Annotated in this window: 57 protein-coding genes, 1 tRNA gene and 2 pseudogenes (1 of these 60 cut by a window edge); 23 read left to right on the top strand and 37 right to left on the bottom strand. The window is 67.7% G+C overall.

What is annotated here, in order from left to right; genetic code table 11:
* Both ABD844_RS39405 and ABD844_RS39400 read right to left on the bottom strand, forming a co-directional pair.
* Positions 1-1358, bottom strand: partial view of an amino acid permease gene (locus ABD844_RS39405; RefSeq protein ID WP_344890028.1) — the 5' portion only. The gene continues 184 nt to the left of window position 1, outside the view; the window shows 1358 of its 1542 coding nt (coding positions 1-1358); the start codon lies at positions 1356-1358; the stop codon falls past the left edge of the window.
* A gap of 152 nt (positions 1359-1510) precedes the next feature.
* Positions 1511-2059, bottom strand: a complete 549-nt coding sequence (locus ABD844_RS39400) for a type 1 glutamine amidotransferase domain-containing protein (RefSeq protein ID WP_344890025.1) — start codon at positions 2057-2059, stop codon at positions 1511-1513.
* Between the two features lie 139 nt (positions 2060-2198).
* On the opposite strand from ABD844_RS39400, the gene ABD844_RS39395 reads away from it, so the two are divergent.
* The 6 genes from ABD844_RS39395 to ABD844_RS39370 all read left to right on the top strand — a co-directional run bounded on the left by ABD844_RS39395 (position 2199) and on the right by ABD844_RS39370 (position 8383).
* Positions 2199-2462: a heavy-metal-associated domain-containing protein gene (locus ABD844_RS39395; RefSeq protein WP_344890023.1), complete on the top strand. Its 264-nt coding sequence runs from the start codon at positions 2199-2201 to the stop codon at positions 2460-2462.
* A gap of 175 nt (positions 2463-2637) precedes the next feature.
* A complete protein-coding gene (locus ABD844_RS39390) occupies positions 2638-4458 on the top strand; it encodes an ABC transporter substrate-binding protein (protein WP_344890021.1) in 1821 nt (606 codons plus the stop codon).
* A gap of 22 nt (positions 4459-4480) precedes the next feature.
* Positions 4481-5533: an ABC transporter permease gene (locus ABD844_RS39385; RefSeq protein ID WP_344890019.1), complete on the top strand. Its 1053-nt coding sequence runs from the start codon at positions 4481-4483 to the stop codon at positions 5531-5533.
* Positions 5530-6411, top strand: coding sequence for an ABC transporter permease (locus tag ABD844_RS39380; RefSeq protein WP_344890016.1), 882 nt, complete (start codon positions 5530-5532; stop codon positions 6409-6411). The genes ABD844_RS39385 and ABD844_RS39380 overlap by 4 nt, the downstream gene beginning before the upstream one ends.
* A complete protein-coding gene (locus ABD844_RS39375) occupies positions 6408-7382 on the top strand; it encodes an ABC transporter ATP-binding protein (RefSeq protein WP_344890013.1) in 975 nt (324 codons plus the stop codon). Before ABD844_RS39380 ends, ABD844_RS39375 begins: the two co-directional genes overlap by 4 nt.
* The gene (locus ABD844_RS39370) at positions 7379-8383 is read left to right on the top strand and encodes an ABC transporter ATP-binding protein (RefSeq protein WP_344890010.1); all 1005 of its coding nucleotides are present in this window, start codon (positions 7379-7381) and stop codon (positions 8381-8383) included. The genes ABD844_RS39375 and ABD844_RS39370 overlap by 4 nt, the downstream gene beginning before the upstream one ends.
* A 1-nt stretch (position 8384) precedes the next feature.
* Here ABD844_RS39370 and ABD844_RS39365 read toward each other — a convergent pair.
* Positions 8385-8863, bottom strand: a pseudogene (locus ABD844_RS39365) (LuxR C-terminal-related transcriptional regulator).
* Between the two features lie 72 nt (positions 8864-8935).
* Here ABD844_RS39365 and ABD844_RS39360 point away from each other — a divergent pair.
* The gene (locus tag ABD844_RS39360) at positions 8936-9160 is read left to right on the top strand and encodes a hypothetical protein (RefSeq protein ID WP_344890007.1); all 225 of its coding nucleotides are present in this window, start codon (positions 8936-8938) and stop codon (positions 9158-9160) included.
* On the opposite strand, the gene ABD844_RS39355 is transcribed toward ABD844_RS39360, so the two are convergent.
* Positions 9121-10323, bottom strand: a complete 1203-nt coding sequence (locus ABD844_RS39355) for an FAD-dependent monooxygenase (protein WP_344890005.1) — start codon at positions 10321-10323, stop codon at positions 9121-9123. The two genes, ABD844_RS39360 and ABD844_RS39355, sit on opposite strands and share 40 nt — an antisense overlap.
* A gap of 60 nt (positions 10324-10383) precedes the next feature.
* Here ABD844_RS39355 and ABD844_RS39350 point away from each other — a divergent pair, with 60 nt between their 5' ends.
* The gene (locus ABD844_RS39350) at positions 10384-10962 is read left to right on the top strand and encodes a TetR/AcrR family transcriptional regulator (RefSeq protein WP_344890002.1); all 579 of its coding nucleotides are present in this window, start codon (positions 10384-10386) and stop codon (positions 10960-10962) included.
* Positions 10963-11075: 113 nt separating this feature from the next.
* On the opposite strand, the gene ABD844_RS39345 is transcribed toward ABD844_RS39350, so the two are convergent.
* From ABD844_RS39345 to ABD844_RS39330, 4 genes are all read right to left on the bottom strand, one after another.
* Entirely contained in the window at positions 11076-11723 is a 648-nt protein-coding gene (locus ABD844_RS39345; RefSeq protein ID WP_344889999.1) for a maleylpyruvate isomerase N-terminal domain-containing protein, read from the bottom strand.
* Positions 11724-11844: 121 nt separating this feature from the next.
* Entirely contained in the window at positions 11845-12573 is a 729-nt protein-coding gene (locus ABD844_RS39340; protein WP_344889997.1) for a nucleotidyltransferase domain-containing protein, read from the bottom strand.
* Between the two features lie 68 nt (positions 12574-12641).
* Positions 12642-13580 (bottom strand): ribose-phosphate diphosphokinase, encoded by a 939-nt coding sequence (locus tag ABD844_RS39335; RefSeq protein WP_344889994.1) that lies wholly within the window; start codon positions 13578-13580, stop codon positions 12642-12644.
* An 83-nt stretch (positions 13581-13663) separates the two neighbouring features.
* Positions 13664-14290 (bottom strand): HAD family hydrolase, encoded by a 627-nt coding sequence (locus ABD844_RS39330; protein WP_344889991.1) that lies wholly within the window; start codon positions 14288-14290, stop codon positions 13664-13666.
* A 127-nt stretch (positions 14291-14417) separates the two neighbouring features.
* Between ABD844_RS39330 and ABD844_RS39325 the strand changes: the two genes are divergently transcribed.
* The gene (locus ABD844_RS39325) at positions 14418-16217 is read left to right on the top strand and encodes an alkyl/aryl-sulfatase (RefSeq protein WP_344889989.1); all 1800 of its coding nucleotides are present in this window, start codon (positions 14418-14420) and stop codon (positions 16215-16217) included.
* Here ABD844_RS39325 and ABD844_RS39320 read toward each other — a convergent pair.
* The gene (locus tag ABD844_RS39320; RefSeq protein ID WP_344889987.1) at positions 16207-16731 is read right to left on the bottom strand and encodes a hypothetical protein; all 525 of its coding nucleotides are present in this window, start codon (positions 16729-16731) and stop codon (positions 16207-16209) included. The two genes, ABD844_RS39325 and ABD844_RS39320, sit on opposite strands and share 11 nt — an antisense overlap.
* A gap of 51 nt (positions 16732-16782) precedes the next feature.
* Positions 16783-18201 carry a purine-cytosine permease family protein gene (locus ABD844_RS39315; RefSeq protein ID WP_344889984.1) on the bottom strand — a complete coding sequence of 473 codons (1419 nt, stop codon included), beginning with the start codon at positions 18199-18201 and terminating at the stop codon, positions 16783-16785.
* A 168-nt stretch (positions 18202-18369) separates the two neighbouring features.
* Between ABD844_RS39315 and ABD844_RS39310 the strand changes: the two genes are divergently transcribed.
* Positions 18370-19773 carry an MFS transporter gene (locus ABD844_RS39310; protein ID WP_344889981.1) on the top strand — a complete coding sequence of 468 codons (1404 nt, stop codon included), beginning with the start codon at positions 18370-18372 and terminating at the stop codon, positions 19771-19773.
* A gap of 57 nt (positions 19774-19830) precedes the next feature.
* Here the strand turns inward: ABD844_RS39310 and ABD844_RS39305 are convergent, their stop codons facing one another.
* Positions 19831-20811, bottom strand: coding sequence for an NAD-dependent epimerase/dehydratase family protein (locus tag ABD844_RS39305; RefSeq protein ID WP_344889979.1), 981 nt, complete (start codon positions 20809-20811; stop codon positions 19831-19833).
* A gap of 198 nt (positions 20812-21009) precedes the next feature.
* Here ABD844_RS39305 and ABD844_RS39300 point away from each other — a divergent pair, with 198 nt between their 5' ends.
* Both ABD844_RS39300 and ABD844_RS39295 read left to right on the top strand, forming a co-directional pair.
* Positions 21010-22479 (top strand): sensor histidine kinase, encoded by a 1470-nt coding sequence (locus ABD844_RS39300; protein WP_344889976.1) that lies wholly within the window; start codon positions 21010-21012, stop codon positions 22477-22479.
* A 44-nt stretch (positions 22480-22523) separates the two neighbouring features.
* Entirely contained in the window at positions 22524-22829 is a 306-nt protein-coding gene (locus tag ABD844_RS39295) for a nucleoside triphosphate pyrophosphohydrolase family protein (RefSeq protein WP_344889973.1), read from the top strand.
* Positions 22830-22932: 103 nt separating this feature from the next.
* Here ABD844_RS39295 and ABD844_RS39290 read toward each other — a convergent pair whose 3' ends face one another.
* Complete coding sequence (locus tag ABD844_RS39290) at positions 22933-24720, bottom strand: bifunctional metallophosphatase/5'-nucleotidase (protein ID WP_344889970.1); 1788 nt, start codon at positions 24718-24720, stop codon at positions 22933-22935.
* Positions 24721-24828: 108 nt separating this feature from the next.
* Here ABD844_RS39290 and mshD point away from each other — a divergent pair, with 108 nt between their 5' ends.
* Positions 24829-25737 (top strand): mycothiol synthase, encoded by a 909-nt coding sequence (mshD, locus tag ABD844_RS39285; RefSeq protein ID WP_344889968.1) that lies wholly within the window; start codon positions 24829-24831, stop codon positions 25735-25737.
* Positions 25738-25750: 13 nt separating this feature from the next.
* On the opposite strand, the gene ABD844_RS39280 is transcribed toward mshD, so the two are convergent.
* The 3 genes from ABD844_RS39280 to dcd form a co-directional block, all read right to left on the bottom strand.
* Complete coding sequence (locus ABD844_RS39280; RefSeq protein ID WP_344889965.1) at positions 25751-26755, bottom strand: inorganic phosphate transporter; 1005 nt, start codon at positions 26753-26755, stop codon at positions 25751-25753.
* Positions 26756-26763: 8 nt separating this feature from the next.
* The gene (locus ABD844_RS39275; protein WP_344889962.1) at positions 26764-27381 is read right to left on the bottom strand and encodes a DUF47 domain-containing protein; all 618 of its coding nucleotides are present in this window, start codon (positions 27379-27381) and stop codon (positions 26764-26766) included.
* 494 nt (positions 27382-27875) lie between these two features.
* Complete coding sequence (dcd, locus tag ABD844_RS39270; protein ID WP_344889959.1) at positions 27876-28451, bottom strand: dCTP deaminase; 576 nt, start codon at positions 28449-28451, stop codon at positions 27876-27878.
* Between the two features lie 99 nt (positions 28452-28550).
* On the opposite strand from dcd, the gene ABD844_RS39265 reads away from it, so the two are divergent.
* Positions 28551-28621: transfer RNA gene (locus ABD844_RS39265), tRNA-Gly, on the top strand.
* Positions 28622-28727: 106 nt separating this feature from the next.
* Here the strand turns inward: ABD844_RS39265 and ABD844_RS39260 are convergent.
* From ABD844_RS39260 to ABD844_RS39225, 8 genes are all read right to left on the bottom strand, one after another.
* On the bottom strand, positions 28728-30095 hold the full coding sequence (locus ABD844_RS39260) for a tyrosine-type recombinase/integrase (protein WP_344889956.1): 1368 nt from the start codon (positions 30093-30095) through the stop codon (positions 28728-28730).
* Entirely contained in the window at positions 30095-30301 is a 207-nt protein-coding gene (locus ABD844_RS39255) for a helix-turn-helix domain-containing protein (protein ID WP_344889953.1), read from the bottom strand. The genes ABD844_RS39260 and ABD844_RS39255 overlap by 1 nt, the downstream gene beginning before the upstream one ends.
* Positions 30302-30313: 12 nt before the next feature.
* Positions 30314-31849, bottom strand: a complete 1536-nt coding sequence (locus tag ABD844_RS39250; protein ID WP_344889951.1) for a replication initiator — start codon at positions 31847-31849, stop codon at positions 30314-30316.
* 178 nt (positions 31850-32027) lie between these two features.
* Positions 32028-33437: an FtsK/SpoIIIE domain-containing protein gene (locus ABD844_RS39245; RefSeq protein WP_425568731.1), complete on the bottom strand. Its 1410-nt coding sequence runs from the start codon at positions 33435-33437 to the stop codon at positions 32028-32030.
* A gap of 88 nt (positions 33438-33525) precedes the next feature.
* On the bottom strand, positions 33526-33825 hold the full coding sequence (locus tag ABD844_RS39240; RefSeq protein WP_344889946.1) for a hypothetical protein: 300 nt from the start codon (positions 33823-33825) through the stop codon (positions 33526-33528).
* Entirely contained in the window at positions 33822-34034 is a 213-nt protein-coding gene (locus ABD844_RS39235; protein WP_344889943.1) for a hypothetical protein, read from the bottom strand. Before ABD844_RS39235 ends, ABD844_RS39240 begins: the two co-directional genes overlap by 4 nt.
* Positions 34035-34096: 62 nt before the next feature.
* Positions 34097-34513: a plasmid replication, integration and excision activator gene (locus tag ABD844_RS39230; protein WP_344889941.1), complete on the bottom strand. Its 417-nt coding sequence runs from the start codon at positions 34511-34513 to the stop codon at positions 34097-34099.
* Positions 34514-35029: 516 nt separating this feature from the next.
* The gene (locus ABD844_RS39225) at positions 35030-35761 is read right to left on the bottom strand and encodes a GntR family transcriptional regulator (protein ID WP_344889938.1); all 732 of its coding nucleotides are present in this window, start codon (positions 35759-35761) and stop codon (positions 35030-35032) included.
* A 763-nt stretch (positions 35762-36524) separates the two neighbouring features.
* Between ABD844_RS39225 and ABD844_RS39220 the strand changes: the two genes are divergently transcribed.
* From ABD844_RS39220 to ABD844_RS39210, 3 genes are read left to right on the top strand one after another with little or no spacing between them, the layout of a single operon-like run.
* Complete coding sequence (locus tag ABD844_RS39220; protein ID WP_344889935.1) at positions 36525-37424, top strand: DUF5919 domain-containing protein; 900 nt, start codon at positions 36525-36527, stop codon at positions 37422-37424.
* Entirely contained in the window at positions 37421-38227 is an 807-nt protein-coding gene (locus ABD844_RS39215; RefSeq protein ID WP_344889931.1) for an inositol monophosphatase family protein, read from the top strand. The genes ABD844_RS39220 and ABD844_RS39215 overlap by 4 nt, the downstream gene beginning before the upstream one ends.
* 20 nt (positions 38228-38247) lie before the next feature.
* Positions 38248-39243, top strand: a complete 996-nt coding sequence (locus tag ABD844_RS39210; RefSeq protein ID WP_344889928.1) for a restriction endonuclease — start codon at positions 38248-38250, stop codon at positions 39241-39243.
* A 194-nt stretch (positions 39244-39437) separates the two neighbouring features.
* Here ABD844_RS39210 and ABD844_RS39205 read toward each other — a convergent pair whose 3' ends face one another.
* The 9 genes from ABD844_RS39205 to ABD844_RS39165 all read right to left on the bottom strand — a co-directional run bounded on the left by ABD844_RS39205 (position 39438) and on the right by ABD844_RS39165 (position 46324).
* Positions 39438-40148, bottom strand: a complete 711-nt coding sequence (locus tag ABD844_RS39205; protein WP_344889925.1) for a TIGR02391 family protein — start codon at positions 40146-40148, stop codon at positions 39438-39440.
* A gap of 551 nt (positions 40149-40699) precedes the next feature.
* On the bottom strand, positions 40700-41848 hold the full coding sequence (locus ABD844_RS39200) for a tyrosine-type recombinase/integrase (RefSeq protein ID WP_344889923.1): 1149 nt from the start codon (positions 41846-41848) through the stop codon (positions 40700-40702).
* Complete coding sequence (locus tag ABD844_RS39195) at positions 41845-42069, bottom strand: excisionase family DNA-binding protein (protein WP_103961641.1); 225 nt, start codon at positions 42067-42069, stop codon at positions 41845-41847. Before ABD844_RS39195 ends, ABD844_RS39200 begins: the two co-directional genes overlap by 4 nt.
* On the bottom strand, positions 42066-43655 hold the full coding sequence (locus tag ABD844_RS39190) for a replication initiator (protein WP_344889916.1): 1590 nt from the start codon (positions 43653-43655) through the stop codon (positions 42066-42068). The genes ABD844_RS39195 and ABD844_RS39190 overlap by 4 nt, the downstream gene beginning before the upstream one ends.
* Positions 43652-43816 (bottom strand): hypothetical protein, encoded by a 165-nt coding sequence (locus tag ABD844_RS39185; protein ID WP_344889914.1) that lies wholly within the window; start codon positions 43814-43816, stop codon positions 43652-43654. Before ABD844_RS39185 ends, ABD844_RS39190 begins: the two co-directional genes overlap by 4 nt.
* Entirely contained in the window at positions 43813-45231 is a 1419-nt protein-coding gene (locus ABD844_RS39180; protein ID WP_344889911.1) for an FtsK/SpoIIIE domain-containing protein, read from the bottom strand. The genes ABD844_RS39185 and ABD844_RS39180 overlap by 4 nt, the downstream gene beginning before the upstream one ends.
* An 87-nt stretch (positions 45232-45318) precedes the next feature.
* Complete coding sequence (locus ABD844_RS39175; protein ID WP_344889907.1) at positions 45319-45636, bottom strand: hypothetical protein; 318 nt, start codon at positions 45634-45636, stop codon at positions 45319-45321.
* The gene (locus ABD844_RS39170; RefSeq protein WP_344889904.1) at positions 45633-45914 is read right to left on the bottom strand and encodes a hypothetical protein; all 282 of its coding nucleotides are present in this window, start codon (positions 45912-45914) and stop codon (positions 45633-45635) included. Before ABD844_RS39170 ends, ABD844_RS39175 begins: the two co-directional genes overlap by 4 nt.
* Positions 45914-46324, bottom strand: a complete 411-nt coding sequence (locus ABD844_RS39165) for a plasmid replication, integration and excision activator (protein WP_344889902.1) — start codon at positions 46322-46324, stop codon at positions 45914-45916. The genes ABD844_RS39170 and ABD844_RS39165 overlap by 1 nt, the downstream gene beginning before the upstream one ends.
* 198 nt (positions 46325-46522) lie before the next feature.
* On the opposite strand from ABD844_RS39165, the gene ABD844_RS39160 reads away from it, so the two are divergent.
* The gene (locus ABD844_RS39160; RefSeq protein ID WP_344889899.1) at positions 46523-46909 is read left to right on the top strand and encodes a hypothetical protein; all 387 of its coding nucleotides are present in this window, start codon (positions 46523-46525) and stop codon (positions 46907-46909) included.
* A 9-nt stretch (positions 46910-46918) separates the two neighbouring features.
* On the opposite strand, the gene ABD844_RS39155 is transcribed toward ABD844_RS39160, so the two are convergent.
* Entirely contained in the window at positions 46919-47653 is a 735-nt protein-coding gene (locus ABD844_RS39155) for a GntR family transcriptional regulator (RefSeq protein ID WP_344889896.1), read from the bottom strand.
* Between the two features lie 235 nt (positions 47654-47888).
* Positions 47889-48191 (bottom strand): hypothetical protein, encoded by a 303-nt coding sequence (locus ABD844_RS39150; RefSeq protein ID WP_344889894.1) that lies wholly within the window; start codon positions 48189-48191, stop codon positions 47889-47891.
* 342 nt (positions 48192-48533) lie between these two features.
* On the opposite strand from ABD844_RS39150, the gene ABD844_RS39145 reads away from it, so the two are divergent.
* Positions 48534-49916, top strand: a complete 1383-nt coding sequence (locus ABD844_RS39145) for an NsdA family TPR-like regulatory protein (RefSeq protein WP_344889891.1) — start codon at positions 48534-48536, stop codon at positions 49914-49916.
* Entirely contained in the window at positions 49913-50455 is a 543-nt protein-coding gene (locus ABD844_RS39140) for a flavoprotein (protein ID WP_344889889.1), read from the top strand. The genes ABD844_RS39145 and ABD844_RS39140 overlap by 4 nt, the downstream gene beginning before the upstream one ends.
* 163 nt (positions 50456-50618) lie before the next feature.
* Here the strand turns inward: ABD844_RS39140 and ABD844_RS39135 are convergent, their stop codons facing one another.
* The 3 genes from ABD844_RS39135 to ABD844_RS39125 all read right to left on the bottom strand — a co-directional run bounded on the left by ABD844_RS39135 (position 50619) and on the right by ABD844_RS39125 (position 53911).
* Positions 50619-51248 (bottom strand): DUF6461 domain-containing protein, encoded by a 630-nt coding sequence (locus ABD844_RS39135; protein ID WP_344889886.1) that lies wholly within the window; start codon positions 51246-51248, stop codon positions 50619-50621.
* Between the two features lie 362 nt (positions 51249-51610).
* Positions 51611-51895 (bottom strand): hypothetical protein, encoded by a 285-nt coding sequence (locus ABD844_RS39130; protein ID WP_344889884.1) that lies wholly within the window; start codon positions 51893-51895, stop codon positions 51611-51613.
* A gap of 1173 nt (positions 51896-53068) precedes the next feature.
* Entirely contained in the window at positions 53069-53911 is an 843-nt protein-coding gene (locus tag ABD844_RS39125) for a S1 RNA-binding domain-containing protein (protein WP_344889881.1), read from the bottom strand.
* A gap of 212 nt (positions 53912-54123) precedes the next feature.
* On the opposite strand from ABD844_RS39125, the gene ABD844_RS39120 reads away from it, so the two are divergent.
* From ABD844_RS39120 to ABD844_RS39115, 3 genes and pseudogenes are all read left to right on the top strand, one after another.
* On the top strand, positions 54124-54852 hold the full coding sequence (locus ABD844_RS39120) for a dienelactone hydrolase family protein (protein ID WP_344889878.1): 729 nt from the start codon (positions 54124-54126) through the stop codon (positions 54850-54852).
* Positions 54853-55035: 183 nt separating this feature from the next.
* Positions 55036-55143 (top strand): annotated as a pseudogene (locus ABD844_RS53430) (helix-turn-helix domain-containing protein); the annotation flags it as partial.
* Positions 55144-55250: 107 nt separating this feature from the next.
* Positions 55251-55700, top strand: coding sequence for a hypothetical protein (locus ABD844_RS39115; protein ID WP_344889876.1), 450 nt, complete (start codon positions 55251-55253; stop codon positions 55698-55700).
* Positions 55701-55756 lie beyond the last annotated feature (56 nt).

Here is a 55756-nt window from a genome sequence, read left to right as displayed (position 1 = left end):
GGCATGACGAAGTAGATCGACACGATCACGATCTCGACGCACGCGATCCAGCACAGCGCCTTGTACTTCCCGCCGAGCGTCCACGGGCCCGGCTTGAAGGCGTCGCCCATGCGCAGCCGGAGCCAGATCGGGATGAGGAAGGCCAGGTAGAGGCCGATGACCGCGATCGACACCACCGCGTAGAACGCGACCGGCGTGGTCAGCCCAGGAGGTGCGTAGAGCGCGGGCAGGGTGATCAGCGCGGCCACGGCGCAGCCCGCGATGATCGCGTTGACCGGGGTGCGGTTGCGGTCCACCCGCGACCACAGCCGCCAGCCGGGCACCGCCCCGTCGCGCGAGAACGCGTACGTCATCCGCGACATCGACGTCACGCAGCTCATCCCGCAGAAGAACTGCCCGATCGTGGAGATCGCGAAGATCGCGGTGGCCAGCGGCGAGGACAGCGCGGTCTCGAAGATGGCGCCGACGAAACCGGCCTGTTTGTTCAGCTCGTCCACGTTGGTGGCGGCGAACAGGAACGACAGCAGCAGGATCCACCCGCCGATGGCCGAGTAGAAGATCGACTGCCACAGGCCGCGCGCCGCGCTCCTGGCCGCGCCCTGGGTCTCCTCCGAGACGTGCGCGCAGGCGTCGAACCCGGTGATCGTGTACTGGGTGAGCAGGAAGCCGAGCGGCAGCACGTACAGCCAGAAGGGCAGGCCGTCGGAGCCGGCGCCGAAGCCCGAGTTGTTGTTCGTGCCGGTGAAGACGAAGCTCGCCGACTGGTGGCTCTCCGGGGCGAAGACCAGGATCGCGACCACGATCGCGGCCCCGGCCACGTGCCACCAGACCGAGACGTTCTGCAGCAGCGCGATCAGCCGGTGGCTGTAGATGTTGATCAGGGCGTGCAGCACCAGGATGATCACGAACAGCAGGAACGCCTGCGAGAGCGTGCCCGCCCAGGCCCCGCCGGTCAGCCGGTTGAGGGTGATGTTGAGGAAGGTCGCGCAGCCGTAGTCGACCGACGCGGTCACGGCGATGAGGCCGACCAGGTTGAGCCAGCCGGTGAACCAGCCGTGGATCGGCTTGCCCAGCTTGGCGGCCCACCAGTAGATGCCGCCCGCCGTCGGGTACGCCGACACCAGCTCCGACATGCAGAACCCGATGATCAGGATGAACAGGGAGATCAGCGGCCAGCCCCAGGAGATGGCGATGGGACCGCCGTTGTTCCAGGCTTGTCCGAACGTCGTGAAGCAGCCGGCGAGGATGGAGATGATCGAGAAGGAGATGGCGAAGTTCGAGAAACCGCTCCAGGTGCGGGCCAGCTCCTGCTTGTAGCCGAGCTCGGCGAGTCGCCTGGAATCCTCTTCAGTGGTCATTGAGGGTCTCCCTGGGGGGCGCGGAGGACGCTCCTTTTGGTCTACGTCTAGACCATTTCTCCCCAGGTGACAAGGCGTTACAGAACGGTTTCGATCTCGTCAGCTCCGTCGGTGGCCTCCTCCGCCTGCCGGAAGGAGACCACCTCGGAGGCTCACCCGCCGCCGAACGCGTCGGTGGCGGCCTGGCAGAACGCCTTCAGGTCGTCCGGCTTCCTGCTGGTCACCAGCGTGTTCGGGCCTTCGTCGCACACCACGACCTCCCGGTCGACCCAGGTGGCCCCGGCGTTGCGCAGGTCGGTCTGCAGGCTGGGCCACGACGTGAGCGTGCGGCCGCGTACGACGTCCGCCTCGATCAGCGTCCACGGCGCGTGGCAGATGGCGGCCACCGGCTTGCCCGTGTCGAAGAAGGCGCGGGCGAACCGTACGGCCTGCGGCGCCGTACGCAGGATGTCGGGGTTCGCCACGCCCCCGGGCAGGACGAGACCGTCGAACGAGGCCACGTCCACGTCGTCCACCGTGGCGTCCACGGCGAAGGTGTCGGCCCTGTCCAGGTGGTCGAACGCCCGGATCTGGCCGGGGGCGGTCGAGACGAGCCTGGGTGTGCCGCCCGCCTGCTTGACCGCCTTCCACGGTTCGGTCAGCTCGACCTGCTCGACTCCCTCGGGAGCGACCAGGAAGGCGATGGTCTTGCCGTCCAGCATGTCGATTCCCCCCTTGTGCTGCGGGTTCTCATCTCGTGGTGCTTGTCTGGTTCCCCCTTTCCTGTGCGGGGGGATGTATGCGCTTTTACCCCTAGGGGGTATATAGTGCCGTCCAGAGCCGAGAGTGAGGAGTTGGCCCATGACTGTCGCCACGTACCAGGTCGAGGGCATGACCTGTGGCCACTGCGTCAGCGCGGTGACCGCCGAGGTGGGTAAGGTCGCCGGGGTGAGCGGGGTCGAGATCGACCTGGCGGCGGGAGCCGTGACGGTGACGAGCGAGACACCGCTCGACGTCGCGTTGATCGACGCCGCGGTGGTGGAGGCCGGATACGAGCTGGCGGGCAAGGTCGACCTGCTTCCCCAGGCGGGCGGCTCGTGCTGCGGCAGCGGCGGCTGCCACTAGAGGCCGTGGGCCGGCCCGGCCGACGGGCCGGCCCATGCCGGGGTCAAGCGGGCTGAAAATTTACACCGCGAAAGGAAACGAGACTGAAACAATTTTCCGTCACTCGTTGACATGCGGTCTCTCTATGGTGTGCCTTTCTCTACACAGGAAACCCCCGCCTGAAGGTGAGGCACTCATGAGGAAATGGTTCGCGCGCCTGGCAGTGCTGGGCGTCGCGCTATTAGTGGCCGGTCAGGGCGCCACGGCGGCCCTCGCCCAAGACCCGGCGGCGGGGAAGAAGATCGTACGCGTGGGTGCGACGCAGTCGATGGACTCGATGAACCCGTTCCTCGCCGTCCGCCTGGTCTCGACGTCGATCCACCGCTGGATGTACGGCTACCTCACGGTCCCCGACTCCAAGACCCTCCAGCCCAGCCCCGACCTGGCCGAGTCGTGGACCACGTCGCCCGACGGGCTCACGTGGACCTTCAAGATCCGTACGGCCAAGTGGTCGGACGGGCAGCCGGTCACGGCCGAGGACGCGGCCTGGACGTTCAACAAGATGATGACCGACGAGGCCGCCAAGACCGCGAACGGCCCGGCGGTGGAGAACTTCGAGAGCGTCACGGCCAACGGCCAGGACCTGGTCATCAAGCTCAAGGCCCCGCAGGCGTCCATGCTGGAGAACCCGGTCCCGATCATGCCCAAGCATGTCTGGGAGTCGGTCACCGACATGGCCAACTACGACGCCGAGAAGTACCCGTCGGTCAGCAGCGGCCCGTACATCGCGATCGAGCACAAGAAGGACCAGTACGTCAAGCTGCAGGCCAACCCGAACTACTGGCGCGGCAAGCCCAAGATCGACGAGCTGCAGGTCATCTTCTACGACAACCCGCAGGCCGCCATCGCCGGGCTGAAGACCGGTGACATCGACCTCATCGGCCGGCTGAACCCGCCGGAGTTCCAGGCCATCCAGAACGACCCGAACATCGAGGCGTGGAACACCCAGGGCCGGCGCGCGGCGTACCTGCAGATCAACCACGGCGCCACCACCAGCGACGACAAGCCCGTCGGCGACGGGCACCCGGCGCTGAAGGACCCGAAGGTGCGCCAGGCGCTCCACTACGCCATCGACAAGCAGAAGCTGGTCGACGAGGTGCAGGAGGGCCTGGCCAAGCCCGCCGACGGCTCGATCGTGCCGCCGCTGTACAAGGACTTCTTCTGGGAGGCCACCGGCGACGCCAAGGTCGCCTTCGACCCGGCCAAGGCCAACCAGATCCTCGACGACGCCGGTTACAAGAAGGGCTCCGACGGCGTCCGTACGATGCCCGACGGTGACCGCAAGCTGGAGTTCCGCTTCAGCATCCACACCGACACCCCGATCGAGGACAAGCTCGCCGAGTACCTGACGGGCTTCTTCAAGGAGATCGGCATCACGCTGACCACCAAGAAGCTCGACTCCAGCAAGTTCACCGAGGAGACCGGCGTCACCGGCCTGTTCGACATCGCGATCAGCGGCTGGTCGGTCAACCCCGACCCGGAAGAGGTGCTGGCCACGCACCTGTGCAGCCGCAGGCCCGCGCCGACCGGCGAGGGCGGCGGCACCGAGTCCTTCTACTGCGACGACACCTTCGAGCAGCTCTACAAGGACCAGCAGAAGGAGCTCGACCGGCCCAAGCGCATCGAGATCCTCAAGAAGATGCAGGAGCGGCTCTACACCGACGCTCCCGTCATCGCGATCTACTACACCAACGACCTCGAGGGCTACCGCAAGGACCGGATCACCAGCATCACCCCGATCCCCGAGGACAAGGGCCTCCTGTACGGCGGCAGCGGCTACTGGCCGTTCTACACCGTGGACGCCAAGGCCGTGGCGGCCTCCTCCGGCGGCGGCAGCGCCGAGGGCGGCTCCAACACCGGCCTCATCGTCGGGATCGTCGGCGGCGTGGTGGTCATCGGGCTCGCGGTGTTCCTCCTGAGCAGGCGGCGCAAGAGCACCGCCGACGAGCGCGAATGACGACAGCGCGAGAAGCACGCGGATGACCACTCCGCTGAAAGCAGCAGAGCCCGCCGTCCAGGCGGCGGGCCCTGGTGACGAGCGCCCCGCCCACCGCGGCACGCTGCGATACGCGTTGTCGAAGGCCGGTGGGGCGCTGTTCAGCATCGCCATGGTGATCGTCGGCACGTTCTTCGTGTTCCGGCTGTTGCCCGGCGACCCCGTGCGCAACCTGGCCCAGGGCCGCAACATGACCCCGGCCCAGCTCGACCTGGAACGGCGGCGGCTCGGCCTGGACAAGCCGCTGATCGACCAGTTCGTCGACTTCGTGGGCGACACGCTCCGGCTCGACCTGGGCACCTCGTACGAGTACAAGCGCCCCGTGCTCGACCTGATCGGCGAACGCCTCGGCCCGACCCTGCTGCTCGCCGGGACCGGGCTGGCCATCGCGGTCAGCCTGGGCATCTGGCAGGGCACCCGGGCGGGCTGGCGGCACGGCAGCCGCTTCGACCGCGTCTCCACCGGCGCGTCGCTGCTGCTGTGGTCGGTGCCGACGTTCTGGCTCGGGCTGCTGCTGATGATGGTGTTCGGCGTGGGCATCGGGCCGATCCCCGGCCTGTTCCCGTTCCGTGGCATCGAGAGCGTGGACGCGCCCGACGGGTTCGCGTACGTGCTGGACGTGGCCTCCCACATGGTGCTGCCCTGCCTGACCCTGGTGGCCGTGGTGTACGCGCAGTACCTGCTGGTCATGCGGTCGTCGCTGCTGGAGGAGGTCAGCCAGGACTACGTCACCGTGGCCAGGGCCAAGGGGCTGCGCGACGACGACGTACGCCGCCGCCACGCGGTGCCCAACGCGCTGCTGCCGACGGTGACGCTGGTGTTCATGCGCATCGGCTTCGTCGTCGGCGGGGCGGTCACCGTGGAGACGATCTTCACCTGGCCGGGCCTCGGCCAGCTCTTCTACGAGGCGGTCAGGGTGCCCGACTTCACCCTCATGCAGGGCACGTTCCTGCTGATCACCGTGGCCGTGATCGTCATGAACACGCTGGCCGACGTGGTCTACCACCTGCTCGACCCGAGAGTGAGGTCCGCATGACGGGGGTCGCCACGGCCCGCAGGCGGCAGGCCGTGGGCCGGTTCTGGACCGAGTTCCGCGGCCATCGGGCCGGCGTCGCCGGGCTGGTCGTGCTCGTCGTCGCGGTCGTGCTCGCGCTGGTCGCGCCGCTGTTCATCGACGACAGTGTGACCAGCGTCGTGGAGGGCACGGGGGAGCGCTGGGCCGCGCCCAGCCTTTCCGAGCCGTTCGGCACCGACGAGTCCGGCCGGTCGATCCTGCTGATGGTCTGGTGGGGCTCGCGGACGTCGCTGCTCATCGGCTTCCTCGCGGCGCTGCTCAGCATCGTGATCGGGCTGCTCGTCGGGATCACCGCCGGGCACTTCCGCGGCTGGGTGGGCGGCGCGCTGATGCGCGTGACCGACTGGTTCCTGGTGCTGCCGTCGCTGGTGACGGCGCTGGTGCTGGCGGCCATCCTGGGCGGCAGCACGTTCACCATCATCGTGGCCATCGGCATCACCACCTGGCCGTCCACCGCCCGGCTGATCAGGGCGCAGACGCTGGCCGTGGAGGCCCGGCCGTACATCGAGCGCTCCAGGGCGCTCGGCGGCGGCCACTGGCACATCACCACCAGGCACGTGCTGCCGAACGTGGCGCCGCTGCTGCTGGCCAGCACCACGCTGGAGGTGGCCAGCGCGATCGTCACCGAGTCGACCCTGGCCTTCCTCGGCGCCAGTTCCAACAAGACGTCGTGGGGCACCATGTTGCGGGCCTCCTACGACTTCGGCGCCGCCACCCAGGGCGCCTGGTGGTACATCCTCATCCCCGGCCTGGCCATTCTCGTCGTCGTCATGGCGTTCACCCTGGTGGGAAGGGCTCTGGAGGCCGTGCTCAACCCCCGGCTGAGGAGGGCCGCGTGAGCCTGCTCGAACTTGACGACGTGTCGGTGACGTACCGCATCGCCTCGGGCGAGGTGCCCGCCGTACGCGGGGTGTCGCTGACGCTGGACTCCGGAGCGGCACTCGGAGTCGCCGGCGAGTCGGGATCCGGCAAGTCGACGCTGGCCATGGCGCTGCTCCGGCTCCTGCCCCGGGACGCGCGCGTCGGCGGCCGGATCCTGCTCGACGGCGACGACGTGCTCACCATGAAGTGGGGCCGCATACGCGCCGTACGGTGGGCCGAGGCGTCCATCGTCTTCCAGGGGGCCCAGCACGGCCTCAACCCCGTACGCAGGATCGGCGACCAGATCGCCGAGCCGCTGCTCGTCCACGGCCTGGCCAAGCCTGAGGGGGCCCGCAGGCGCGTGGCCGAACTGCTCGAACAGGTCGGCCTGCCCGCCTGGCGGGCCCGCAGTTACCCGCACGAGCTGTCCGGCGGGCAGCGGCAGCGCGTGATGATCGCGATGGCGCTGGCCTGCTCGCCCCGGCTGATCATCGCCGACGAGCCGACCACCGCGCTCGACGTGATGGTGCAGGCCCAGGTGCTGACCCTGATCAAGGACCTGGTCGCCGAGCACGGCATCTCCCTGATCATGATCTCGCACGACCTGTCGGTGCTGGCCGACGTCTGCGACCGGCTCGCCGTCATGTACGCAGGCCGCGTCGTCGAGCACGGCCCGTCAGGCGAGGTGTTCCACGACGCCCGCCACCCCTACAGCCGGGCGCTGGCGGCCGCCTTCCCCACGGTCGGCGACCCGGCCTCGCGCATGGCGCCCAAGGGGCTGGGCGGCGACCCGCCCGACCCGATGCAGCTTCCCGGCGGCTGCGCGTTCCACCCCCGCTGCCCGGTCGCGCTGGACGGATGCGCGAGCCTGGACGTGGAGCTGTGGCCGGCCGGGCAGGACCGTACGGCCGCCTGCGTGCATGTCAGGGCCGAGGAGGAGGTCTCATGACCGAGACGCGCACCGCCGAGGAGGCGGTCTCGACCACCCGCCCGGCCCTGCTGGAGGCCCGCGACCTGCACGTGGAGTTCTCCTCGCGGGGCCGCCGCGCCCGCGCGGTCGACGGCGTCAACCTGGCCATAGGCGAGGGCGAGATCGTGGCCCTCGTCGGCGAGTCGGGCTGCGGCAAGACCACGCTCGCCCGCACCCTGCTCGGCCTCGAACGGCCCACCTCCGGCGAGGTCCGCTACGGCGGCGCCGCCCTGAGCTACACCTCCAAGGCGCTCAAGGCGTACCGGCGGCAAGTGCAGCTCGTCCTCCAGGACCCGACCGGCTCGCTCAACCCCCGGCACACCGTGTACGAGGCCGTCGCCGAGGGCCCGCGCATCCACGGGCTGCCCGACGAGCGCGAGGTCGTGGCCACGGCCCTGGCCAGGGCGGGGCTGCGACCGCCCGACCGGTTCTTTCTGCGCTACCCGCACGAGCTGTCGGGCGGGCAGCGGCAGCGGGTGGTGATCGCGGGCGCGCTCGCGCTGGACCCGAAGGTGCTGATCGCCGACGAGCCGGTGGCCTCGCTGGACGCCTCCGTACGCGGCGAGATCCTGGCCCTGCTGCTCAGGCTCCGCGACGAGCTGGGGCTGTCTGCGCTGGTCGTCACCCACGACCTCGGCCTGGCCTGGAACATCGCCGACCGGGTGGCCGTGATGTACCTGGGCAGGATCGTGGAGTCGGGGCCCGTGGAGCAGGTGCTCACCGCGCCGCGGCACCCGTACACGCAGGCGCTGATGTCGGTGCTGCCCGAGTCGCCCGAGCGGGTGGTGCTGACCGGCGAGCCGCCGGACCCGACCAGGATTCCCGGCGGGTGCCGCTTCCACGCCCGGTGCCAGGTGCTCGCCTCGGGGCTGGCGGCCGACGCCGAGGTGGACGGGCGGTGCCGTACGGAGCCGCTGGACATCCTGCCGGCCGTGCCCGAGGCGCAGGCGGCCTGCCACTACGCCGGGCTGACCTCCTGACCTAGCCGAGTTCGGCGTCGTGGACCAGGATGGCGGCCTGGACCCGGTTGGCCAGGCCCAGCTTGGCCAGCACGCGGCTGACGTGGGCCTTCACCGTGGCCTCTGTCAGGCGCAGCTCGCGGCCGATCTCGGCGTTGGACAGGCCGCGGGCCAGTGCCCTGATCACGTCCTCCTCCCGGCCGGTGAGCCCGGCGAGCTGCCTGCGGGCGGCCTCGGCGCGGGAGGGGACGCGCTCGGCGTAGGAGGCGATCAGCCGTTTGGTGACCGAGGGGGAGAGCATGGCCTGGCCGCCCGCGACCGTACGGACCGCTGCGGTCAGCTCGCGTGGCGGGTGTCCTTCAGCAGGAAGCCGACCGCGCCCAGGCGCAGGGCCCGGTGCACGTACTCGTCGAGGTCGAACGTGGTCAGCATGATCACCTTGGCCGGCTTCGGCTGCGGTTCGGCCAGGATGCGGGCGGCGGCGGGGCTGCCCCGCTGCACACGCCGGAGGGCGCGGACCAGTCGTGGAGCAAGGCGTGGCCCAGCCTGACGGGCCAGAAGCGGTGGCTCACGGTGACAGGGGCCGACCACTCGGCGTTCGTCGACTACGCGGTGCTCAGGAAGCCGCTGGGCATCCCCTCGCAGGAGCTCGACGGCACCCGGGCACTGGAGATCACCCGCGCCCACCTGGCGAGCTTCCTCGACCGCCACCTGCTGGGGAGGCGCACGCCCGTCAAGGACTACCCCGAGGTCACCGATCACTCGCGGCAGGCGGCGACGTCCTCCGCGGCCGGGTAGTCCCTGAGCGAGACGGCGTTCGCCGCGCGGGCGATCGGGCCGGCGATCCGCTCCACCATGCGCTCGCGGCCGGGTAGGCGTGGCATCAGCCGCAACATCGTGAGCTGGAACCACAGCGCCACCCGTGACCCGATCACCATGCCCTTGAGGTTGGCGGGCCCCAGCGCCTGGTTGGCCGTCACGAACGGGCGCAGGACGCGCTCGTACTCCTCCGTGCCGCCGCCCGTGGCCAGTTCGCCCGCCAGCACGTACGCGCCCACCAGCGCCAGGCTCGTGCCCTGTCCCGAGGCCGGCGAGGCGCAGTAGCCCGCGTCGCCCACCAGCACGACGCGGCCGGTCGACCAGCGGTCCATGTGGATCTGGGTGACCGAGTCGAAGTAGAGGTCCCCGGCCCCGCGCACCGCCTCCAGCAGCGCGGGGACCTGCCAGCCGGCCCCGTCCATGGCCCGTGCCAGGAGTTCCTTCTGCTGGGCCACGTCCCGGTGGTCGTGGCCCAGCGGCGGTGACGACCACATGAACAGGGCCTTGGCGGCGGTGTCCTGGCGCGTGCTGTAGACGTTCGCGGTGCGGCCGACGGCCGGGTGCACGGCCTCCGCGCGGTCGAGGCCCAGCGTGTTGGGCACGGTGCAGATCGAGATGTAGCAGCCCAGGTAGCGGGCGAACCGCGACTCCTCGCCGAACGCGATCCGCCGGGTGTTGGAGTGCGCGCCGTCGGCCCCGACGACCAGGTCGAACCGGCGCGGCCCCAAGTGCTCGAACGTCACCGTGCCGTCGTCGGCGATGCCGGTGATGGAGTCGCCGAAGACGTACTCGACGTCGTCGCGGGTCAGGTCGTACAGCAGGGCGTTGAGGTCGCCGCGCATGATCTCGACGTCGTCGTCCGTGCGCCCGCCGAACAGGTCGGCGTCCATGGCGGCCACGGGTCGGCCGCTGCCGTCGTAGTAGGTGGCCACGCGCATGCCGGTGCTCCTGGCCCGTACGGCGTCCAGCAGCCCCATGCGCTCGACGACCCGGAGGGCCGCGCCCCGGATGTCCACCTTGTAGCCGCCCTCGCGGATCGCGGGGGCCCGCTCGACGACGGTCACCTTGAAGCCGTGCCGCCGCAGCCAGTACGCCGTCGCCGTGCCGGCGATGCTCGCGCCGGAGATGAGGATGTTCTTCATGACCCTGACGGTACAACTGTCTCAGACGCTTGTCTAGGACGAATGTGCTAGCCTCTGGGCATGGGAAACAGGGAAGATCTGCTGGCCGGGGCGAAGCGGTGCCTGATCGAGAAGGGTTACTCGCGCACGACGGCCCGCGACATCGCCACCGCCTCCGGGGTGAGCCTGGCGGGCATCGGCTACCACTTCGGCTCGAAGGAGGCGCTGATGAACGAGGCGCTCTTCGAGGCGATGCAGGAGTGGGGCGACGAGCTGGCGGCGACCCTGGCCGCCGACGTCAGGGCGGGCGCGGCGCCGCTGGAGCGGTTCGAGGCGGCGTGGGACCGGGTGGTCGAGTCGTTCGCGCGGCTGCGTCCGCTGTGGGTGACGCAGTTCGAGCTGCTCGGGCAGATCGACCACGTGCCGGAGGTGCGCGAGCAGCTCGTACGCGCCATCAAGGAGGCGCGGGCGGGGCTGGCGGAGCTGTTCGAGGGGGTCGAGCAGGGCGCCGACCCGGAGCGCGAGCGGCTCACGGGCACGGTCTACCAGGCCATGCTGACCGGTTTCCTGTCGCAGTGGCTGCTCGACCCCGACAGCGCGCTGTCGGGCAGCGAGGTCGTCGCCGCCCTACGCCTGATCGTCTCCCAGCCCCAGCAGTGAGCCAGGGCGGCCTCACGGACGTCCCGGCCCGACCGAGTGCGCCCCTCCTGCGGGGGGCGCCGCACTGACTCGCGCGTCGCCTTTCCGTGATCTGGGCGCCTCGGGGGCGGAGGTCAGAAGGCGCTGATGGTGGCCGGGGCGCGTTCGGCGCGGCTCAGTGTGCGGATGACGGCCGTCGGGCCGTGGCGGTGTACGGCGAGCCGGGCCAGCAGTTCGACCACCGGTACGATGACCGAGTCGGGCAGGGCCGGGGTCTCCACGCCGACGCTGGCCGCCAGGTCGTCGGAGTGTACGACCAGCTCCACGAGCCTGGTCAGCAGGAAGTCGTCCAGCCGCAGCGACCAGCCCGACCACGGCAGGAACACGACCCGGTCCGCGGGCTCGGCGGGCAGCGCGGCGCTCAGCATCTCCAGCAGCGCCTGGGCCCGCTCGACCAGCACCGCGGGCCCGGCCGCCGCGGCCGTCTCACCACCGCGCCGGATGCTCAGGTTGCTCTCGTGGTCGAGCCCGGCCTGCACCCACGGCGAGCGCGAGAAGTGCTCGATGAGCGCGATCGGCTCCTGGGCGGGCCCGTCGGGCGCGGCGGGCGGGAGCACGTCGGCGGCTCTAACGAGCTGGTGAGCCAGGTGTCCGGCCAGTCCCGCGACGCTGAACTCCATCAGCGCGCTCGGCTTGTCCCACGACGCCGCCACGGCCGGGTCGTTCAGGAGCGACACCGCCGAGGCCGCGGCCACCAGATAGGACTGCCTGCTTTCCCCCATTTGCTGCCCTCTCCCGGGTTTAGGTTGGCGCTAACACTATGCACCTAACAATCCAGCCGCGCATTGCCATCCTGGCTGGTGAGACGGGGGATGGTAGGCGGCCCCCGCGCATTGACGGGGCTCAGGCGAGGGCGCGTCTGATGGCGGACCTCACGAAGGCACGCGCCAGGCGCCCCCTCCTGAACCGGCTCAGCACCGGGGGCGGGGTGCCGTAGCGGCGGGCGCGGATGTCGGCCACGACCGTCTCCGGGGCGCCCAGCTCGGCCAGGACGTCCAGCGACTCCAGCTTGCTGATCAGCCGTCCCTCCCGCAGGGTCACCGTGGCCCTGGCGACCGTCATCATGCCCAGGTCCACCCAGATGTCCTGTAACCAGCGCCGCCGCGCCTGGGCCTTGACCAGCCAGTAGTCACGCAGGTCCGTACGGATGAACCGGGCCAGCTCCTCGTCCGACACGGGCGGCAGCAGCTCGGCCGGCGGAGGCCCGTACAGCACCCGGGCCCCCTCGTGCAGCTCGCGACGCGTGACCGCGGTGACCGGACGGCGGAAGATGCGCCCGTGCGCCCACGTGATGTGCTCGCCCGCGAGGTCGTCCAGCTCCTGCCTGGCCATGTAGGAGCAGTGCAGCAGCTCCGCCGGTGGTAGCCGCAGCCTCCTGTGCACGGCCTTGATCCGCCGCCAGTGGTCCATCGTCGCGGGGGAGTCGAGCACCGCGATCAGGTCCAGGTCGCTGCGTTCCGGCTGGTAGTCGCCGGTCGCGAGCGAACCGTGGGCCCAGAGCGCGACCAGGGGTACGGCCGGTCCGACGCTGTCGAGAAAGTCCTTCAGCAGGCGTTCCGTCGCTGCGTGCATGCACGCAACTATGATCGATTCGCGGCGGTCATGGAAGGTCGCGCGAGGTGGGCGCCGGGCGCCGGGTGTCAGGGGGTGCTGAACAGTGCACTCACCGACTCGCCGTCGTGGATGCGCCGCATGGCCTCGGCCAGGGCGGGCGCGATCGACAGCACGGTCAGCTTGTCGCTGGGCTTGGGCGGCGGCACGGTGTTGGTGCAGACGATCTCCTCGACCTCGGGTAGCGCGCTCAGCCGCTCGATCGCCCCGCCGGCGAACAGGCCGTGCGTGCAGGCCACGCGTACGGACCTGACCCGGCGCTCACGAAGCCGATCGAGCAGCTCGATCACCGTGCTGCCCTTGGCGATCTCGTCGTCGAGGACGATCACGTCTTTGTCCGCCACGTCGCCGATCACCGAGCTGATCACCACCCGGTCGTCGCTGAAGCGCTGCTTGGCGCCCATCGCGACGTCGGTGCCGAGCAGCCGGGCGAAGTGCGCGGCCTCCTTGGCGTTGCCGAGGTCGGGGGAGACAACGACCGTGTTCGACAGGTCGTAGCGCTGGAAGTGGGCGGCCAGCTCACGCAGCGCGTGCAGGTGGTCGACGGGCACGCTGAAGAAGCCGTGGACCTGCGGCGAGTGCAGCGTCATCGCCAGCACCCGGCTCGCGCCCGCGGCCACCATCAGGTCGGCCACCAGCCGCGCCCCGATCGAGATGCGCGGGGCGTCCTTCTTGTCGCTGCGGGCGTAGGCATAGTGGGGGATCACCACGGTCGTGCGGGCCGCGGAGGCGCCGCGGGCGGCGTCGAGCATCAGCAGCAACTCGACGAGGTGCTCCTGCACGGGCGGGACGAGCGGCTGGATGAGGAAGACGTCGCGCTCACGGCAGTTGGCCTGGAGCTGTACTTCGAGCACGTCGTTGGCGAAGCGGTTGAGCCGGACGGGGTGTAGTGGGGTGCCCAGGTGGGCGCAGATCTCCTCAGCCAGGTCGGGATGAGCACTGCCGCTGAAAACCGTGATGTCTCGCACGATTCCCAAATCGTAGCCACCAGGGCCGACTTTCTCCGAGAGCGACCCCCGGTGCGGGTCGTCGGCCCCGCTGGCACAAGGGTTCATGAGAGCGTCTCCGGGGTGAGCGCGTCGAGGCCGGGCAGCACCTGCCAGGCCAGGGCGAGGGCGTCGGGCGCGGGCGGGTAGCGCGGATGCGGTACGGCGATCACGCGCATGCCCGCCGCGTACGCCGAGCGCAGCCCGTTGCTGGAGTCCTCGACCGCCACGCAGCCGCGCGGACTGATTCCCATCCGCCGGGCCGCCTCCAGGTAGCCGTCGGGCGCGGGCTTGCCGCGCGCCACCTCCTCGGTGGAGACGGTGGCCGCGAAGCACCGCGTCAGCCCGGCCCCGTCGAGCACCACGTCGATCAACCGGCGCGGGGACGAGCTGGCCAGCCCCAGCGTGACCTGCTCCGACAGGCGCTGCACGGCCTCCACCGCCCCCGGCATCAGCGGCACCCCGTGGCGGTAGCGGGCCGCCATCTGCTCGACCACGCCGCGCGCGATGTCGGCGGGCGCCAGGCCCACCCCCAGCTCGTGCAGGTACGCCGCCCACTCGGCGGTGCTCATGCCCATGAGCCTGGACTGAGTGTCAGGCTGCCACGTGCCGCCGTGGTCGGCGACGAACGCCCGGCGTACCTCCTCCCAGACCGGCTCGGAGTCCACCAGCACACCGTCGAGGTCGAACACGCACGCTTCCACCCGACCAGCCAACCACATCCGCCCCAGAGCGCAGAGGGGATGGCCTTGCTGGAGATTCATCCTATTTGAGCGTCTATTGAGCTATTTGCCCGGATTATGGGGAAGTCGGCTAGGCATGGCAGACCTTCCATTTCACGACCGGGGTGACTTCGACGACGCGGACCGCGGGTTCATCGCCAAGCTCACCCCCGCAGTGATCAGAACGGTGGACGGCCGGGTCGTGTGGGACAACGACTCCTACGACTTCCTCCAGGCGGACTGCCCCGACACGGCCCATCCCAGCCTCTGGCGCCACGGCCGGCTCTGCGCCAGACAGGGCCTGTACGAGGTCACGAACGGCATCTACCAGGTACGCGGTCTGGACATCTCCAACATGACCCTGGCCGAGGGCGAACGCGGCGTCGTCGTCATCGACCCGCTGATCTCCACCGAGTGCGCCGCCGCCGCGCTCAAGCTGTACCGGGCCCACCGCGGCGACCGTCCCGTCACCGGCGTGATCTACACCAACGCCCACGCCGACCACTTCGGCGGCGTACGCGGCGTGCTCCCCGCGACCGGCGGCGGAGTGCCGATCCTGGCCCCCGCCGGGTTCATGGAGCACGCGATGACCGAGAACGTCTACGCGGGCCCCGCCATGAACCGCCGCGCCGTCTACACGTACGGCCCCGCCCTGCCCCGCTCGCCGGAGGGCCAGATCGGCGCCGGACTCGGCATGACCGTCTCCACCGGCACCATGTCGCTCGTCCCGCCCACGGTCGAGATCGTGCGTACCGGCCAGGAGGAGACCGTCGACGGCGTCCACATGGTCTTCCACGTCACCCGCGGGTCCCCGGAGATGACCTTCCTCCTGCCCGGCCACCACGCCCTGTGCCTGGCCGAGAACGCCACCCACAACCAGCACAACGTGCTGCCCCTGCGCGGCGCCGCCGTCCGCGACGCGCGGGCCTGGGCGCGCTACCTCACCGAGACCGTCTCCCTGTTCGCCGGGCGGGCCGAGGTCGCCTTCGCCTCGCACCACTGGCCCACCTGGGGCCGCGAACGCGTCGAACGCTTCCTCGGACAGCAGCGCGACATGTACGCCTACCTGCACGACCAGACCCTGCGCCTGCTCAACAAGGGCCTGACGGCCGTCGAGATCGCCGAGACCGTGCAACTGCCGCCCGAGCTGGAGCAGGTCTGGCACACGCACGGCTACACCGGCTCGCTCAGCCACAACGTCAAGGCCGTCTACCAGCGTTACCTGGGCTGGTTCGACGGCAACCCGGCGCACCTGTGGGAGCACCCGCCGCGCGAGAGCGCCCTGCGCTACGTCGAGTGCCTCGGCGGAGGCGCGGCCGTGGTCGCCTTCGCCCGCCGCTACGTCGACGAGAACGACCTGCGCTTCGCCGCCCAGCTCCTCAACCACGCCGTCTTCGCCGACGAGGGCAACAAGGAGGCCCGCGACCTGCTGGCCGAGGTCTACACCAGGCTCGGCCACGGCGCCGAGAACGCCACCTGGCGCAACTTCTACCTCATGGGCGCCCTGGAACTGGCCGACGGCATCGTGCCCGCCGCCCTGGAGCCCGCCGCGCCCGACCTGCTCGCCGCGCTGACCGTGGAGCAGATCTTCGACTCGATCGCCATCCGGGTGGACGGCCCCAGGGCCTGGCACGAGCGGCTGGCCATCGACTGGCACCTGACCGACCTGGGCAGGCGTTACCGTACGACGCTGTCCAACGGCGCGCTCATCCAGCAGGCCGACCCGCGCGACGAGAGCGCCGACCTGACCCTGCGACTGACCAAGGCCCAGCTCGTCGGGCTGCTGGCGGGCAAGGGGGTGGAGGGGGTCGAGCGCGAGGGGGACACGACGGTCTTGCGGCGGCTGGTCGCCGTACTGGACCGCCCGGTCCCGGACTTCGCCGTCGTCACCGCCTGACCGCCCGCCCGGCTCTCCCGCCCGGTGGCAACTCGTACTCGTGGTGACGCCGCTCCATCTCGGCGCGCAGCGCCCGGCAGGCGAGCGCGAGCAGCGTCACCACGAGCGCCGCGACGCCTGGACCGACCAGCAGCGGCACGGCCAGCTCACCCGCGTGCCAGGCCGCCGCCAGCGTCGCCGCCGACGTCAGCACCGCCACCCCGAACATGGCCGCCCACAACGGCAACACGTGCAGGTACGCGAACAGCAGCGGGAACGCCAGCCACACGAACGGCGGCGCCGCCACGGCCAGCACGGCCCACCCGGACGTCACCAGGCCCAGCCACAACCCCCTGGCGAACCGCCGCCGCCCCTCGATCGCCGGACCCGCCGCGTACACCAGGCCGAGCAGCACACCGCCCACGGCCACGGCCGTGCGACCGTCGCGCCACGCGCCGACCACGTCGATCGCCAGCAGCACGCACGCGGTGACCGGCGCCGCCCACTTCAGCAGTCGCAACGGAATGTCCATCATGGCTCACCAAGAGTAACCCGAGGCGGGCTCCGCGAGGCGCAGCGGCGAGGCTCAGGCCCGGGGGGACGGGGTCGTGCGGCGGGTGACGGCCGTGATCACGAAGTAGAGGAGCCCGGCCAGCGCGAGCGCCACGACCACGCCGATGTTCGCCGACCCGAACGTGCCGGACCTCATCCCGTCGCTCATCAGGAAGCCGACGAACGCGGCGATGTTCGGGTCGGCCGAGGTGATGAGCCCGAGACCGACGGCCGACGCCACGACCAGCGACGCCACGCCGGGCCAGTTGAGCGCGGGCGCGTCCGGGCGTAGCAGCCGCTCGTCGTACGTCCTGCCGCCGCCCCGCAGCCGCCACATGTCCACCAGGAAGATCGCGGCCCAGGCCGCCATCACCACGCCCACGACGGCCAGGAACGCCTGGAACGTGGCCAGGAAACTGGTCGAGACGAACAGCAGGTAGTAGCCGCCCAGCACCATGAGCAACCCGTCGATCAGCACCGCGTGGTGCCGCCTCACGGGCACGCCCAGCGCCAGCATCGACAGCCCGGAGGAGTAGATGTCCATGATGGCCCCGGCCAGGAAGCCGCCGATGGCGGTCAGCAGGTACGGCAGCAGGAACCAGGTCGGCAGCGCCCCGGCCAGCGCCGCCACCGGGTTGGCGCCCGCCGCCTCGGCCAGCCGGGGATCGCCGCCGGTCAGCAGCACGCCGAACACGAGCAGCACCATCGGCGGCAGCGCGCCGCCGAGCGTCGTCCACAGGGCCACCGAGCGTGGTGAGGAGGTCGCGGGCAGGTAGCGGGAGTAGTCGGCGCCGCAGTTGACCCAGCCCAGGCCCAGCAGCGTCATGGCGAAGACGATCCCGCCCACCCAGCCGCCGGGTCCGGCCGTGGTCTCCAGCGAGCCGCCGAGCCTCGGGACCATGAGGACCAGGTAGACGACCGTCAGCACGACGAACACGTACGTGAGGTAGCGCTGGACGACCATGATCATGGCGTGGCCGTACACGCCGACCGCGATCACCGCCACGGCCGCGACGGCGAAGCACACGGCGGTCGTGGTCGTGACCGGGATGCCCGGGGCGATCCGCTTGAGGATCTCCGCGCCGCTCTGCGCCGCCAGCGTGACGAGCACGATCTCCCAGCCGACGTTCGAGACGTAGGACAGCAGGGTGGGCAGCTTGTTGCCCTGGTAGCCGAACGGCGCGCGGCCCAGCGTCATCGTGGGCACGCCCGAGCGCGCGCCACCGACCGCGACCAGGCCCACGAGCAGGAACGACAGCGCGTACCCCAGGGCTCCGACGATGATCGCGGGCACCACGCCGAGGCCCAGCCCGACGATGTAGACGCCGAACGCGACACCGAACAACGACAGATTGGAGCCCGCCCACGGCCAGAACAGGTCGCGCGGCCGACCGCGCCGCTCGCCTTCCGGGACCGCGTTGATGCCGTTCTGCTCGACCGCCATCGTGCCCATGATCGGACGCTACTCCGCTTTCGTCCCGAAACGAAGACCACCGTTCGTCCCTGCGGGCCGACCACCCGGGAGCGGGGCGGCTCGCGCGGGCGGGGCGGTAAAGAAGCCACCGGTGGGCGATATTTCCGGATCTGACGGGCATCATGTGCGCAGTGCGGCAAGGGGGTGATGGGGGCGTCCGGGTCCGACACGCGACGGCGCGCACTGGCCGTGTGCCTGGTCGCCGCCTTCATGACGGGGCTCGACGTGAGCATCGTCAACGTCGCGCTGCCGTCGATCCGCCAGGGCTTGCACGCCACGGACGATGGCCTGCAGTGGATCCTGTCGGGGTACGCCCTCACATTCGGCCTCCTGCTCATCCCGGCCGGACGACTGGGGGACGCCCGGAGCCGTCGCACGGTCTTCCTGTGGGGTGTGGCGTTCTTCACGCTCTCCAGCGCGACCTGCGGCTTCGCCGGGGAGATGAACACGCTGATCGTCTCCCGCCTGGTGCAGGGCATGGCGGCCGGGATGCTGAACCCGCAGGTCTCGGGGCTGATCCAGCAGATGTTCCAGGGCTACGAACGCGGCCGGGCCTTCGGCGCGCTCGGCGCCACCATCGGCGTCTCCACGGCCGCCGGGCCGCTGATCGGCGGCGCGCTGGTGACCGTGTTCGGGGCGGACCACGGCTGGCGCTGGGTGTTCCTGGTGAACCTGCCGATCGGGCTCGTCCTGCTGCCGCTGGCCTGGCGGGTGCTGCCGCGTCCGCAGCTCGTGCACCGGCGGCACGAGAGCATGGACCCGGTCGGCGTGCTCCTGCTCGGCGTCGGGGTGGCGGGGCTGCTGCTGCCCTTCATCCAGCGCAACCAGTGGGAGGGGAACGCCAAGTGGCTGCTCATTCCGGCCGCGTTGACGGTGCTGGCCGGGTTCGTGACGTGGGAACGGCTCTACCGGCGTGAGCCGCTGGTGAACCTGTCGCTCTTCCGTAAAAGGTCGTACCGGCTGGGTACGGCCATCGCGCTGTTCTACTTCGCCGGATTCACCGGCATCTTCTTCATCTTCACGCTGTACCTGCAGAGCGGCCACGGCTACAGCGCGCTCATGGCGGGGCTGGCGATCACGCCGTTCGCGCTCGGCTCGGCCTCGGCCGCCGCGGTCGGGGGCCATCTCGTGTCACGGTTCGGACGGCGGCTGGTGGCCGTGGGGCTGACCATGGTGATCGTGGGGCTGCTGGCCACGATGGTCGCCACCGAGCTGGTGCCCGGCCGGGCGGCGGGGCTGGCGACCGCGCTGCCGCTGCTGGTGGCGGGCATGGGCAGCGGCCTGGTCATCTCGCCGAACCAGGCCATCACGCTGTCGGAGGTGCCGCCCGCGGGCGGGGGCAGCGCGGCCGGGGTGCTGCAGACCGGGCAGCGGCTCGGGTCGGCCATCGGGATCGCGGCGGCGGGCACGACGTTTTTCGGCTCGCTGGGGGGCGGCTGGGCGGTGGCGTTCCGGCACGGGCTGGTCGTGGTGGTGGCCTCGGTCTGCCTCGCCCTCGCCGCCGCCCTCTACGACCTCGTCCGCACCCGGCACGACCCGCCCCGCCCGTGACCCGCCCCGCCTGTGACCCGCCCCGCCTGTGACATGGCCCGCTCGTGACGTGGCCCGTTATGCCAGGAGCTGCGCCTCCACCGCCGGGTCGAGCCCCTTGTTGGGCCGGTCGGGCCGCATGGGCGCCTTTCCGCCGATGCTGCGCAACCAGGCCCACGTGTCGGCCACCGTCTCCGACACCGGCCGCAGGCGCAGCCCGGCCGCCACCGCCTTGCCCACCTCACCCCCGTGCATGAACGCGTAGTCGTCGCCCACCAGCCAGATCGGCAGCTCGATCCACGGCTGCACCCCGGCCGCCAGCAGCCGCTCGGGCTCGATCCAGCGCAGCTCGGCGTCGGACCCGGTGACCTTCACGCACTCTTCGAGCAGCTCGCGCATCGTGGTGAACTCCGGCGGGCTCACCACGTTGAACGCCCCGCCGACCCCCCGCGCCCCCGCCTCCAGGCACCACACGGCCAGGTCACGCGCGTCGACGTACTGCAGCCCGAGGTCTCCCGGCGCCGGGGCGACCACCGGACCGCCCTGCGCGATCCGGGTCAGCCAGTAGGGCAGCCGCCCGACGTTCTCGTAGGGCCCGAGGATCAGGCCGGCCCGCGCCAGCAGCGCCCGGTCGCCGAAGGCGGCCACGGCCGCCAGCTCGGCCCCCGCCTTGTTCCTGGCGTAGTCGCTGTCGTCGCTCTCGTCGGGCGAGGACGCCACCACCGGCGCGCTCTCGTCGGCGCCGTACGGCACCGGGTCGGCGTAGACCGACCGGCTCGACACGTAGACGTAAGAGCCCGCCCGCCCGGCCAGCAGCGCCGCGGTGTCCCTGACCGCCGAGGGCGCCCATGACCAGGTGTCGACCACGACGTCCCACTCGCCGCTCTCCAGCGCCGCCAGCCCGCCGGGCGCCGCCCGGTCGCCGCGCAACGCCGTCACCCCTTCCACCGGCGCATGACTGCCCCGGTTGAACGTCGTCACCTCCCACCCCAGCGCCAACGCCTCGTCGACGACCGCCCTGCCCACGAACTCCGTGCCGCCCAGCACCAGAACCTTCATGGCGTCCACCCTGCCCCCGGCGCTCCTCGCGCGGAAGGCGTGCACGCCGTCAGCGGAATCGCCACGAGCGAAAGGAATACGGAGCGTATCCACAATTCGGCAGGTCCAACCCCGTGGGCCCAGATCAACTCGCTAAACGTGGCCGGCCTGCGCCCGGGGTAGATGTTACGGACGGTGACGTACGGAGGGTGAGATGGGATGGTAGACCGGCTGTTTCCGCGCTCGATCCGGGCACGCCTGACCGCGATCGCGACCTTGGCGGCCGCGGGTGTCGTCGCCGCCACGGCCGCCCTCACGCTCGCCACCGTGCCCGACAGCCTGCACGGGGTCCTGGTGGCCCGGGTCGAGCTGGCCGTGCGCAGGGTGGCCGGCGACGTACGTGACGGGCAGTTGCCCGGGGTGCTGGAGCCGCCTGAGCGCGTCGCGCTCCTGCGGGTGGTCTCGGCGACCGGCGACGTGCTCGCGAGCAGCGGCCCGTCCCATCCCGCCGACGCGCGGGTCACGGCGCTGCGGCCGCGCGGGTTAGAAACCGTCCGTACGACTGAGGTGGAGGTGACGCGCGACCCCGCCGAGCCCGCCACCCGCTACCTCGTGATGGCGATGACCGTCCGCACACCCGCAGGACCCGCCCTCGCCGCATCCGCCACCATCGGACCTCCCACAGTCGCCCACTCCACCGCCGGGCCCGTCGCCGGGCCCGCCACCGCTCAGCGTGCCGTCGCCGGGCCCGTCACCGTGTACGGGGCCGCCTCGCTCGCCGACGTGGACCGGTCGCTCAGGTGGATCCACGCCCTGGTGTTCCTCGGCACCCCGCTGGTCCCGCTGGTCGTGGGGGGCCTCACGTGGGCCGCGGTCAGGACGGCCCTGCGGCCCGTCGAGCGCATCCGGGGCGGGTTGGCCGAGCTGACGGGCCGAGACCTGAGCCGGCGCGTGCCCGTACCCGACACAGGGGACGAGATCGCCGCCCTGGCCGCCACCACCAACCACGCGCTCGACCGGCTGGAACGTTCGGCCGAGACCCAGCGCCGCTTCGTCGCCGACGCCTCGCACGAGCTGCGCAGCCCCATCTCCGCCCTGCGCACGCAGATCGAGGTGGCCAACGCCTACCCCGACGAGACCGACTGGCAGGTCACGGGCGCGCGGGTGCTGGCCGCCGCCGACCGGCTGACCGGCATCATCGACGAACTGCTGATGCTGGCCAGGCTCGACGCCGGCGCGCCGCCGCAACGCCGCGTGGTGGACCTGTGCCGCGTGGTCGAGGACCAGGTCCGCCGCCGCGCGGACGCCCGGGTGCCGATCTTCCTGCGCGCGTGCGAGGTGGCACCCGTCCTCGGCTCGCCGGTGCAGCTCGACCGCCTCCTGACGAACCTGCTCGACAACGCCACCCGGCACGCCGCCACCCGCATCGACGTCGAGGCGGCCGTACGGGGGAGCCGGGTGGTCGTCACGGTGACCGACGACGGCGACGGGATCCCGCCCCAGGACAGGGAGCGCGTGTTCGAACGGTTCACCCGGCTGGAGAACGCCAGGGCCAAGGACAACGGCGGCAGCGGGCTCGGGCTGTCGCTGTCGAGGGAGATCGCCACGGCCCACGGCGGCACCCTCACCGTCGCCGACCACGACCCGGGCGCACGATTCGTAGCGGTGCTGCCCTTGCACGACGCCTGACCACGGCTACAGCGGCACCTCCTGCGACACCTAGACTCGGCGGGGTGGACCTACGAGAGCTCTCCGACGAGATCGAGTCCATCTCGCGGCGTTACGCCGACCACGTGGGCATCGATCGCGACGACACCTGGTTCCTGCTGAAGCTCCAGGAGGAGGTGGGCGAGCTGACCCAGGCGTTCCTCATGCTCACCGGCAGGGCCAGGGACAAGGGCCGTACCGAGGAGGAGCGGGCGGCCGGTTTCCGCGAGGAGCTGGCCGACGTGGTGTGCCACGTCCTGCTCATGGCCCGCCATCACGGGGTCGACCTGGAGGCGGAGATCGAGCGCAAATGGCTGGCCTGGAAGCGGTAGCGACCACCTGGCACGGGTTCCGAAACGGTAGCGGCCCGGCCTGAAGAGGCCGGGCCGCAGGGTTCTCAGCGAACAGAGGTCAGGGGCTAACAGAGGTCAGGGGCTAGTCGACGACCGTGATGCGGTTGGTGGCCGGCGGGGCGATGGGGTTGTTCTTGCCGAGGTGGTCGACGAAGGCGTCGATGTCCAGCGGCCCGCTCCACAGGTCCGTCCCGTCCTTGAAAGCGAGGAACGCGTCGCCGCCGCCCACCAGGAAGTTGTTGGCCGCGACCCGGATCGTCTGCGCGTCCGTCACCGGCACACCGTCGATCTTCATGTCGGAGATCTTCGAGCCCCAGGCGGCGCCGCGGCTGTAGGTGTAGGTGAAGTTCGCCGACGGCTGCAGGATCTTGGTGAACGCCTGGCTGTTCGGCCCGCCGGTGAACTGCTGCTCCAGCACCGTCTTGAGCTGGGCGCCGGTGAGGGTGACCACCTGCATCAGGTTGTTGAACGGCTGCACGGTGAACGCCTCGCCGTACGTGACGACGCCGTCGCCCTCCTTGGCCGGGGAGCCGGCGTGCGTCAGCGCGGCCCGTACGCCGCCCGGGTTCATCAGCGCGATCTGCGCGTTGCCGCCGGTCTTGGTGGCGGCGAGCTGGGCGTCGGCGATGAAGTTGCCGAGGGGCGACTCACCGGAGGGCGCGGCGGCGTTGGTGATGTCGGAGCTGATCGTGCCGACCGCCTTGTTGGCGACGGACGAGACCTCGTCCTGCCAGAACCCGACGAACTTCGAGATCGCGGGGTCGGCCGCGACCGTACGCGTCACGACGTGGTTGTCCGCCACGACGGAGGCCCGGTCGATGTCCTTGGTCTTGACGTTCACCTTCAGGTCGACCTGCGTGATGACCCGGCCGTTCGAACCGCCCTGGGAGTACACGCGGTCGTTGCCCGCCGGGTCCTTGACCTCGCACAGGTACGCCTGGTGCGAGTGGCCGCTCAGGATCAGGTCGATCTCGGCGTCCACCTCCGTGGCGATGCGGTTGCCCGCCCCCGGGACGGCGCTGCACGCGTCGGGCGACTGCCCGGACGCCACCTGGTCACCCTCGTGCATCAGGACGACCTGGGCCTTCACGCCGAGCAGCTTGAGCAGCTTGGAGGCCACGTTCGCGGCCTTGACCTCGTCCACGAACTTGAGGTCCTTGATGCCCTCGGTCGTGACGATGTTCGGGGTCGTCTGCGTGACCAGGCCGATGAAGCCGATCGGCACGCCGTTCATCACCTTGATGCTGACCGGGGGCAGCGCGGGCACGCCCCAGTCGGCCAGGAGCTGCTTGACCTGCCGCGAGTTCGAGCCGCCGAACGCCGCGAGCGCGTCGGTCTTCTCGTTGGGGTTCTTGAACAGGACGTTCGCGCCCACGTAGTCGAACTTGGCGCCCTTCCACTTGCCGGCGGGCGAGCAGCCGTCCACCGGGTGGCAGCCACCGTCCATGATCCGCCGCAGTTCGGCGTAGCCCTCGTCGAACTCGTGGTTGCCGACCGCGGCCACCTTGAGCCCCAGCTTGTCCAGGAACTCGATCGACGGCTCGTCGTGGTACGCGGCCGAGATGAGCGGCGTGGCGCCGATGAGGTCGCCCTGGGCCACGGCGATGGTGTTCCTGTCGGACAGGGCCTTCATGTGCGTGGCGATGTAGGCGGCACCGCCGACCTCGACCGTCTGGCCGTGTTCGTCCACGATGCGGCCGGCGGATCCGGTGGGCGGTTCGAGGTTGCCGTGGAAGTCGTTGAGCGCGAGCAGCCGGACGGGGACCGTCTTGGGGGCCTTGCTCGCGTTCGCCGGGAGGGTGGCGAGAAGGACCGCACCCGAGGCGAGGGCTCCGGCCAGCGCCAGCCGGAGGAGGGAACGAGACGTCATGGCCCAAGACGTTACGGCCGCAAACCATGCGGCCAATGTCGCAAAGGTAACGATTTGCCCGGCTGTCACATGGCGTCATTTGCCAGTCATACGCCTAGAGTTCGTTCTGTGAGTGTGAACGTGGAGATCCGCGAACGGCTGGATGACCAGGAGATCACCGAAGTGCTCGCCCTGGTGGAGGCGGCGACGGACGCCGACGGCGTACGGCCGCTCAACGAGCACGTGATGCTCCACCTACGCTACGGCGGCGACCCGCGGGCCCGCTCGCTGCTGTTGCGCGCAGACGGCGCCCTGGCCGGCTACGCGCACGTCGATCCCACCGACGAGGTGGAGGGGCCGAGCGTCGAGCTGGTCGTCCACCCGTCCCGCCGTCGCCGGGGCCTGGGCGCGCGGCTGCTGCGGTCGATCATGGACCTGACCGACGGCCGGCTCCGCCTGTGGGCGCACGGCGACCACCCGGGCGCCGGGGCGCTCGCCGCCGCCTTCGGCTTCGAGCGCGTCCGCTCCCTGTGGCAGATGCGCCGCTCCCTCTTCGCGCCCCTGGCCGCCCACACGCTGCCGGAGGGGGTGAGCCTGCGCACGTTCGTGCCCGGTCAGGACGAGGAGCCCTGGCTCAAGGTCAACGCCGCCGCCTTCGCCCACCACCCCGAGCAGGGTGCCTGGACGATGGACGACCTGCTGCGGCGCGAGCGGGAGCCCTGGTTCGACCCGGATGGCTTCTTCCTGGCCGTCCGCGGCGACCGGCTCGTCGGCTTCCACTGGACGAAGATCCACGGCTCCTCCGACCACGGGCACGAGCCGCTCGGAGAGGTGTACGTGGTCGGCGTCGACCCCTCCCAGCAGGGCACCGGCCTGGGCAAATCGCTCACCCTGGCCGGGCTGGGCCATCTGCGCTCACGTGGTCTCGCCCAGGCCATGCTGTACGTGGACGAGACCAACACGGCGGCGATCGGCCTGTACGAGGCCCTCGGCTTCAACCGCTGGGACGTCGACGTGATGTACGCCCCACCACAGTGAGCCGGTCGCCGGCTCACTCCACGATGAGGTGGAGCACCAGGTAGGAGAGCCCGGCCACGATGGCCGCGGCCGGAATGGTGAGGATCCACGCGGTCACGATGTGCCCCGCGACCCCCCATCGTACGGCGCTGAGCCGCTTGGTGGAGCCCACCCCCATGATCGCGGCGGTGATCGTGTGCGTGGTGGAGATCGGCGCCCCGAAGCCGATGGCCGCCACGTACAGGACGGCCGCCGCCGCCGACTCCGCGGCGAAGCCCTGGGGCGGGTGGAGTGCGATGATGCGGCGTCCCAGCGTACGCATGATGCGCCAGCCGCCCGCGTACGTCCCCAGCGAGATCGCCCCCGCGGCGGAGAGGATGACCCACTGCGGGATGGGGTCGGTCGGCTCGGCGAAGCCGCCGACGGTGAGGGCCAGGAAGATGACGCCCATCGTCTTCTGCGCGTCCTGCAGCCCGTGCCCGAGCGCCATGGCGGCGGCCGAGACGGTCTGGGTGTAGCGGAAGCCGCGGTTGGTCCTGCCCGGCTGGCGGTTGCGGAAGATCCAATATATTGCGATCATGATCGCTGCGGCGAGACCGAACCCGATCAGCGGCGACAGCACCATCGGGATGACGACCTTCTCGAAGACGCCGTCCCAGTGCACGACGCTGGCCGAGGCCAGCGCGGCACCCACCAGGCCGCCGATGAGGGCATGACTGGAGGAGGAGGGCAGCCCGAAGTACCAGGTGATCACGTTCCACACGATCGCGCCGATGAGGGCGGCGATCACGATGACCAGGCCGTGCGATCCGTCCGGGGCATTGATGATGCCCTGGCCCACCGTCTGGGCGATCTGGGTGCCCAGGTGGGCGCCGATGAAGTTCATCGCCGCGGCCATGAACAGCGCGACCCTCGGGGTCAGCGCCCTGGTCGAGACGGAGGTGGCGATCGCGTTCGCCGCGTCGTGGAACCCGTTGGTGTAGTCGAAGGCCAGTGCGATGACGACCACGCCGATGACGAGCGCGAGCGTGAGGTCCACTGCTGGTCCTAGCTTTCCTTGACCGCGATCGACTCGACGGTGTTGGCCACGCTCTCGAAGGCGTCGGCCGCCTCTTCGAGCGCGTCGACGACCTCCTTCATCTTCATGACGGTCAGCGCGTCGTACTCACCGCTGAACAGCTTGGCCAGCAGTCGCCGGTAGACCTGGTCGCCCTGGTTCTCCAGGCGGTTGACCTCGATCCAGTACTCGGTGAGGTTCTTCATCGAGCGCAGGCGCGGCATGGCCTCGGCGGTCAGCTCCGCCGCCCGCTCCAGCACCTCCACCTGCCGTACGACGTCCTTGGGGAGGTGGTCGATCTGGTACAGCAGGATGAGGTCGGAGGCGGCCTCCATGGCGTCCATCACGTCGTCGAGGTTCGAGGCGAGCCGGTAGATGTCCTCGCGGTCGAACGGAGTGATGAAGCTCTCATTGAGCCGGTTCATGATCGCGTGGGTGCGTTCGTCCCCGGCGTGCTCGCAGGCGCGCATCTTCTCGGCCAGGGCCTCCCTGTCCGAGCCGTCACTGATGATCTCGACCAGTAGACGGGATGCCGTGACCAGGTTGTTCGCCGAGTCGGCGAACAGGTCGTAGTAGCTGTCCTCACGTGGCGTGAGACGCAGGCGCACGTCGTTCTCCAGATGTGCGGGGATGGTCCGTGCAAAGGGTACGGCTTACCAGGAGAAATGCGAACTTCATCTTCTCTTCGCCTTGTGGCTACCCGGCGTCTGTTGTGCGACACCGGCATTCCGCGTAGTTTCGTGATCTTTTGGGCCGTCCGCATTGGCCGACCGCGTCGGCCGATCGTACTGGTCGCCCGCACCGGCCGACTGCACCGGCCCACGGCGTGACCTTCGGCTGGACATCCTGACCTGCACCCCGACCTGCGCCGCGACCTCTCGGCCGGCGTCGGCGGCCTGGGGCGTGACCCGATGATCGGTGGCGCCGACCGGTGGGCCGACCAGCGGCGCGTCCGTCGGCCGGGCGCGCCGGCCCGCGTGCGTCAAGGAACGCCCCGCGGGCAGACGACGACCCGCCCCCGATCACCCGTCAGACCCTCCGCGTTTACCTTTCGTTCACTTTCCTGTCGCCTCGCCCCTCGTGCTCGTCTCACTCATCCCGCTCAGATCTTGGTGCGGTGGAAGTTCCGGAACGACCTCGACGGGGTGGGGCCGCGCTGGCCCTGGTAGCGGGAACCGTACTTGCTGGAGCCGTACGGGTGTTCGGCGGGGGAGCTGAGCCTGAACACGCACAACTGCCCGATCTTCATCCCCGGCCACAACTTGATCGGCAACGTCGCCACGTTCGACAACTCCAGCGTCACATGCCCGCTGAACCCCGGATCGATGAACCCGGCCGTCGAATGCGTCAGCAACCCCAGCCGTCCCAGCGAACTCTTCCCCTCCAGCCGCGAGGCGAGGTGGTCGGGCACCGTGACGGCCTCGTACGTGGAGGCCAGCACGAACTCGCCCGGATGCAAGATGAATGGATCGTCCCCCTGGGGCTCCACCATCCGCGTGAGATCCGGCTGCTCGACGGACGGGTCTATGTGCGGGTAACGGTGGTTCTCGAACACCCGGAAGAAGCGATCGAGCCGCACGTCGATGCTGGAGGGCTGGATCATGTCCGGATCGAACGGGTCCAGCGCCAGCCGCCCGGCCTTGATCTCGGCGAGGATGTCACGGTCAGATAGCAACACGGTGAGCAACTTACCGGGCGAGCGGAAATTGCGCGGGGTCGGGATTGCTGATGTGCGCCAAGTTTCCGCTACAGTGGGGGACGCGACCTTGAGTCGTACGCGGGTGTAGTTCAATGGCAGAACATCAGCTTCCCAAGCTGACAGCGCGGGTTCGATTCCCGTCACCCGCTCTCATAGGGAAAGCCCAGGTGGACCGATGGATTCGGTGCCTGGGCTTCGGCGTTTCCTAGGTTTGTTGATCTCTGCGTGCCATTAGCGTGCCATTAGGCGTAGGAATCACCCGGCGGGAACGAGCAGGCCGGGCGGGTCGTCCTCGTCCTCGTCCTCGTCCTCGTCCTCGTCATCGTCGCGTGCCCGTTCGTGCCCGATGAGGTGCTTGTCGATGGCTTCGGTGATCAGCTTGTCGGCTCCACGGACGGCGTGCTGATAGATCATCGCGGCCCGGACGTTGTCGTGTCCCATGCGCGCCATGAGGTCCTTGAGGCCCGCGCCCGAGTCCGCCGCGATCATGTTCCCGGTGTGACGGAGATCATGGAAGTGCAGCCCCGGGACGCCGATCGCCCGCACGGCTTCCATCCATCCGGAGAGCTTGTTGAATGCGCTCCGGCGCATCGGTCCGCCCTTGATGCCGGTGAAGATCAGCGATCCGGCTTCGGGCTTCACGTAGAGCCGCAGGTGCTCCTTGAGAGCCGGGATGATCGCTTGCGGGATGCCGACGATGCGCTTGCCAGCCTTGGACTTGGGTGGGCCAAGAACCAGCTCGCCGGTGGAACGTTCCATATAAGCAAGGCGTACGCGGACCGTACCCGCGTTGAGGTCGAGGTCTGATCGCGTCAGAGCGGTGATTTCGCCCCATCGCAGGCTCGCGAACGTGGCCAGGAGTACGAAGGTTCGGTAGCGGCGATCATGCGTGCAGTCGGCCTGCCCGGTGTCGATCATCCGCCACAGCGCCCGCTCGGCTTCTGCTCGCGTGGGGAAGACCTCCGGGTAGGTCCGCATCTCACCATGCCTCTGGAAGCGGATGCGGTGTCCTTCGCCTCTCTTGAGCCCCCGGATACTGCCCACTGGGCGGCGCCCAATCTTGTCCGCCAGCTCGAAGACCTGCCCCACGGAGAGGACCGGTCGCTCTTCGGCGTGCTCGTCGCCGGCCCCGCGGATTCTGCATGGGTTGCGGGAGATGATCCCGTCGTCCTCGGCCGCCGTCATGAGCACGGCACGGAGCAGGCGGTACGCCTTGGCGGCCATGCTCACCGAGACGCCCTTGCCGAGCAGATCCGCCCGCCACTGCCGAATCATCGCCGTCGAGAGCTTGCCGAGCGAGACGTTGCCGAGGTAGGGCGTGATGTGTTTCTGGAGCAGCCAGCGGTACAGGTCCACCGTTCGAGGGCGTAGACCGGGGCGTTGGTCGATCCAGGCTGCCGAATACTCGGCGAGCCTGACCTTAGCCCGCTCGGGGTCGGTCCACGTCCCGGCGAGTATCCGCCCCTCGATCAGGGTGAGCGCCCGGTCCGCGTCGCCCTTGCGCTCATAGGTCTCCTCGCCGGTCCGCATGCGCCCGTCGGGTCCGGGATAGCGGATCTGGAACCGGCCCGAGGGCAGCTTGCGGATGTTGCCGAAACGGCGATGGTTGTCCTTGTTCGCCATCAGGCGGCCCTCCCGGTTGCGTCGAAGGTCGTCAGGGGCGCGACGGTCCCGGCGACGACGAAGGTGATCAGTGCGGACTCACGGATGCGGACGTGCCGCCCGACCTTCACGAACTCGATCCGGCGTTCGGCGATCAGTCGGCGGACGAAGCGAACCGAGGTGCTGAGCAGTTCGGCCGTTTCCGGGACGGTGAACAGTTGGTCCAAGATCTCCTCCTTTCAGGCTGCCTGCGGATTTGCCGAAAGCTCTTCGAGGCGTCTCAGGTGAGCGCGCCATCGCTGACGTTCGGCGATGGATCGAAGGAGCCGGACGCCGATCGGAGCGACGTCGGGATCGCCCGGCTTGACCGGTTGCCAGACGTAGCGGTGTGGGTCGGTGGGCTCGTCGGGCTGGCCGAGAGCTTCGAGGACCCAGGTACGGCGGTCCTGCTTGTGTTCGGCGAGCGTCTTGTTGCTCCACTTGCGGGAGACGAGGACGCGGCGACCGGCGTAGCCGAGGTGTTCGGGCTTGTGGGCCTTGGACCGGCAGCGGCCGGGGAGCAATTCAGACCTGGCGTTCTTGGGCTGCACGCCGTACCGCAGCCAGTTCGGGCAGGTCGGCGAGCAGGGCTCGTAACGAAGGGCATCGACGAAACGGGCCGCATGCTCCCGCTGGGCCTGACCGTTCAAGGTCTCGCCGAGGCTCTTCGTCAGGTACTTGGACAGGTACCGGATGCACTGGTCGGCGTCCGGTGACCCGGCGAGTACGCCCTTGACGTCCACCTGATCGCCGAAGCGGATCACGTGCATGGGCTCGTCGCCGAGCTGGTCGAGGGCTTCGTCCCAGGTGGGCAGGACCTCGCCCGTATCAGGGTCCACGTAGCCGATGCCGTCGTTCCAGACGGGCAGGTGGTCACCCTCGAAACGGGCTTCATCCGCCTGAGGCCACCAGATCTGGTGATAGGTCGCCGCCGCGATCTGCTTCATCTCGGCGCGCGGCAAGGTGCCCCGGACGGCCATGTGCAGATGCGGAGCGAGCCGCTTCTGAGGCTCCACCGTGGCGAAGTACTGCACGTCGTAGCCAGCGACCCGGCGCAGGTTCTGCACGAACCGGTCCACGAGCTTGGAGAAGTGCAGCGCGTCACGGGCCGCTCGAACGTAGTCGTACGCGTCCGGATCGACGGGAGCGCCGTTCATGACCTTGCCGTAGCTCGGCAAGGTGAGCGTGACGAACAGAGAAGGCCGGTAGGTCCTGCCGTCCGACGCCTCGAAGGTCCGGCCCAGAGTCGTGCTGGCCATCTTTCGCTTGGGCAGGTCGGGTGCGTCCTGGCGACGCTTCGTCGAGCGGACCCGCTTAGACCCTGTACGCCCCAGCACGTTGCCGCGCATCCCGGCCTCGTTGATCTCGATATCGAGCCCGGTGAGCACGGCGTCCAAGTCGGAGGTATCGCCGCCGGCCTTGTCCTCCTCGTCGCGCTTGGCCTGCATGTCGGCCCGGAACTCGACGAGCCAGCGCTGCCCATCGGTCGGCTCGTCGGGCGTGATGATCGGTTCCTCGTCGAGGTGCCAGCCCTCGCGGCACTGCGCCATTCGGAGCTGCCGGTTGCGCTTGGCACACGGAGGACACTTGCTCTCCAGCGGTGAGCCGCACGGGACATCGACGACCTCTGACCTGCCGGTCGTCATGTCGAGCCGCTTGAGCGCCACCGGCCGGATGCAGACGCCGTGAAGCTTGGCGATCTCCTCCGCCACGTCGCGGGCGAGCGGTTGAGCCATGCGGACAGCGCGCGGAGTCTTACGGTCGTTCAACGGACCTCCTCTCCGATTTCGGGGAATGTGAGCGCGGTCTGACCGCACTCGGAGCACTCGACCAGGCCACGTAGCGCGTCGAGCCAGAGGACATTCAGCGCACCGCACGAAGCGCAACGGAGGCCTTCGAGGAAGTGAGCCAGCGTCATCGGACCTCACCGACCATCACGCGGATGTCGTCGTCCGAGACGTACGCGGCCCGGACACGAATCGGATCGGGGCTGGTCTCCAGCCGCACATATCCGACGCCCGCACCCCGCTCCGGGCGAGGAGAAATACGGTCGGCCAGCGCGCCGCGATCCCTCGCCCCATCGCCGAGCACCATGTCCACCTGCTCCGACTCGTCGAGCCGTAGAGCGATCTTGTCCGGGAAGAGGTTGCGGATGTTGATGACCTCCTTGCGTGGGTCCTGGAGAGCCGCCAGGACGCCGACGCCGACCGCACGTCCCTGAGTGGTCAGCGTGGCCAGGGCAGCGGAGATGCGCTGCCTGAGCTGCTTGTCGGACTGATAGGCGGTCAGGAACGCCACCTCGTCCACCACGACCAAGACGAAGGGATCGTCGAGGGTAGGCGCGTGTGATCGCTGAACTCCGGCGAAGCGAGCCGCACGCTTGTGCATGATGCTCACGGCCTCGTCGAGCAGATCAGCGCACTCAGCGGGATCAGCCGCGTACCGACCGCCGAAGAGAGCCTTGCCGTACGACAGTTCCATCAGCTTCGGATCGAGCGCCCAGATCTCGACCAGGCCTGCATGCATGGCAGGCACGAGCCCACGAATCGCTGACCAGATGATCGAGCCCTTGCCCGCCCCGGTGGCACCGACGACGATGACGTGAGTCCCGTGCAGCCGTAGACGCCAAGGTGTGCCGTCCTCTTGCCTACCGATCTCGACCGGCCCGACGGTCGGCGTATCCGGGATCGGAAGCGCCGCTATCGGCGTGGCCAGCGGATCGTGACGAGGGAAGGTCAGTACGAGCTGACCAGGTTTGGCCACCGAGACTCGGCACGTCTCCGACCCGAAGCCATGAGACAGGTTCTCGATCCTGTCGGCCCAGTCCTTGACCGCCTGGCCGTCGAGCATGCGGACGGTGAGCCTGTCGGCCCAAGAGTCGGAGGTGACCTTGACCAGCCGCGGAATGTACTCCCGTCCGCGTATGTGCCGAGCCAGCCCCGCGACGGTCATGACCGGCTGCCAGTGCCGCCGATAGATCCAGAACCAGCGGGCGAAGGCGACCAGTCGCCAGCCGACCCATCGCGCGAACGTCGGCCTGTCGAGAATCGCCCAGGCGCCCATGGACATGAGAGCCGGAACGACCACCAGCAGCGCGACGCGCCAGCCGTACACGAGGCAGAGCCCGGCGGGAACGGCGATCGTCGCCAGCGCGACGGGGTGCCGCCAGACGAGGCGGAAGAGGCCGGCTACGAACCGGGCGATGAAGATGACCAGTGTGATGATGGCCGGGGTCTGCACCACGGCCGGTTTGAAGACCACCGCCGTGTCGGGGGTGGTGGAGACGATGCGGTGCGGCTCGTCGCCGGGCATCCTTTTGAACATTAGGGTGAAGTCCTTCCAAGCAGGTCGCGTGTGTGCGGAAGACCGAGGGGCCGCCGGAAGTTGCCGCTTCCTGCGGCCCCGCTGAGCATCAGGCCGCCTCGTCGGTGCCCTTGTCTGACTGGCCGGAGTGCAGCCGCTCGCAGTCGGCCAGGTACCTGGCGGCGGCGTTGAAGATCTCGCGGGCAACGGTCAGGTCGTTGTCGGTCACCGGCCCCGCGGTCGAGACGGTCACCGACGCGTCGGAGGCGCTCAGGTCGAAGCAGGGCTTGTCGCTCTCCCCGAGCCAGGCGCGCACCCGCAGCTCAGCCGAGCAGAAGGCGACACTGAACCGCGACGGCTGATCGGGACGCATGGAGACGGTGACGTAGGTGTACGGGCTGAGCGTCATCGACCCGCCACCCCCAGCCCGTTCGGCAGGCCGTGGAACATGCGCTCCACCGCACCGGCGAACATCGCGGCCTCGCGCGCCAGGCTCCGAGCGAACTCGATGTCGTCGAGGGTGATGTGATCGTTGGCCGACGTGGTGACGAGCACCTGCGTGCCGCCAAAGGCGAACTCCAGGACCGGCGAGCGCTGCGGATACGGATGGTTCCGCACATCAGCTCCCTGACCGACCTTGAGGGCGATCGTGCTGACCGGACGGACCTTCCGCCGCCCCATCACGCCGCGTCCTTGGCAGCGGTCGTCGTCGCCTTACTGACCGGGCGAGGAGCACGCATCTCACGAACCTTGATCGAGTACGCCAGCCGCCCGGCCTGGTTGACGTACGGCGTCGCGGTCATGTGGTCAAACTCGACTGGTGTGAACGGCAGTCCGGCCATCGGAGCCGGAGGAACCGGCTGCACCGGGCTGAGGAGCTTGACGGAGACGGTCTTCTGAGCCGCCTTGAGCGTGGGGTCGGCGTCCATGACGCTGACCTGCCAGACGAGCTCTCCGCTCTGCTTGTCGCGGGTCTGGACGAAGCGCCCGTTGGTCGAGGCGTCGAAGTCCTTGACGGGCTCGACCTCGCCCACGATGTAGCAGCCGTGCGGGAAGACCATGTCGAACGTGACGGGGATGGGACCTTGCAGTGCCATGAGGCTTGCTCCTAGCTAGTCGTCTTGTCGCTAACTCGTCTTGTCGAGTTGTCATGAAGGTACCCGCAGGTCAGGGACTTGACAACACGAGTTAGCGGGATTTCTTCAAGATCTTTTTTGGAGGTATGACTAATCCGCCCATAAGCCATTGCGGCATAGCGGATGGATCGGTTTAAATGACGATCAACTCCATGTGATCTCCACGGCTCATGCGGGGACCATGTGGCAGTCGCGCCGATATGGGACCGTGCAAGGAGTGCGAGATCTCGAACTTACGGTACGACCTCAACCATGCTCGCGACATGTCGATCAGGAGCGAGCCCGACGACGAGCCCATGGGGCTACCACCAGGCGTGCGGGGAACGCGGTGGGCCGAAGTCGCCAAGAGCAAAGCACGCAATCGGCAGCTAGCTCGTCACAAGCTGACCAAAAAAGACGAGAAATCCCTTATGCGGCTAATCGCGCTAAGTCGAGCTAGGAAACAGGAACAAGAGCGCCGCCGAAACGGGCTCTGAGTTAGAGGGAGTAAGAGTCTTCTAGCTCGTGGAGGTCACCGGGAAGCGCCAAGTCCACGACGAGCACAGGCCGTCCTCCTCCGTTGAACACACTTGCCAGCACCCCGAGGACGGGCGCCGTCTTGCGGACCTCCATGAGCTTGGCTTCGTCGGCCGAAGGAGGCCGAGCGCTCAGTCGCTCGACGACGTGCTGAAGCTTGATGCCTTTGCTCGCCTGAAGATGCTCCCTGATGCCTGTGGAGAGTGGTCTAGCCTCACCGAGCTCCGTTCCCTCGGCCTGATGCACCGGACACCACACGGTGAACAGGTCGGTCGGCCGCTCGTCATCGCGGAAGAGAACACGACGCCGTACCACAGTGGATCCCTCGGGCACGTCCAGCAGCTTCGCAATCGCGGCAGAAGCCGCCAGTGATCCGGCGTCGATGACCGTGCAGTTCTCGTCGGCTTCCACCCGGTCCAGGACGGCCCGGCCCGGACGGGGATTCTGGTTGGACGCGCCCGGTGGGGTGGCCTTCACGAAGGACCCTTTGCCGTGCTCCCGCTCGATGACTCCACGGAGCTGGAGAACTTGGAGAGCGCGGACGACGGTCGGCCGGCTCACCTTGAACTCACGGACAAGCTGCGTCTCGGAGGGCAGCAGAGAGCCGGGCGGATAGGTCCCGTCCGCGATCTTCTGCCTGATCGTCTGCACGATCTGGGCGTACTTCGGTGGCGCGAACTCTTCAGAGGACATGACGACCATCCAACAACTCGACTTGTCGTAAAGACTAGTTCGAGTTGGACGGCCTGTCTCCCTCTCCGCCATAGGAAGCGTACGGACTGGTGGAGGGACTGTCTGACTGCGCTACAGAAGCCCCTCCACCAGCTCCAAGGCACGACGGTTCAGCACCCCTGAACTCGCCTCCCGTCGTGCCCGCCTAGTGAGCCCTGCCGTCGAAAAGGGCGATCCAGACACTCAGCGCTTCCTTGCACCGCCATCGATAGGTCTCATGGATTCGCTGTACGACACCGTCACGGTGCTCGGTCCGACGGATATAGGCGAGACCGCCCTCGCGGCACAGCTCGTAAACCAGGTCCTCGCACGCACAGGTGTACTCGATCACTCGCGGAGGATCCTGTTCCCGTGTGACCTCTCGCCAGACCAGGCGCATGTGATCCGGCCGAGGCGGCGCGACGTGAGGCGCAAGGCAGCCAGCGTAGATGTTCACAGCAGCGCACCTGCCTGCCCGGTTCCGTTGCACCGCCAGCAGTCGTCCTGGTGCCGGTCGTCGGCAGCGGCGTCGCCCGGATGCTCGGCCGCCACTACGCTCTGGCGAAGGCTGACGTACTTCCAACCTCGTCCTGAGCAGGAGTTACATGGCGCTGTCATGCAACGAGGATTGCCCGAGGACTTGTCACGTCTCGATCGCTCCCAAGTACCGCCTGTAATCGACTCGTTTCTGTTCGTCTCCTCTTTGTCTCGTCCGATCTCGTCGCTGTCGCTAACCTGGGCTTACATGGCACCCCAGCCCGAGGCGCGGATCATGACTGACCTGCCGATCCTGTTGAAGACACTGCTGACGCAACGCCACTGGCAGACCTACAGCACGTTCTGTAAGGAGTACGACAAGGCCGCCAAGAAAGTGGACCCGTCGTTGCAGGGTGGTTGGCCGAGCCGCGCACAGCTCCACAGGTGGTTGACCGGCGAACTAAAGGGTTTGCCCTACTCCGGCCACTGCCGCGTCTTGGAGGCCATGTTCCCGGGCAGATCGGCGCGCGAGCTGTTCTCAGCGACCGCCGTCGAGATCCCCGAGCAGAGGACAGAGCCGGTGCCAGTCAAAAGCGCCGGCCCCGACACCGCAGCCTGCTTCATGCCGCAGATGGCCGATGTAACCGCGATCTTCAGTAGCCGCGCTGCCTTCTCTTCCGCCTACCCGGCATCGACGATGTTCGACGACGCGAAGGAGATCAACGCGGCGGGCCTGTCGCTCAACATCCTCTGCCAGAGCTACCCCGATCATCACCTCAGGCGCCTACTGGACTCCGGCACCCGCATCCGCTGCCTCTTCCTCGACCCTCAGGGCCAGGCGATTCGCGCCCGCGAAGCAGAAGAGGGCTACACCGACAGCACCCTGACGACCCTCACAGCCCTCAACATCAGCATGCTGACCAGGTTGCGCGATCGACTCGACGCCACGTCGGCCCAGCGCCTTGAACTCCACGTCTACGACGAGACGATCCGATTCAACTTGCTCATCGTGGACCGGGCATTGTGCGTGGTTCAGCCGTACCTACCGCAGGCACGCGGAGTCGATTCACCAACCTTCGTGATCAAAGACAACACCGCCGCAGAGGGGCTGTTCCCCATCTTCGACCAGGTGCTCAGGGACATGTGGGAGCGGAGCAAACCTGTATGACCATCGACGCCCGGACTCTTCTCCCTATCGCTGAGCGCGCCGTGTCGATCGCCAGCGAGATCATCCGTACCAAGGCTCCCGGCGTTATCACGGCCAAGGGTGACCGGGACATGGCGACGGAGGTGGACTACGCCGTAGAACATGCCGTACGGGAGTTTCTGTCCTGCGAGACGCCCGAGATCGGATTCCTTGGCGAGGAGGAAGGCGTCAGTCATCTGGGCGACGGCCTGATGTGGGCGCTGGATCCCGTGGACGGAACGGCCAACTTCTTGCACGGTATCCCGCTCTGCGGCGTTTCTCTGGGCCTGGTGGACAAGGACACATCCACACTGGGTGTGATCGACCTGCCTTCCCTCAACCTCCGGTACTCGGCGGCCGAAGGAGCTGGCGCTTTCGTCAACGGATCCGAAATCCGCGTGAGCGGTACTCGCGAGTTGCAGACCGCGATTGTGGCGGTCGGCGACTATGCCGTGGGGGAAAATGCCGACGAGCGAAACCGGCCTCGGCTCGCCCTGACCCAAGAACTTGCCGCTCGCGTTCAGCGCATACGGATGTTTGGCTCAGCAGCGATCGACTTGGCTTGGGTAGCAGACGGAAGAATTGATGGAAACGTTATGTTGAGCAATAATCCCTGGGACACAGCCGCTGGAACGCTCATAGCTCGAGAGGCAGGTGCTGTAGTTGTGGATTTTGACGGCAGCGCACATACGATTCATTCATCCGCCACTATTGCAGCGAACCCTACGATAATCGCAGACTTGGTGGAAATAATCGCCGAAGCTCACAAGGCTAGCCGAGTGTAGACGCGAAAGGAAGGTTGTCGGTGGCGACAAACGTGAGTGCCTATGAATTCGAAAGACTGATCAGAGACGTGCTCGAAAGGAGTCTTGAAGGCTTTGCCATAGAAACGCCACCGGTCGGTGCAGATGGCGGCGTTGACATCGTCGCGAGACGGGGAAAAGAAACCATTCTCTATGAAGTAAAAGCACTTACCCCGCAAACGCGCTCTCGCATCAACGCGGTCGCAGAACAACTGAAGCGCAACGAAGAAAAATTCAAGAAGCGATATCCCCAGGATCGCCCGCCGAAGCTTGTTTTGGTTGTTTCAATAGTTCTAGCTCCGCAACACATAGAGTTCCTGGCTTCACAAAACATCGAGGTCATCGACGGGGCAGAGGTCGCCCGGCTTGCTGCGGGGCACGGCTTGCAATATGAAGCGGTCAGAGTGCTCGGCAACCTACCTGCGGACCAGCAGACTCAAGAGGCCGCAAGGAGAGCAGCCAATATAAATGTATCCGATAGGCTCGTGAAAGAGTTAGGTGAAACGCAATGTGGCAGAAGTGATTGGGTCAAGTTCCAGAAGCTCTGTAGGGACATTCTCGAATTTCTCTTCTGTCCTCCACTGGAGCAGCCGATCACCGAGAACTTTGCACAGCTCTCCTCCAATCGGAGAGATATAATCCTGCCCAATTACTGCATGGATGGATTCTTCGCGTATCTGCGAGTTGTCTATCAGGCACATCTAGTCACCTTCGATGCAAAAAATAGCTGCAATGGGATCAGCAAGGATGATGTCTTGCAGATGTCCAACTATCTGTCCGATAAAGGGCTAGGGCTGTTCGGGGTGTTGATTGGCAGGACTGGGCCGGATGTGTCGGCGATAAATACCCGCCGCGATCACTGGACGGGCCTACAAGGAAAGATGATTATCTTCCTAGAAGATAGCGATCTACGTCAGATGATACAGGACAAGATCGATGGCAAAGATCCATCTGTAGTCCTCAGGCAGAAGATCGAGGATTTCAGGCTCTCTGTCTAGTTCTCGATGTTCTCCAGGTTCAACACCACAGTGTTAAAACGGATCGTTGCCGGATTGCTCTTGTAGGTATTCAAGGGCGGCGCTTCGCGCCGCCACGCGGCCCGCTCGCGGCCCCACGCTGCGCGTGCGGCCTGGGGGCCGTTCTCGCGCGCGCCCGCGCTCGGGCCGCGTCTGTCTTCTACGCAATGAACCCATCAGGAATCCTCGGCCGTCTCGACCACACATTCATCCACCCAGCGCGCCAACACACTGAACGCGGTCAGGTACTGAAACGCTTCCTGTTCGCCCCAGTCGAGCATGTGCTGGTGGGTAGCGACATTCCGAATGCCAGTAAAGCATCCGAAGGCAAAAGCTACCGCGCCTTCTTGTCTGCTCCGCCATGTCTCCGTGCTCCGATCCCCAGCGAACCGAAGCCTTGGGGCGCCAGGCTTGGGATCCTCCTTGCTGAACGCCTGCTTGAGTAAGTTGCCTTCAGAGATATCTGTGCGGCCGATCTTCGACTGTGTGTGCGCACTTATCGAGCGAGCAGCCTGCGCCACGGCCTCGCGGTAGTGACCGGCGTCCCAGAACGTAGAAGCTGCGTCCCAAACCCAAGGGTGCAACTGCGCTGCATACATCAACGGCCCACCAGGGCCGAGATTTTCCTCTACCTCCTTCCAGTCGCGCAGCATACCAATCGCGGCGTTGACATCCTGTTCGATCTGCCATCGGTCATCCCATGAGAATCGATCGCTCATCGTGGGATCTAACCTGCGCATGATCGTATGTGAGGTACGGGAAAGTTGCTGCACATTGCGAAGAGCGTCTTCTGGGGAAAGATGCATGCGGGATTCCCCGCGCCGATCTAGCTCTTCAAGCGCGGAAGCGTATAGTTCTAAGCGCTCGATACACCATTGAATGTTCACGAGAGTAACCCTAGCGGCAGCGATCAATGGCTTCTTGTGATCGAATAACCCTGGGCGCTCCGGCTCCGGGATGATCGCCGAACCGAGAGTGGGGCCGTAGGTGGCTGAGGTGGAAGCCTGATCATCCCGCCCGCCATCGACCCGGGACAAGCCGAGCAGACCAGGGCCACGGGGTCAAGGTCGTTCGTCCAGTGGGGCGCTCCACCTTGACCCCGTGGCCCTGGCCCGCTTCCCCTTCGGGCGGGTCGACGGCAGACGGGATGATCAGGCGGGCGGCGTGTGCGCGTCGCGCGAGAAACACCAGGTCGCGGGCTGATCGTCGTGCCATTAGCGTGCCATTAAGGGCGGTAACGAGGGGTCAACCACGGTCACTCACGACCAGCCTCAGACCCAGGTCAACGCCCCTACGAGGCAAGATCCCTACAATTCCCAAGCTGACAGCGCGGGTTCGATTCCCGTCACCCGCTCTCAGACTGAAAAGCCAGGTCAGGGGTTTGATTCCCGACCTGGCTTTGATCGTTCCTAGGACTCTTCTCGATCTTCCGTGCCCGTTACGTGCCCGATCCGTCTGGATCTTGCTCGTCTGGCTCGGGTTCCTCGGGCTTCAGGGCTTCCTCGGCGAGCTTGCCGAGAGCGTCTGCGATGGCCCTGTCACGCTCCATCGCGGTGTGCTGGTAGATCAATGCCGCCCTCGTCGAGGAGTGCCCCATCCGGGTCATCAGGTCCCGCAGAGTCGCGCCGGACTGAGCGGCGAGGGTGTTTCCAGTGTGGCGAAGATCATGAAAGTGGAAGCCGCTGAGCTTGGCCTTCTTGAGGGTCGCCGCCCAGACACGGGTGAAGTTCGCGCGTCGAAGCTTGGCACCCTTGGGGCCGACGAAGACGTGTCCGTGTTCGCCCTTCTCGGCGTACGTCTCCATGTGCTTGCGGAGGTCCGGGAGCAGGGTCTCGGGGATGCTGACGAGGCGCTTGCCCGCTTCCGACTTGGGCGGACTGATCGTCACAGAGCCGTCCTTCAGTTCGGTCGTGGTGCCGACGATGCGGATCGTTCCCGCGTTCAGGTCGAGGTTCTTGCGCTGGAGTGCTGCCAGTTCGCCCCACCGCAGGCTGGCGAAGGTGGCGAGCAGGATCAGCATGCGGAATCGAGGCTCGGTGGCGTCGGCCAGGACGAAGACCTGCTTCATGGTCAGTACTGGCCGCTCGGGCGAATCCTCCTTACCCGCCTTCTTGATGGTGCACGGGTTGGCCTTGATCAGCCCGTCCTCCACCGCCGTGTTGAAGACGGCCTTCAGGAGCCGGTATGCCTTGGCCACGGTGACCGGTCCTACACCGTTGTCGAGGAGCTGCTTGCGCCATTTGCGGATGTGAGCGACCTTGACCTCGCTCATCGCACAGTTGCCGAAAGTCGGGAGGAGATGGATGCGCAGAAGGCCCTCGTAGAGCTGGACGGTCTTCGGACGCAGTCCCGGGCGCTCGTCGATCCACGTCGAGCCGTACTCCTTGAAGCTGACCTTCCCCAGGTCCGGGTTCAGCCAGTCGCCGGCCAGCAGTTCGGCCTCTTTCTTGGTCAGCCAGATCTCGGCTTCCTTCTTGGTGGCGAAGGTGTTTGGCGCGGTACGGTCCACGCCGTCCGGTCCCGGATACCTGGCCTGGAATCGTCCCGAGGGGAGTTTCCGAACGCGCCCGAATCGGCGCTTGCTCATGCCGCCCTCCACGTGCGGGTGGAAATGGGATGGACGAGGCCCGCCGCGATGAAGTCGTTGAGCGCGGATTCGGGAATGCGAACCTTGCGCCCGATGCGGACGAAGGTGATCCGGCGTTCTTCGATGAGACGCCGGGGGAACCGCTCACTGGTGCTGAGCCGTTCCGCTACTTCGGTGACGGTGAGCAGGCGGTCAACGGGGCGCTTGGATGCCCCGCTCATGCCGCCCTCCCTTCAGTTGCCGAAAGATCTTGGCCTTCTGCTCTGGCCTGGAGTTCGGCCATGTGGGCGCGCCAGCGTTGCCGCTCGCGGACGGATCGCAGGAGCCGCATGGCGAGCGGGGGCACGTTGGCGTCGCCGGCCGGGACGGGCTTCCAGACGTAGCGGTGTGGGTCCGTTGGTTCGTCGGTCTTGCCGAGGGCTTCCAGGACCCAGGTGCGGCGGTCCTGTTTGTGTTCCGCCAGCGTCTTGTTCGACCACTTGCGGGAGACCAGGACGCGACGGCCCGCGTAGCCGAGGTGTTCGGGCTTGTGCGCCTTGGAGCGGCAGCGGCCGGGAGTCATCCCGGCTTTGGCGTCCTTGGGTTGGACGCCGTGGCGGAGCCAGTTCGGGCAGGTGGGTGAGCAGGGTTCGTAGCGCAGGGCCTCGACGAAGCGGGCCGCGTGCTCCTGCCGGGCCTGGCTGTCGAGTCCGTCGCCGAGGCTCTTGGTCAGGTACTTGGACAGGTAGCGGATGCACTGGTCGGCGTCCTTGGTGCCGGCGAGCACGCCCTTGACGTCCACCTGGTCACCGAAGCGGATCACATGCAGCGGCTCGGCGTCCAGTTCGTCGAGAGCCTCGTCCCAGGAGGGCAGGACCTCGCCGGTGTCGGGATCGAGATAGCCGGCCCCTTCCTGCCAGACCGGCAGATGTTCGCCCTCGAAGACCACCTGATCGACGGATGGCCACCACACCTGGTGATAGGTGGCGGCCGCGATCTGCTTGATCTCCGCTCGTGGGAGCGTCCCGCGGATGGCCATGTGCAGGTGCGGGGCGAGCCGCTTCTGTGGTTCCACGGTGGCGAAGTACTGCACGTCGTAGCCGGCGACGCGGCGCAGGTTCTGCACGAACCGGTCTACCAGTTTGGAGAAGTGCAGCGCGTCCCGAGCGGCTCGTGCGTAGTCGTAGGTGTCGGGATCAACGGGCGCGCCGTCGCGAACTTTGCCGTACGAGGGCAGGGTGAGCGTGACGAACAGCGAGGGCCGGTAGGTCCTGCCGTCTGGGGCCTGGAAGGTCTGGCCCAGCGACGTGTGCGTCATCGTGCGTTTGGGCAGGTCCGGCGCGTCCTGCCGCCGTCTGGTCGAGCGTGAGCGCTTGGCGGTGGCTCTGCCGAAGATGCTTCCGCGCATGCCGGCCGCGTTGATCTCCTCGTCCAAGCCCTCGATGACCGCGTCCAGGTCGGTGGTGTCGCCGCCGTCGCGTTCTGTGTCGTCGCGCTGGGCTTGGATGTCGGCGCGGAACTCGACCAGCCAGCATTGTTCCTCGTTGGGCTGGTCCGGGGTGATCGTGGGTTCCTTGTCCAGGTGCCAGCCTTCCCGGCATTGGGCCTTGCGTAGTTGCTTGTTGCGCTTGGCGCACGGCGGGCACTTGCTGTCCATCGGCGAGCCGCACGGGACGTCGATGATCTCCCACTGGCCGGTGTGGGTGTCGAGCCGCTTGAGCGGGACGGGCCGGATGCACACGCCGTGTTGCTTGGCGACCTCTTCCATGACGTCGCGGGCCAGCGGTTGGGCCATCCGCAGGGCGCGAGGGGTGGACCGGTCTGTCATTGGCAACCCTCCTTCCTTGCCTCGCCGATCTCGGGGAAGATCAGTGCCGACTGTCCGCACTCGCGGCACTCGACCGCCGCCCGTCTTGGGTCGAGCCAGAGCGTGTTGAGGGTCTTGCAGGTCGAGCAGCGCAGCCCGTCGAGGAAGTAGGCCAGAGTCATCGGGCCTCCCCGATCTGGGCGGCCATGGCGCGGATGTCGGTGTCGGAGACGTAGGCCGCGCGGACGCGTACCGGGTCGGGTGAGGTTTCCAGCCGGACGTAGCCGACGCCCGCGCCTTTGCCGGGGTTCGGTGAGATCCGGTCGGCGAGTGCGCCCCGGTCGCGTGCGCCGTCGCCGAGGACCATGTCCACCTGTTCCGACTCGTCCAACCTCAGGGCGATCTTGTCGGGGAACAGGTTGCGGATGGTCATGACCTCCTTGCGTGGGTCCTGGAGCGCCGCCAGGACGCCCACACCGACCGCCCGTCCCTGAGTGGTGAGCGTGGCCAGGGCTGCGGAGACGCGCCGCTTCAGGTCCTTGTCGGCCTGGTACGCGGTCAGGAACGCGACCTCATCGACGACGACCAGGACGAACGGGTCTTCGACGGTGGGAGTGTGCGAGCGCTGGACACCGCCGAAGCGCGCGGCCCGCTCCTGCATCTTCTTGACAGCCTGCTCCAGCAGGTTGGCGCACTCTTCTGGGGTGGCGGCGTAGTGAGGGCCGAACAGGGCACGGCCGAACGAGAGTTCCATGAGTTTGGGGTCCAGCGCCCAGATCTCGACCAGGCCCGCCCGGAGCGCGGGGAGTAGCGCGCGGATGGTGGACCAGATGATGGAGCCTTTGCCCGCACCGGTGGCTCCGGCGACCAGGACGTGTGTGCCGAGGATCTTCAGCAGCCAGGGAGAGCCGTCCTCTTGCCTACCGATCTCGACCGGCCCCACAGTCGCCACGGCCGGGACGGGGAGCGCGGGGATCGGTGTGGCCAGCGGATCACGCCGAGGGAAGGTCAGCACCAGCCGACCCGCCTTGATGACCTGGATACGGCAGGAGGGCGCGCCGAAGCCGTGCGCGAGATGGTCGATGCGGTCGGCCCAGTCCTTGACCGCCTGGCCGTCGAGCATGCGCACGGTGACGGTGTCGGCCCAGGCGTTGCAGGTGACTTTGCCGAGTCGGGGCAGGTAGTCACGGCCGCGTAGATGTCGGCCGAGCCCGGAGACAATCATGACGGGCTGCCAGTGGCGGCGGTAGACGAAGATGAGCCGCCACCAGGCCAGCAGCCGCCGGCCGACCCACCGGGCGCACGAGCCGCGATCGACGACGGCCCAGGCGGCCAGGCCCGTTGGTAGGGGAGCGATCAGGAGCAGCGCCGTTTGCCAGCCATAGAGCCAGCACAGCACGGACGGCACCACCAGGACCCCAATGGCGATGGGGTGCCGCCAGACGGTACGGACCAGGCCCGCCAGGAGCCGACCGGCCAGGATGACGATGGTGACGATGGCGGGGGTGGTGACGACGGCCGGGCGGAAGACGACGGCCGTGTCAGGGGTGGTGGAGACGAGGTTGCGCGCCTCGTCGCCGGGAAGCCTGCGGAACATAAGCTTGATGCCTCTCGTGATGTGGAGTCGTGGGAGAACCGAGGGGCCGCCGGAAGTTGGCGCTTCTGGCGGCCCCGTCTTGCCTGGTCAGGCCGCCGTGTCGGTGGCGGCCTTGCCGGTGGCCGGCCGGTTGGTGTGCAGGCGCTCGCAGTCGGCCAGGTAGCGAGCGGCGGCGTTGAAGATCTCTCGGGCGATGCTGAGGTCGTCGTCGGTGACGGGGCCGGCACCGGTGGTGGAGATCGACACGTTCGCCTCACGGGAGGCGATCTCCAGGTAGGGGCGCGGGTTGTCGAGCATTCCGGCGCGGATGTGCAGGTCCGCCGTGTGGAAGGAGACGTTCAGACGCGGAGCGGTGCCGGGCTCCATCGACAGCGTGAGGTAGGTGTACGGGGCGAGGCTGCTCATGCCGCCGCCTCCCTTGCCGTTATCCCGTGGTCGCCGACCGTGGCGCGGTAGGTGCGCTCGATCGATCGGGCGTAGCGGGCGGCCTCGTGGGCGAGCTGGCGGGCGAAGGTCAGGTCGTCCGCGGTGACAGGTCCTTTCGTGGTGACCAGGACGCAGATGGCTCCGAAGTCGAGCGCCAGCACGGGCTCACGGTGGCCGTAGGGGTGGAGCAGGGTCCGGGCGGTCCGGCCGGTGGTCAGCCGGATCACGCTGGTTCGGGGGGTACGGCGTCGGGTCATCAGGCGGCGTCCTTTCCGGCCTTGGCCGGGGTGGTCGGGTGGGGAGCGTGCATGTCGCGGACCTTGATCGAGTAGGCGAGCCGACCGGCGGCGTTGACGTACGGCGTGACGGACATGCCGTCGAACGCGACCGGCGTGAACGGCAGCCCCGGCATCGGGGACGGCGGCACCGGCTGGACCGGCGCGAGGATCTTGACCGCCACCGTCTTCTGCGCGGGCTTGAGGGTCGGGTCACCGTCCATGACCGCGACCTGCCAGACCAGCTCTTGGGTCTGCTTGTCGCGGGCCTGCACGAACCGCCCGCCGGAGGAGGCGTCGAAGTCCTTGACGGGCTCGACCTCGCCGACGATGTAGCAGCCGTGCGGGAAGACCATGGCGAAGGTGACGGGGATGGGGCCTTGCAGAGCCATGATGGCTCCTCTCTTGAGTGTCAGACACTTGACCTATCAAGTGCTCTTATGAGAGTAGGGTCGCGGCACTTGGTAGGTCAAGTTACATGGGCGAGAGTGACAGCCGTGTCACCAATCCGATAGACAGTTGCCCGAGCCGGTGGCCGGACATTTCAGGAGGATCCAGTGCGAATCTTGTGGGGTTGCTTAGCCGTATTCGTGATCGCCCCACTGGTCGGACTGTTCTACCTGATCATGACCCCTATATGGCGAGACAATGCTCGATTCGACGACTTCCGCGAACGCGTACTGGCCTATCCGCTACCGCCCGAGACCCGCAGCACAAGCGACAGCGAGGCCACCTTCGGCAAGATATCCGGCGGGAACGGCGACTACTGCGAGTATCGAGTCCGGCTGATCCTTCAGACCGGCCTGTCACAGAAGGAGATCTGGGCCCATTACGGCAGGGCCGCCATCGCCGGAGCCGACGACAGCGAGAAAGTGGAAGTCCGCATACGCTTCGGCGAAGAGACCGGAAACAGTAGAGCCGTCATCGTGGAGTTCGGCGACATAAGCCCCAGTGACTGGGACTGGCGCTGCACGTAAACTGCCGCATTATCGGGTGATCGGGTAGGCGTCTTCCAGCTCGTGCCGGTCCGCCGGAAGCAACACCTCAACCACGGCCAGGGGACGGCCGGCGGCATCGCGGACGGCACCGAAGACGGCCAGGAGCGGGACGTTCTTGGGCATGCCGAGATGCTTGCACTCCTGAGCGGTGGGCATACGGGCGGTGATCTGCTCCACGATGTGATCGAAGCGGACCCCCTTGCGAGACTGGAGATGCTGCCGGATGCCCTCCCGCAACGGCTCGCCACTGGTCAGGTCGGTACCCTCTGACAGTTCCAGAGGCAGCCACAGCGAGACCAACTCGCTCGGGTCGCCATCGCGGACGATCAGGCGCCGGCGTAGGAACGCCCTGCTCTTGGGCTGTGCATCCAGCAACGTCGCCACCCGATTGGGCAGCGCGACCGCCCCGGCCTCGACCAACTCGCCAGGGGCGTTGGTCTCCGGATTGGTCAGATACGCCTGCCCGGGACGGTTGGGCTCCACCGAGGCCATCGCGGGACGGCCCCGCACGAAACGACCCTTGCCCTGCTGAGACTCGATCCAGCCCTGCTCACGCAGCACCCGCAGCGCCGCGACCACCGTGGGCCGCGAGACGCTGAACTCTTGGATGAGCTGGTGCTCGCTGGGAAGGAGCGAGCCGGGCGGATAGGTTCCCGACTCGATACGCCGTTGGAGCGCCTGCACAAGCTGCGCATACTTCGGCGGCACGGACTCTAGCGACATTACGACCGTCCAACACCCGACAGGTTGTTTTACCAAGTTTGATCGTATCCCGGCACAGCCCGCCTGTCCACGCAGGCACCAGCAGCCCATGCCACTCACGCGTACGCCCCGACAGGCCAGGCCGGCAGCAGGCGGGCAGAGGAAGCCCTTGGGGATGACGTCACCCCAGCCCGCCAGGACAAGAGGCAACGAGGCAGCGCAACGCGCACCAAGCCCCGCCGCCGGCGCACTGCCACTACCTCGCCGAACCGTCTCGGCGACGCTTGACGTACTTGGCCAGAGCCAAGGCCGCACCCTGCGGGTCGCGGGTCGGGTGCCGCCTGCTCGCGTCCTGCCAGCAGTAGTGGGCCCCGTGGTGGTCGATCACCACCGGCTCCGGCAGCCCAGGATGCGGCCGGGACACCATCAGCGCACTGTTGTTGTCGCGCAGCTCCGCATTCACGCCCAGGGCGACCAGCTCATCACGCAGCCGCACGAGCATACGTTCGCTGGCCCACCGCACGACATCCGCCGCCAGCTCAGCCACAGTCGGCTTCACCTTTCGCTCCCTTCGGCCCGGCCGCTTCCGAGGCAGTCGAGACACTCCCGCTCCCCATGTGAGGTCTGATCTTCGGTGCCGTCTCCGACGAGGAGCGCCCTCCGCGAGGCGCACAGCTTGATCCCCCGCCCCCGACACGCAGAGCACGGCGTTGTCCCGCTGTTCTCATCTGGCCGGATCACCGTCGCCATCACCTCGTTCATCCGGCATTCCCTGCGTCGGGAACCCGCTTGACGTACCTTGTTGGTTGATGGCAAGTCCACCGGCAAACAAGAATGCGCAGGACCCCCGAACGGCCCCCCTTGTTACTCCTCTTAACCCCTCGCCGAAAGCTGACCAGACATGGCGGAAGCGACCCCAAACGCTCAACTCCGTGCATGGCGCGAAGAGGCAGATCTAACCCGCGCCGAAATGGCCAAAATGATCAACCTCTCCAAGAACGGCATCAAACACCGCCTGACCTGCGACGAGGAGCGCATCCGCCGATGGGAGGCGGGCGAGGTCAAATGGCCGCGCGAACCGTACCGGCTCGCCATCAAGGACGTCACGCACAAGAACGCCGAGGACCTGGGGTTCGTGCCGACGAAGCGCGCCCGCCCATCCGACATTTCCCCCACTAAGGTTGATAGCATCACGAACGCGCCACGCCCTGTAAAACTGGTCAAGGGGGAGGGCGAAGACGACGTGCGACGCCGGGAATTCGTCGGGCTGACGGGGGCCGCCCTGTTCAGCGCAATGATCGGTGACCCGGCACCAGCCGAAGCCAAAGACCTCAATATTGAGAACCTCGCCACCGCACTTGTGGACTACTCAACTCCCGCAGACGGCCCAATCGACCTCGAATCCCTGGTCAGCGCAGTGTCCACCGCGAAGCGCAACTACCAAGCGTGCCGATACACGCAGGTGACGGATGCGCTCCCCGTACTACTCCGCAAGCTGCGCGCCGCCTGTGCCTTGCTGCACGGCGACGACCGACTTCGAGCACACGCCCTGACCGCCGAGGCGTACCACGTCACAGCCTCCATCCTGCTCAAGCAGGAAGACAAGGGCCTCGCCTGGCTCGCGGCAGACCGCAGCGCCCAAGCCGCGCACGCCAGCCAGAGCCCGCTCATGATCGGCTCAAGCTCGCGCATCATCACCCACGCCCTCATGGACGGCGGGCACCACCGCGCCGCCACCGACCTCGCCCGGGATGCAGCCGAGCGCATGGACGCCGACCTCGCCACTCCTTCCGCCGACGACCTGTCCATCTATGGGTCCCTGCTCCTACGTGGCGCTGTCGCCGCCGCGAGCGCCGGCAACCGACACAACAGCGCCGAACTCCTCGACGAAGCCGCCGAGGCGGGCATGCGCCTGGGCCACGAAGGCAACCACATGTGGACCGCGTTCGGCCCCAACAACGTCCTGTGCCACCGCGCCAACATCGCCCTTCGCTTCGGCGACGCGGGCACCGCCATCGACTACGCGCGCCAGGTCGATCTAGACAAACTGCCGATCAACGAACGCAAGGCCACACTGCTGCTCGACACCTCCAACGCGTTCCTGATGTGGAACCAGCACGACAAGGCACTTCACATCCTGCGCGCCGCAGGCGAACTCGCCCCAGAGGAAATCACCGGCCGCCCCGCGGCCCTCCGGCTGGTACGTGACATCCTGGCAACCGCCCCGATCAGCGTCCGCCGCGAAGCCCGCGAATACGCGGCAGCCCTGGGAGTCCAAGCGTGACCCAGCCTGGCAAGGTTCTGTACGTCATCGTCTGCGCCGCAGGCCCCGCCCCCTATGTAGGGCGACTCGTCACCATGGCCCAAGACCAGGGCTGGACCGTCCAAATCATCGCCACCCCACCCGCGTTGGACTTCATCGACGCCCCTCAACTCGAACAGCAGACCGGACGCCCTGTCCGCAGCCAGTACCGCAACCCGGACGAACCGAGGTCACCCCGCGCCGACGCGATCATCGTCGCCCCCGCCACCTACAACACGATCAACAAGTTCGCCCAAGGCATCGCCGACACCTACGCCCTAGGCGTCCTCTCCGAAGCGCCAGGGCTGGACATCCCAGTCGTCGTACTGCCCTTCGTCAACAGCGCTCTCGCCTCTCGCGCACCCTTTCGCCGCAGCGTCGAAGACCTACGCGCCGAAGGGATCCGCGTCCTCTTCGGCCCAGGCCAGTTCGAGCCCCACCCGCCGAACTCAGGAGGCGACCGCATCGACGCGTACCCCTGGAAACGCGCACTCGCAGAGCTTGCCGAATTGCTCTCATAGGGATCAAGCGGCGGCGCGCCGCGCCGCCGTACGCCCCGCGCCAGCGTCCCCGCGCCACGCTGCGGCCTGGGGGCCGGTCACGGCGCGGGCGCCACGCGGGGCATCGCCGCACAACCGCCGCGCCATGCCAGCCCGCCGCACCGACCACCGGCACGCCGCCGCATCAGGCCTGATGACGACGAGCCGCGACATCGCCTCCCAGCAACAGGCCGTTCAAGACGTCCGGCGTCAACATGACACCTGTCAACCTCGCCGCCAGCAGCAGAGCGCCATCTACCGTCGGCTGATCAAACTCCCACTCCCGGTTCTCCTCCGCCTCATCTTCGTCTTCGCCCTCCGGCTCGTACGCAGGATCAAAGCCCACGTCCCTCATCAGATTCACCAGACGATCCGGATCACTTCCAGAACGCCATGCGGGAATCATCGGGTCGAAAGCGGTCACCAGCTCTCCGTCAACGGCGTAGGCAAAGCGGTCAGTCGCATCATCATGTCGCCGCACCGACACGGCCTCGGTCCCGACTGACAGCGTCGGTAAAGCGTCCAACGCCGCCCAGCCGAACACCTCGATGAGCACAGTCCAGCCATCCAGACGTCCCGCCAAAACCACGTCGGGGGGGAACAGCCTCGGATCCATCAACTCCTCATATCGAAGAGGCCGGATACTCCGCTCTCCCACGCCCGCACGGCGAAGCGCCTCAGGCTCGTCAAGCCCACGAACAAAGGTCAGACACCAAATGCCAAGGAGCCCATAGTCATGGGCGATCCAAGCGACATCGTCATAAGCGAACTCCACGCGCCCGCGCTCCCTGCCGTCCTTCGAACGGTGCTGCCAAAGTAGCGATCAACTCCGACAGCCACGTCGGTCCACTGGGCTGTACGGCCTTGCACACCATTTGCCTCCGGCGGGGGCACTCCGGCTCCGGGATGATCGCCGCGTGGGCCTGAGGTCCGTAAGTGGCTGAGGTGGAAGCCTGATCATCTCGCCCGCCATCGACCCGGGACAAGCCGAGCAGACCAGGGCCACGGATACCAGATCGTTCGTCCGGTGGGGCGCTCCATCTGGTACCCGTGGCCCTGGCCCGCTTCCCCTTCGGGCGGGTCGACGGCAGACGGGATGATCAGGCGGACGGGGTGCACGCAGGTGCGCAACCTGCACTACTCGACGTAGGTGCCGTCCGATCGGATTATCTGGTCACGTGTAAATGGAGCGTCGGTTGACCGGCGTCGTCTATCGCTCACTGCCACGATCATCCGGAGGCCCTCGTCGGCGTCGCGAACGACGTAGGTGAGGATCTTGTACTCGTTGCCGTCCCGCCCGACAATGTTCTCCCAGTCCTTGTCCCCGTTCTCTTCCATGAGGGCAAGCTCCGCGTAGATGGCAACGCGACGCCAGCGGGCCAGATACTCCTCTGCGATCTCGGCCGCGACCTGCTCGTTCATCCCCACATCCTCGCCTAAGGTCCTGCCATTAGCGTGCCATTAAGGGGAGCAACGAGGGGGCAACCGCGGTCACTCAGGATCGGTCTCAGCCGCAGGTCAACGCCCCCACAAGCCAAGATCCCTGCAATTCCCAAGCTGACGGCACTGGCCTGAGGATCAGAGATAATCAAGCGGGAACGTCTCAAGAGGGTCGTTAGGTCGATCGGCCCACGCCCACCAGCGATGATTGGCAGGGCAACTCCATCGAACGCGGCACGTAGGTTTGGCATCCTCCTCGCGGTGCATCAGGTAGAAGCCGCTAAAGGTTATTCTCTGGGCGCATAAAGGGCAGCGCATCGCAGCTTCATCTGCTTCGGCCATAGAAGCCCGCTACCGAAGCTGCTTCCGAGGTGTGCGGGCTCGGGCCGTGCCCGTTGCGTGCCCGTTCGGAGAGCGATCAGCGGGGAGTCACGGGACTTACGGTCACTCGACCGGCATATGCCCAGGTCAGTGTTTCCCCTGCTCAGAGGGTGTGATCTTGAAAGAGTTCCCAAGCTGACAGCGCGGGTTCGATTCCCGTCACCCGCTCTCGTGCTTCAAGGCCCAGGTCGGACGGAATCCCCGGACCCTGGGCCTTGATTGTTCCCGGACTGGTTCGATCTTCGCGGGCCGCTAACTCTTGATCACCCTGTCAGGTCCAGCGCGCCTGCCGTGACCGCCCGCGCGACCTTCGCCGCCAGCCCCAAGCTCGTGGCCGGCCTCGTGGAACTCATCGCCGAGGCACGCAAAGCCGCTGAGTATGACCAGCACACTGCCGAATAGGTCTTGTGGGTATCAAGCGGCGGCGCTGCGTGCCGCTGTACAGCGGCCCGTTGCTTGCCCGCCGGCCGGGCGTGCGGCCTGGGGGCCGGTCCCGGACGGCGGCGGGACACCGGGCCGGCCGCCGCACGCCTACCTCGCTGTACCAACCGAACGCTCCAGGCGGGTTGCCGCGCCGCCGCACAGATGCAGCCCTACGATCGCCATGTTGTAGCCGGTGACCATAGATGGTTGGGGGCGATCGAAGGTTCATGGCTTCGTTCCTCAGCCCTGGCCCACCGGATAGCGGGCACCTGTCTATACGCGCCCCCGCTTTCGGTGAGCTCGGCAGGCCGGCATCGGTCTCGGAGCGTGCTGTCCCCCGTCCAAGTGTCATCAAGGCGGAGGATCGGAATCGGCCTTCTTGCGGGAGAGGAGCAATCGGCGGTGATCGCGATCCAGGCGGGTGATAGTCACCTTGACGCAGTCACCGACCTGAACGACTTGGTCGGGAGTTTCGACAGGTATAGAGGCAAGCTCGTCCAAGGGCACTAGGCCCTCGATGCCCTCTACGACTCTGACGAAGACTCCGAATGGGGCGAGCTTGGTTACGGTTCCGCAGAATTCTTGTCCCTCGTGAGCCGCATCTGTGAATTGCTGGAAAGCATCCGGCCGAGGTAGAAGTGCCCGAAGCGAGAGCCTGGCTTCGCCCTGTGTGGTGTCGAAGCAGAGAACGGAGCAGGTGACTCGCTGCCCTACCTCGACAACCTCAGAGACGTCGTCGAAACGTCGCCAGGACAGCTCGGGGATGGAGATGAAACCTACTCCTGGATAGACGGGATGTGGGGGCCCATCGTCTAGCGCTATGAATACACCAAACCGCTGCACGTCTGCAACTTCGCCGCTGAGTACCTCACCAGGGCGGAGTCCTTTCAAAAATGCCCAGAGTTCGGGATTCTCGGTCGCGGCCAGGGAGAGGCTGATTCTTTTCTGTTCTTCATCGACACAGATCACTTCGGCGGTGACACGCCGACCGATCTGTATGACTTCATCTGACCGGCTACACCAGGAGACGTCCAAAGGCCCGATCTCCGCCGATGCCAGCCCTAGGCGCCCGTCGAGCCTCACCGCAGCCCCAAGCGGACGGCCCACTTCTGTGATCGTCCCCGTGACGACGTCGCCGACCCGAACCGCTCTCAAGATCTCAACTATGGCTTGATCGTCCGTCGGCCTACCCACACCGCCCACCTTGTCATACCTAGTGCCGTATCAGGCAACGTTTGCCCCGACGAGGCGCGATTGATGTTCTTTGTGATACCTTCGGCGTCGCTGTGCAGTACTGCGAATTCGAGGAGGTGAGTCCGATCAACGCTGTGACAGGTCGGGGCTCCCTCCTTTGCATGGCCTAGGGAGCGCCCGCACAAGGCATTCCCGAAAGGCTTGAAACGCTGATGCGCTTCACCTCCCAGACGTCGTCGGACGGCGTCACCGAACTGTTCTTCACCCTCGACGAGATCCCCGGCGTGCTGTGGATGCCGGAAGACGCCTGCGGTACTCGTCCCCTGATTCTGCTGGGCCACGGCGGCAGGCAGCACAAGACGGCCCCCGGCAACGCGTCCCGCGCGCGTCGCTACGCCGCCGAGGGTTTCGCGGTCCTCGCGATCGACGCGCCCAACCACGGCGACCGGCCCCAGGACGAGGAGTTCGGCCGGATCGCGGCCGGGATGCGGGCCGGCATGGCCGCCGGTGAGAATCCGGGCGCGCTGGTCGCCGGCATGCACAGCTATCTGGCCGGTCAGGCCGTCGCCGACTGGCAGGCAGTCCTGACCGCGGTCCAGCACCTCGACCAGGTCGGCGTCGGCCCGGTGGGCTACTGCGGCATGTCGATGGGCTGCGGGCTCGGCATCCCGCTCATCGCCGCAGAGCCCCGGATCCGCGCCGCGGTGCTGGGCCTGCTCGGCGTGCATGGGCTGGCCGAAGACGCCGCGCGAATCACCGTGCCTGTGCAGTTCCTGGTCCAGTGGGACGACCAGATGGTGCCGCGGGACCAGAGCCTGGCCTTGTTCGACGCCCTGGCCTCGGCTCACAAGACGCTGCACGCCAACCCCGGCAAGCACGAGGATGTGCCGTCGTTCGAAGAGGACAACTCGCTGAGGTTCTTCACCCGGCATCTGAGCTGACACGAGATCGCAGTGCCCGGCGCGCTGGGCCGGAAGTCGTTTCCGGCCCAGCGCGTTCGGTCCAGACTGTTCGGCATGGCCGAGCGGGTACAGGTGCGAGAGATCGATGACGACGAGTGAAACCGGCTGCTGCGCATCATCCGGCGTGGCAGCGGGTCGGTGGTGAACTGGCGACGGGCGCAGATGGTGCTGCTGTCGGCCCAGGGCATGACCACCACACATATCGCCAGAGTGGCTTTCACCAGCGAGGACCGGGTCCGTGATGTGATCCACAACTTCAACGCCGACGGGTTCGACTCCCTGTATCCCAGTACAAGGGCGGCCGTGCACCGACGTTCACGCTGCCGCAACGCCGCGAGATCAAGAAGGTCGCCAAGTCCAGGCCGGCTGAGCACGGGTTGCCGTTCTCCTGGTGGAGCCTTGCCAAGCTGGCCGATTTCCTGGTCGCCGAGGGGGTGGTCGAGGACATCAGCCATGAGGGCCTGCGCGAGCTTCTACGTGCGGAAAACGTCTCCTTTCAAGCCATAAAGACCTGGAAGGGCTCCCGCGACCCGGACTACGCGACCAAGAAGGCCCGCATCGAGCACCTGTACGCCATCGCCGAGGGCGAGGTCGTCCCCGACCCCGGCGAACCACCGGTGATCTTCTGCATGGACGAGTTCGGGCCGCTCAACCTCCAGCCCCGCCCCGGCCGCCAGTGGACCGACGTCGGCGGCAAGGGCAAGGATCCCGATCGCGAACCGCGGCCCAGAATGCGCGCCACCTACACCCGCACCCAAGGGGTACGGCACCTGTTCGCCGCGTTAGACCTGGCCAAGGACAAGATGTACGGGCACATCAAGAAGTGAGGCGTTTCTGACTTAATGATGCAGATCGCAGATTCTTCAGCCAGCATCGGTGGCTC

The organism is Nonomuraea antimicrobica (genome assembly GCF_039536965.1).
In the GTDB taxonomy this organism is placed as follows: Bacteria; Actinomycetota; Actinomycetes; order Streptosporangiales; family Streptosporangiaceae; genus Nonomuraea; species Nonomuraea antimicrobica.
This window is presented reverse-complemented; position numbering and strand designations above follow the sequence as displayed.

Excerpts from the sequence above, each read along its gene's own strand:
- ABD844_RS39250 (WP_344889951.1), bottom strand. The coding sequence starts at position 31,849 with ATGGCTCAACCGCTCGCCCGCGACGTGGCGGAGGAGATCGCCAAGCTT.
- ABD844_RS39245 (WP_425568731.1), bottom strand. The coding sequence starts at position 33,437 with ATGTTCAAAAGGATGCCCGGCGACGAGCCGCACCGCATCGTCTCCACC.
- ABD844_RS39320 (WP_344889987.1), bottom strand. The coding sequence starts at position 16,731 with ATGATGGACATTCCGTTGCGACTGCTGAAGTGGGCGGCGCCGGTCACC.
- ABD844_RS39175 (WP_344889907.1), bottom strand. The coding sequence starts at position 45,636 with ATGAGCAGCCTCGCCCCGTACACCTACCTCACGCTGTCGATGGAGCCC.
- ABD844_RS39165 (WP_344889902.1), bottom strand. The coding sequence starts at position 46,324 with ATGGCTCTGCAAGGCCCCATCCCCGTCACCTTCGCCATGGTCTTCCCG.
- ABD844_RS39300 (WP_344889976.1), top strand. The coding sequence starts at position 21,010 with ATGGTAGACCGGCTGTTTCCGCGCTCGATCCGGGCACGCCTGACCGCG.
- ABD844_RS39195 (WP_103961641.1), bottom strand. The coding sequence starts at position 42,069 with ATGAGCGGGGCATCCAAGCGCCCCGTTGACCGCCTGCTCACCGTCACC.
- ABD844_RS39155 (WP_344889896.1), bottom strand. The coding sequence starts at position 47,653 with ATGTCGCTAGAGTCCGTGCCGCCGAAGTATGCGCAGCTTGTGCAGGCG.
- ABD844_RS39400 (WP_344890025.1), bottom strand. The coding sequence starts at position 2,059 with ATGCTGGACGGCAAGACCATCGCCTTCCTGGTCGCTCCCGAGGGAGTC.
- ABD844_RS39370 (WP_344890010.1), top strand. The coding sequence starts at position 7,379 with ATGACCGAGACGCGCACCGCCGAGGAGGCGGTCTCGACCACCCGCCCG.
- ABD844_RS39130 (WP_344889884.1), bottom strand. The coding sequence starts at position 51,895 with ATGAACGAGCAGGTCGCGGCCGAGATCGCAGAGGAGTATCTGGCCCGC.
- ABD844_RS39290 (WP_344889970.1), bottom strand. The coding sequence starts at position 24,720 with ATGACGTCTCGTTCCCTCCTCCGGCTGGCGCTGGCCGGAGCCCTCGCC.
- ABD844_RS39350 (WP_344890002.1), top strand. The coding sequence starts at position 10,384 with ATGGGAAACAGGGAAGATCTGCTGGCCGGGGCGAAGCGGTGCCTGATC.
- ABD844_RS39190 (WP_344889916.1), bottom strand. The coding sequence starts at position 43,655 with ATGACAGACCGGTCCACCCCTCGCGCCCTGCGGATGGCCCAACCGCTG.
- ABD844_RS39305 (WP_344889979.1), bottom strand. The coding sequence starts at position 20,811 with ATGAAGGTTCTGGTGCTGGGCGGCACGGAGTTCGTGGGCAGGGCGGTC.
- ABD844_RS39380 (WP_344890016.1), top strand. The coding sequence starts at position 5,530 with ATGACGGGGGTCGCCACGGCCCGCAGGCGGCAGGCCGTGGGCCGGTTC.
- ABD844_RS39325 (WP_344889989.1), top strand. The coding sequence starts at position 14,418 with ATGGCAGACCTTCCATTTCACGACCGGGGTGACTTCGACGACGCGGAC.
- ABD844_RS39220 (WP_344889935.1), top strand. The coding sequence starts at position 36,525 with ATGGCACCCCAGCCCGAGGCGCGGATCATGACTGACCTGCCGATCCTG.
- ABD844_RS39185 (WP_344889914.1), bottom strand. The coding sequence starts at position 43,816 with ATGACTCTGGCCTACTTCCTCGACGGGCTGCGCTGCTCGACCTGCAAG.
- ABD844_RS39145 (WP_344889891.1), top strand. The coding sequence starts at position 48,534 with ATGGCGGAAGCGACCCCAAACGCTCAACTCCGTGCATGGCGCGAAGAG.
- ABD844_RS39260 (WP_344889956.1), bottom strand. The coding sequence starts at position 30,095 with ATGGCGAACAAGGACAACCATCGCCGTTTCGGCAACATCCGCAAGCTG.
- ABD844_RS39395 (WP_344890023.1), top strand. The coding sequence starts at position 2,199 with ATGACTGTCGCCACGTACCAGGTCGAGGGCATGACCTGTGGCCACTGC.
- ABD844_RS39390 (WP_344890021.1), top strand. The coding sequence starts at position 2,638 with ATGAGGAAATGGTTCGCGCGCCTGGCAGTGCTGGGCGTCGCGCTATTA.
- ABD844_RS39345 (WP_344889999.1), bottom strand. The coding sequence starts at position 11,723 with ATGGGGGAAAGCAGGCAGTCCTATCTGGTGGCCGCGGCCTCGGCGGTG.
- ABD844_RS39170 (WP_344889904.1), bottom strand. The coding sequence starts at position 45,914 with ATGACCCGACGCCGTACCCCCCGAACCAGCGTGATCCGGCTGACCACC.
- ABD844_RS39225 (WP_344889938.1), bottom strand. The coding sequence starts at position 35,761 with ATGTCCTCTGAAGAGTTCGCGCCACCGAAGTACGCCCAGATCGTGCAG.
- ABD844_RS39240 (WP_344889946.1), bottom strand. The coding sequence starts at position 33,825 with ATGACGCTCAGCCCGTACACCTACGTCACCGTCTCCATGCGTCCCGAT.
- ABD844_RS39385 (WP_344890019.1), top strand. The coding sequence starts at position 4,481 with ATGACCACTCCGCTGAAAGCAGCAGAGCCCGCCGTCCAGGCGGCGGGC.
- ABD844_RS39180 (WP_344889911.1), bottom strand. The coding sequence starts at position 45,231 with ATGTTCCGCAGGCTTCCCGGCGACGAGGCGCGCAACCTCGTCTCCACC.
- ABD844_RS39215 (WP_344889931.1), top strand. The coding sequence starts at position 37,421 with ATGACCATCGACGCCCGGACTCTTCTCCCTATCGCTGAGCGCGCCGTG.
- ABD844_RS39355 (WP_344890005.1), bottom strand. The coding sequence starts at position 10,323 with ATGAAGAACATCCTCATCTCCGGCGCGAGCATCGCCGGCACGGCGACG.
- ABD844_RS39200 (WP_344889923.1), bottom strand. The coding sequence starts at position 41,848 with ATGAGCAAGCGCCGATTCGGGCGCGTTCGGAAACTCCCCTCGGGACGA.
- ABD844_RS39230 (WP_344889941.1), bottom strand. The coding sequence starts at position 34,513 with ATGGCACTGCAAGGTCCCATCCCCGTCACGTTCGACATGGTCTTCCCG.
- ABD844_RS39340 (WP_344889997.1), bottom strand. The coding sequence starts at position 12,573 with ATGCACGCAGCGACGGAACGCCTGCTGAAGGACTTTCTCGACAGCGTC.
- ABD844_RS39310 (WP_344889981.1), top strand. The coding sequence starts at position 18,370 with ATGGGGGCGTCCGGGTCCGACACGCGACGGCGCGCACTGGCCGTGTGC.
- ABD844_RS39120 (WP_344889878.1), top strand. The coding sequence starts at position 54,124 with ATGCGCTTCACCTCCCAGACGTCGTCGGACGGCGTCACCGAACTGTTC.
- ABD844_RS39315 (WP_344889984.1), bottom strand. The coding sequence starts at position 18,201 with ATGGGCACGATGGCGGTCGAGCAGAACGGCATCAACGCGGTCCCGGAA.